Below are 57671 nucleotides of genomic sequence, written 5' to 3'. Positions count from 1 at the left end.
CGACCCGCTGCATTTTCAGTCTCTGCACTCTTTTCGAATGCTAGAGTAGCGCCGGCTTTCTTCCTGATTTCATATTTTTCATGTTCGTGCAGGGGTGGGGGGGAAGAAAACATGCAACGCAACACGCTCGCTTTGCTGATGATTTCGTTGGGGACGCTCGTGGGCTGCGGAGACGCGGAGGGTGTCTACGAGGAGGAGGAAGGGGCCGTCGAGGAAGTGGCGGAAGCCATCGTCGAGGGCAACGCGATCCAGCCGAACGCGATCCAGCCAAATGCCATTCAACCGAATGCGATCCAGCCGAACGCGATCCAGCCGAACGCGCTGGCGCCGTCGACGCTCAGCCCGAGCTCGCTCGCCGCGCTGCGGGACCCAGGCGAGGCAGGGCAGTTGTCCCGGCTATTCGTGCGGTATGCCGTGGGCTGCGCGCTGGAGCCGTCGCAGTCGTTCACCGTGACGTGGACGGACGAGCTGGGCGTCACGCGGACCGAGACCTACGTCGGCCAGCTCGGGCTCGCGCCGTCATGGGCGACCGGGCCGCTCGACGAGACGGGGCAACGCTGGGTCTCGGCCTGCATCGCGGCCCGGACGAACTGGTATGGCGTGACGGTCACGCTCTCGATGCGCGCCGTCCACGACGCCATCAAGCACGCGGGGATCGTCGAGCGATATAGCTATCCAAAAGAGGAGGGGGCTTTCTGGGGAAATCTGTTCGCGCCGACACCGTACCTGCATTCCTGCGTGTATGTCCCGAACACAGATTACGTCCGTAGCCGCATGCGGGACTGCGCCGCGGGGCACATCGGCACGAACGGAATCGAGAGCTGCGGCATCATCGAGCGCCGCGGTTCCTGCGATGCCGTTTGTGATTCGCTCGATTCGAACAATGGATTTCGTCCGAAATGCGTTTACGATGCAACGGTGAGCCCCCCTCGAAAGACCACGGAGGTCGTGACGGTGTTCCTGCAATGACGTTGGTCCACGGCGCGCCGCTCGACCCGGGCCCGGTTTCCCTGGGCCCGAGGCGAGGCATGCGATGCCTCGCGTGCGGGCGGCGCGTGCCCGTGGACGGTTGCCCCGAGCATGGCGCGAAGCCGCCGGATTCGAGCACGCCCGAGCGCGTCGAGCTGCCCGCGCCGCCGTTTCCCGGCTACGAGGTCACGGGCACGCTCGGCCGCGGGGGGTTTGGCGTGGTGTACGCGGCACGGCGTATCGCAGGCGGCGAGCGCGTCGCCATCAAGCTCGCGCATCCGGACATGGCCGAAGCCGCGCCGCGCCTCGTGCGCGAGGTCGAGGTGATGCGCGCGGTCGGACCGCCCCACGTGCCGGCGTTTGTCGCGCTCGAAGAGCACGCCTCCGCGGGGACGTACATGGTCATGGAGCTCGTCGCGGAGCGGACGCTCGCCGACCATCTGCTCGCCCGCGCGGGGCCACTTGCAGCGCGCGAGGCGATCGCGCTCGGGCTCGCCGTGCTGCGCGCGCTCGAAGCGATCCACGCGCGGGGCTACGTGCACCGCGATCTGAAGCCGGAGAACATCCTCGTCGACGCCGAAGGCAAACGCGCCGTGTTGCTCGATTTCGGCCTCGCACACGCGGTCTGGCCGGCGGCCCCCGCGCTCACCGCCGCAGGCGCGATCGTGGGCACGAGCGAGTACATGGCGCCCGAGTCGTGCGAGGGGCACCACGGCGAGGACACGCGCGCCGACATCTACGCGATGGGCGTCTTGTTGTATGAGATGCTCACGGGGCGCCCGCCGTTCTTCGGTCCCGCGCCGCTCGTGCGCGAGGGCCACGCGAGCCAGAGGCCGCCGCCCCCTTCGGCCGTCGCGCCTCCGCCGTTCGCCCGATCGATCCCGCCCTTGGTCGAGGAGCTCGTGCTCCGTTGCCTCGCCAAGGCCCCGGCCGATCGGCCCCCATCGGCCGCCTACCTGCGCGCGACCCTCGCCGCCGCGCTCGCATTACCTGACGAGGAGCAGCTCGTGCTCGCCGTGCCCATGAGCGAGCCGCCGCCCGGCACGAAGCCGCCGAAGAGCGCCGAGCGGCGCGTCGTGTGCATCGCCTGCTTCGAGTCGAGCCTCGACGCGATCGCCCTCCGGCGCGCGCTCGAGCCGTTCGGCGCGCAGATCGTTCATGCCTCCGCGGGCCGGTGTGTCGCGGCCTTCGGCCACGAGGTCGACGAGAACCCCGCGCGGCGCGCCCTCGAAGCCGCGCGCGCGCTCACGGAGCAAGGCGCGTGTGAGCGCGTCGCGCTCGATCTCGCGTCCGTCGCGGTCCACCTCGGGCCCGATGGATCACGCCGCATCCTGGCGCCGCGGATCGCCCGCGATGACCGGTTCCCGAAGCCCTCGTCGCCGCGCGGCGTCTCGCTTTCGGCCACCGCGCGCGCCGTGCTCGAGGCCTCGGGCGTCGCGCCGGATCCCCTGCCTGTGGACCTCGATCTCGGCGTCGAGGAGACGCCGCCGACGTCGTCGGGCGAGGGCACGGAGGCCACGCCGTCGCGCATCTCGATCCCGCTCTCCGGGCGCGAGCGCGTGCTCGACGCGCTCACGGAGCTCGGGCGGCAGGCCATCGAGGAGTCGCTGCCTGCGGTCGCCGTCGTGCTGGCCGAGGCGGGCTGCGGAAAGAGTTTTCTGAAGCGCGCACTTCTGGAGCGGCTCGGGCAGGTTTTACCGAGGACGCGGCTCATCGTGTTCTCCGCGCACGAGCCGGTGCACGGCGCGGCGGGGAGCGTGCGCGATCTCTTGCAACGCGCCCTCGGTTTGCCCGCGGAGGCGCCCGAGGACGGCGGGCGGAAGCTGCTTGCGGCGACGCTCGGCCCCGCGCGTCATGCCGAGGCCGGCGCGAGCGTGGCCCTCTCGCTCGGGTGGATCTCGAAGGGCAACGGCGCGACGATCACGGGGTCTTCCACGCTGCACGCGATCGAGGCCGCGCCGGGCGCGCTCCGGACGCTGCTCACGGTGAGCGTGGGCGAGGCGCTTCGGCGCAGGGCGCTCGAGGAGCCGCTCTGCGTGATCCTCGACGACGCGCATTTCGCCGACGACGCGACGCTCGCGATCCTGGATCTCGCCGCGCGGGCAGAAGCGCGCGCGCCGCTCTTCGTATGCGTGCTCGGCAGACCCTCGTTCGAGGAAGACCACCCGTCGTGGGGCGCGCGAGCACATCGCCGCACCGTGCATCGACTCGGCCCGCTCGATCCCGCGAGCGCCGCCGCGCTCTGCCGCGAGCTTTTGCGACCCGCGGAGAACGTGCCGGAGTCGGCGGTCGCGCGGATCGCGGCGCGTGCCGAGGGCGTGCCGCTCCTGCTCGTCGAGCTCGTGCGAGGACTCAAGGCGCAGGGGATCGTCCGGAAGCACCCCTCGGGCAGCGGGTATTTCCTCGCCACCGACGAGCTCGACGATCTGCCGGATCTTCCGCTCATCGAGTGGCTCGCGCATCGCGAGCTCGACGCGCTGCCGCCTGCGGCGCGCGCGCATGCGTGCCTCGCAGCCGTCCTCGGCGCGGAGGTCACGGTCGCCGAGATGCAAGGCGTGCTCGGTCGGCTCGATCGGATGAGCGCGGGCGGGGATTTTCCGCTCGACGCGCGGGTCGGCTCGGAGAGGCTCGTCGCCGCGGGGCTGCTCGCGCGCCACGGACCGGGCCGGTATGCGTTCCGGCACGCGCTCGTGCGCGAGGCGATCGCGCGGTCGGTGCCGGAGGCCCAGCGCGCCCGCATTCATCTCGCGGCCACGGCACATTTGCAGCAAGCCTCGGGCTGGGACGGCCGCTCGCCTCCGCGCGGCGACGAGCGTCACCTCGCGCAGCTCGCGCACCATGCGACGAACGCGGGCGAGCGCGCCCTCGGCGAGCGGGCGTATCTCGCGCTCGCCGACGCGGCGCGGGCGCGGCACGACTGGCTCGACGCGGAGCGCTGCTACACGCGCGCCCTGGAGGCGTCGGCTGCGAGCGCGGGGGCCCCGGACAAACCTCTCGATTTGCGTCAGCGTGCGCTCCGGGGACGGGGTCTCATGCGCTACCGGCTCGGCCGGTATCCGGACGCGCTCGACGACCTCGCCCTCGCGTGTGACGCCGCCGCCGGAGATCACCTCGCGGAGGCCGAGATCCTGCTCGACCAGGCCACGGTCCTCGACTGGATGGCCGACTACGAGGCGTCGCGCGCGCGTGTCGTCTCGGTCCTCGCGATCCTCCCGGAATCGCCGCCGCCCGCGCTCCTCGCGCGCCTCCTGCTCGGCCAGGGTTTGTCGCTCCTCCGCTTCAGCCGCGAGCACGAGGCCGTCCCGTTGCTCGAGCGCGTGATCGAGGTCGCGGACGCGATCGGGGACGAGGCGTACGAGCCTCGCATCGTCGCGCTCTTCATGCTCGGTTTCGTGCTGCCGGCGCTCGGCCGCCTCGTCGATGCCGAGCGGGCGATCGAACGAGCGGTCGAGCTTTGCGAATCGCACGGCGACGACCTCCACCTCGCCAGCGTGATCAACGCGCGGGCGTTTCTCGCGGCGCTCGTCGGGGACAAGGCGCGCATGGTCGCCGACTTCGAGCGGGTCGCCTGGCTCGGCCGCGAGCTTGGCCAGGACTGGCTGGAGATCGCCGCGCACCACAACCTCGGCGAGTACCTCTACCTCTGGGACGATCTCGACGCGGCCGAGCCCCACGCGGCGCGCGCGCTCGCGCTCGAAGTGCGTCACACGGGCGGCGCGCCGCGGCCCGTGATCGCGCTGCTCGACGGCCGCCTGCGGTACTTTCGTGGCGACCTCGAGGGCGCGCGCGAGGCGGCGGCGCGCATCCGGGAGCAGGCAGGCCCGACGCTGCCCGTGCCGGCGGAGGACGTGCTTTGCGTCATGCTGGAGCTCGCCACCAGCGACGCGGACGACGCGGCGTGGGACGCGCTCGAAGCGCGCTCGCGCGAGTTTTCCGTGGGGCAGGAGCGCCTCGAGGTGACGGAGGCCCGCGGTTTGTCGGCGCTCCGTCGCGGGCGCGCGGCCGACGCGCGTCGCCATTTCGAGCGCGCGCTCGAAATCGGGCGGACTCTGCCGAACGTCATGACCCCGCGGATCGAGCGTCTCCTCGCGCGGACGCGGGCGGACGAGGTCACGTTGCGGTCGTAATGCTGATACCCTGGCCGCCGTGGACGGCGTATCGTGCGGGCATGGATGTCGACCGCAATGGGTGGGCGAGCTTTCGGGTTGCGCCGCTCCCCGTGTCGAGCGCGTACACGCTCCTCGCGCCCGATCCTTCGGCGCGCGTCGACATCGCGGTCTGGGCGCACAAGGCCCGCACGTTCTTCGGCGTGGCGCTCGAGCTGCTCCAGCCGAAGGCGTATCCGAACGGCGAGGCGCCCGCGGCGGACGCGGCCGTCGTCCTCGTGCAGCGCAAAGGGCGCAGCGCGGCCACACGTGTGCTCGTCGTGACCGTGCCCGTGGAGGAGGCGCCCGAGGCGCGCGTCTCTGCGGAGGCGGGCGCGGCGGCGATTGGCGGCGCGGGCATGGATGTGCTCGTTCAGCGCGGCAGGCGCGTCTGGCAGGTGTCGAGCGAGGTCGCGGCGGGAGACGATCCGGACGCGCCGCTCGCGCTCGCCGCGATCCTTGCGTCGATCCTGCTCGCGCCGATCGTCCCGCCGGGTGGCGGCACGATCTTCGGCGTGAAGGGGGCGCGGGAGCGGCTGGGATTGGCGTGACGAACGTCGTTCCTGGACGAACCCGGAAGCCCGCACACGACGCGGCCTCCTCGCGTGATCGCGAGCACCTCTTTTTTTCGCGTCTTCTGCGATCTCCGTCCGCACGGGGCCTCCAGCGTCCCCGAGAAAAGGCGGCGACAGGCTTGCGACCGCCTCCGCGTCGGGGTACGGTAGGTGCCTCACGAACGTCACTGGCCCTCGACACGACGCTTTCTTTCCTCCCTCCACTCGGAGGGGGACGGGCTCGCCTCGAACGACTGGCAGACGCAGCGTGTGCTGGCGCGGACTGACCCGCGCGGCACGTCCCCGTTCGATCGCTACGGCTTCGTCGAATGGTCGGCAGAGATGGCGCGCAGCGCGCGAAGGAAGCCGTGAAAGCATCATGTCATGGGAAATCGTCTCTACGTAGGCAACCTCTCCTACAGCACCACCCGCGAGACCCTCGAGCAGGCGTTCTCGGCTGCCGGTGAGGTTCGCGAGATTGCGATGCCGACCGACCGTGAGACCGGTCAGCCGCGCGGCTTCGCGTTCGTCACGATGGGTTCGGCGAGCGCGGCGACGAACGCGATCTCGCAGCTCAACGGGGTGATGCTCGACGGCCGTACGCTCAAGGTCAACGAGGCCCAGGAGCGTCCCCCGCGTGAGGGTGGCGGCGGCGGCGGCGGCGGCCGTGGCTTCGGCGGCGGCGGCGGTGGCGGCTTCGGCGGCGGCGGCGGCGGCGGTGGCCGCGGCGGCTACGGCGGCGGCGGCGGTGGCCGCGGCGGTCGTGGCGGCGGCGGGCGCGATCGTTACTGATCGGTAACGGCCGATCGGCCACGAGCGGCGCGGCGGTTGCCAGAAGGCACCGCCGCGCCGATGCGTCTTTACATCCCCCACGTCCTTCGGGACGCGCAGAACCCCAAGCGAAAGGCAAAGCCGCATGCAGAGGCAGGGAGCGCTGAAGCGCCAGAAGGAACGCGCGCGTCAGGAAAAGCAGCGCGAGAAGACCGCGAACAAACTCGAGCGTCGCAAGGAAAAGGACACGCGCGATACGCACGCGCCGGGTGAAGATCCGGACATCGCCGGCATCGTCCCGGGGCCCCAGCCGCCTCCGGTGGACTGAGCTCGCGAACGCGAATCACCCGCTCTTCTGCGCCTCTCGCGCGCCCTCCGCGCGCTCGCCTGCACCCGAAGCTCGACCTCCCATTTGTGCGGGAGCGGAGCGTCGTGATACGCACCCTCCCATGCGGAACGTGAGACACGTGGGAGTCGTGCTCGTCCTCGGAGTCGCGGCGTGCGGCGGCGCGCCGGGCGCCGGCGGGGCGAACCCCGTGACCACGACGGCGGGTTCTGCGGAGAAGGCGACGAAAGGCGCGGGCGAAGCCGGGGACGCGATCCCGAAGGCACCCGAATCGCAGCAGCCGAACCGATGCGCGAAGGGTGGGCCGTTTCCGGCGCTCTCGGCGACGCCGAAGCCCGCGACAGAGCCTACGCCGCTCCCGTGCCGCGCAAGCGACAAGGCGGCCGAGAGCTCGGTCGCCGCGGAGATGCGGGCGCAGTTCAAGCCCACGCGGCCGGGCAGCACGCTCGACGTCTCGTTCGGATGTGACGGGCTCGATCAGCCCATTGCGAAGCTCGTCTACGAGCGAGGCGCCGGGCACGGCAACCAGCTCGAGATCGTGCAGATCTCCCGTTCGGATCCCGCGGCCGCGTCGTACGACGTGATCGGGATCCGTGAGCCGTCGCCGTTCATGAGCAACCCGAAGACGCCTCCGTTCCAGGTCGTGCGCGCAAAGGTCCCGACCGACGCGGTGCACGCGAGAATGCCTTTCGTACGCGCGGCGCTCCGGACGACGCTGCGCGAGGTCCTGCCGAAGTCGGGGCTCACCGGGTACGCGGCGTTCGGCTCGTCGTCGACCATGCACGCGCTCGTGCGTATCGAGGATGCCGCGGGGCGATCGATCGAGAAAAAATACTCGGACGCGATCGACAGCGACGGCCAGGGCCAGTACCTGCCGCTCCTGCGTGCCGACGCGGAGATCCGGCAGATCGTCGACAAACTTCCGTGGCAGGACGGCCCGGCATCGGGCGACGAGCTCGAGCTCTTCGAGGAGCGCTTCCTCGCGGCGATGGTCGAGTCCCCGGCGCAGGACGCGTGGTGGGTGCGTGCTGCTCATCTGGAGCTCGCCGGCCGCGCCGGGGCACGATCGCTCGTGCCGTCGATCCTCGGACTGCTCGACACGCCTCGTCCCGAGGGGCCTTCCTCGGACGCCTGGGAGCGGAAGCAGGAAGCCGCGATGGAGGCGCTCGCGAAGCTCACGGGGTGGGACCCGCGGAAGGACGCAAAGGGCGCGACGCGCCCGATCGAGGCGGCGGCGCGTGATTTCGTGGCCGAATGCGGAAAGGTCTCGCCCGCGGCGCGATGACACAAGCGCTCGGTCCGCTCCTCGGGGGGCTCTCGCTGGTGCTCGCGCTGGGCTTCGTGCTCGCGCGCGTGCGGGGCCTCGGCGCGCGCGAGGCTGACGTGCTCAATGGGCTCGTCGTCGACGTCACGATGCCCGCGCTGCTCTTCGCCGTGCTCGCGCGGGACGGCATGGCGTGGGGCGCGGCGCGCGTGCTGCCGTGGTCGGCGATCGCGCTCCTCGCCTCGCTCGGCGTGGGTGCTGCCGTGGCGCGGGGCTTCGGCCTCGATGCGCGCGCGATCGGCAGCGCGGGGATCGTCGCGTCCTTCAGCAACACGGGTTTCCTCGGTTTGCCGCTCCTGCTCACGTTGTTCCCGGGCGACGCGGACGCGAGCTCGGCGGCGATGATGATCGACCTCGTCATCACGACGATCCTGCTCTGGACCCTGGGCCAGGCGTACGCCGAGCGCTTCGGCCGCGGCGCGAGCTTCGACGCGAAAGCCGCGCTCCGCATCTTCAAGAAGCCGCTGGTCCTTGCCGTCCCGCTCGGCGCGCTCGTGCACGCGCTTCACCTGCCGATCCCGCCGTTCTTGCTCACCACGCTCGAAGGGCTCGGGCGCACCACGACGTACCTCGTGTTCCTCTCGCTCGGCCTCTCGCTCGACGTGCGCGCTCTCTCGGGCCGCGTCGCGCCGGCCATCGCGATCTGCGCGGTCAAACTCCTCTTCGCGCCGGCCGTGGCGCTCCTCTGCGTCCGCGTCTTCTCGGTGTCCGAGCCGCTCGCCACGGTTGCCGTGCTGCAGTCGGCGATGCCCTCGGCGCTCGCCAGCGTGATCATCGTCGCGCTCACGGGGTGTGATCGTCCGCTTGCGGCGGCGGTTTGCACTCTGGCGTCGCTCGCCTCGATGGCGACCTTGCCTCTGGTCGCCTGGATCATCGACGCCACGCGGCCCTGAGAGGGTGCTCCACAGGCTGCTGCGCGGCTCGATGCGTCGGTCGGCCTCGCTCGACGTACAGTGTACGCCTCGCTCGGCCTCCCTAGCCTCGAGCCGCTCGCTACGCCTGTGGAACACCCTCCGAGCCTGCTAAGGTCGCGGCCGTGCCGAACCCGAACTACATCACGCCCGAGGGGGCGCGTCGGCTCTCGGAGGAGCTCGGCCGGCTCCGCTCGGTGGACCGACCGCGGATCGTCCAGGAGGTCGCGGACGCGGCCGCGCAGGGCGATCGGAGCGAGAACGCCGAGTACATCTACGGCAAGAAGAAGCTGCGCGAGATCGACCGCCGCATGCATTACCTGACCAAACGGCTCGAGAGCGCGGTCGTCGTGGATCCGAAGGAGCAGAAGGGGGACAAGGTCTTCTTCGGCGCGGCCGTCGAGGTCGAGGACGAGGACGGCAAGCGGCACACCTATCGGATCATCGGCGAGGACGAGATCGACAGCAAAACTGGGCACATCAGCTGGAAGTCGCCGGTGGGCCGGGCGCTGCTCGGCAAGAGGCCGGGCGATGTGGTGACGGTGCGTCGTCCGGCGGGCGACATCGAGATGGAGATCGTGAGCGTCAAGTACACGTGAGGTGATACGATGTCCGCGTTTTCCGTCGTAGCGTTCTGCCCGACGGACCGGAGCCATCGATGCCGCCGCGTGCCTTCTTGTCTCTTGCTTCCCTCGCGTTCGTCGCTGTAGGCGCTTCTGCCGCGCTCGCGGCGCCTCCGCTGCCGCCGCCCGCGTCGAGCCCCCCGCCAGCGTCCCCGGCCACGCCGGCTGCTGCTCCTGATGCAGCGTCCGCACCCGCCGCTGCGCCCGCGCCCGCCACGCCTGCGCCCGCGCCCGATTCCATTTCCGCGCCTCCACCTCTCGCCGCGCCGCCGCCAGCGCCTCCGGGCGCCGCGCCTCCTCCGTGGATGTGGCGTCCGCCTCCGCCGGCCTATGGGCTTTATCCTGGCTGGAGGCTCGAAGAGGATCGGCCGTCGAAGGAGACGGACGCGCGGACGTGGTACGGCTGGCAATCGCTGATCGGGGTCATTCCCTCGCACGCGCTCTTCGCGTTCAGCACCTTCGACAACGACCTCGAGTTTCTCATGGTCGCCGGCGTCCTCGGGCATTGCTTGACCTCGCCGATCGTGCACTGGGCGCACGGGAACGTGGGGCGTGGTTTCCTGAGCCTCGGGCTCAACGCGACCCTGCCGCTCGCGGGCATGGCGCTCGCATTCGAGACCGGATCGACCGAGATGCTCATTGCGGCGGGGCTCATCACGATCGTGGGCTGGCCGATCGTCGATACGGTCGCGCTGAGCTACGAGGAGGCTCCGAAATCGAAGGACAAGAGCACGAGCCTGATCCATTCGTTCGGGGTCGTGCCGATGATCGACAGCGATACAAAGGGTTTGTCGCTCGTCGGCCAGTTCTGACGAATGATTTCGGTATGGCTCCCCGAAGCGATCCTTCCGCCCGCCCCCCGTCTCCGCGCGACGCGGCCGTGACGATCCTCCGGCCGCGGGACGCCGAGGGCGCCCTGCATACGTTCGTCGCGGTATTTCTCACGGCTGCCGGGATCTGGTTGTCCTCGCGTTCGTCGTGGGCCGCGTGGTTCGGCGGACAGATCGTGTTCGCGATCTCCTTCGTGAAATGGTTCTCCCTGCTGCATGAGGCCGGGCACCACACGCTTTTCGCGACGCGGGGCCTGAATACCCTCGCCGGCCACCTCGCCTCGGTGATCTCGGTGCTCCCGTATACGAGCTGGAAAGCCATCCATCGCATGCACCACAAATGGACCGGCTTTCAGGACAAGGATCCCACGACATCCTCGCTCGTCCCGCGCCCGCTCGGCGCCTTCGAGCGCGCCGCCATCAACATCGCCTGGCGAGCCTGGATCCCGCTGTTTTCGTTCCTCTACCGGGCACAGAGCTTCTGGCACCTGCCGCGCCTCTTCCGGCTCTTCCCCGATGCACGCGCCCGCCGCGCCTTCGTCGTCAATGCGATCGCCTTGCTCGCGCTGTATGCCGCGGCTTTCGTGTTCGTTGGACCTCTGGCGATGCTACGGCTCTTCGGGCTCGGCCTCTTTCTCGGGTTCGCGTGGATGGACGTCATCATGTTGAGCCAGCACACGCACATCCCGCTCGAACTCTCCCACGGCGCCGACGTCGCGCCGATTCCCGCGCCCGAGCAGGCGCCGTATACGCGTTCGCTGCGGTTTTCGTGGTTCCTCTCGACGTTCGTGCTGACGGGATTCGACGCGCACGAATTGCACCACGTCTTTCCTTTCGTGCCGGGCCCGCGCCTTCGGAACATCCCGTGGACGCCGCCGAACGAGGCGCCCGCGTGGGCCTGGATTCGCGCGGCCAAGGCCGTCCCGGCCGAGGTTTTTCTCTTCAAGAACCGGAGCACCTCCGGCCTCTCGATCTAGACCCGTGGAACCCGTGGCGCTCTCTCCGCTCGCTTGTGCCGGGCTCCTCGTCGGGAGCTTCGTCCTCGGCGGCGCCTGCCAGTCCGCGTGGTTCGCGCACCCGCTCTCGAAACGTTTCACGCGTCCGCTCGACGGCGGATGCACGTTCCGGGGGCGACGCATCTTCGGCGACAACAAGACCACGCGTGGCTTCGTGGTCATCGTGCCCGCGACCGCGCTCGCCATGGCCGGCCTCGGGACCGCGGCTCCGCGCCTCGGCCTCGCCGTGTGGCCTCTTTCGTTGTCCGGGCTTTTTCTGCTCGGTGCGGTCTCGGCGCTCGGGTTGATGCTCGGGGAGCTGCCGAATTCGTTCGTCAAACGTCAGCTCGACGTCGAGCCCGGCGCGCCGCCGAAGCATCGCGTGGGACGCGTGATCTCGGCCGTGGCGGATCGGCTGGACTCGGTCGTGGGCGCGCTCGTCGGCGCATCGTTGGTGGTCGAACTATCCTGGAGGACGGCGTTTTACTGCCTCCTGATCGGGCCGCCGATCCACGGGCTTTTCAGTGCCCTTTTGTGGGTGCTGGGCGTGAAGAAGAGGGCAGGATGAAGGGGCGCGGGGGGATCGAGGGGATGCTGCGGAGACGGCCGTTCGTGCGTGGGTTCGACGGCGTCGACGACGTCGCGCTCGTCGGCGGGAAGGGGCGATCGCTGCAGGAGCTCCGCGCCGTGGGGGCACCAGTGCCCGAAGGCGTGATCCTGACGACCGCGTTCTCCGCGGCGCTGACGGACGAGGGCAAACCCGTGCCTGCGCGCTGCGTGGAGGCGCTCGACGAGGTGCGCCGGAGGCTCGGCGGTGGCCCGCTGATCGTGCGGAGCTCGGCCGTCGGCGAGGACGGGACGACCGCGGCTTTTGCGGGGCTTCTCGAATCGATCTTTCCGGTCGACGGCGCGGATTCTGCGGCGCTCGTCGCGGCTGTACGGCGCTCTGTGGCCTCGCGCGCGGCGCTTCGCGTGCGCGCGTACGAGGAGGCCCGCAAGGTGCGTTTGCAGGGCGTCGCCGTCGTCGTACAGCGGCTCGTTCCCAGCGCGGCGGCCGGCGTTCTTTTCACCGACGGCGTCATGCTTCGTGGCGAATGGTGCCGCGGGCACGGGCAAGCGCTCGTCGACGGCGCGATCACGCCGGGCGCTTTCCGCCTGGATCGCCGTGCTTCGGAAGGCACGCGGCGCATCGCGCACGTGGAGCGTTTGCCGGAGGACGGGAGCCCGTTTCCGCTGACGAACGATGCCGCGCGTGAGCTCGTGAAACACGCGACCACGCTCGAACGGCGGCGAGGCCTCTCGCTCGATGTCGAGTGGGCCGTCGATCCCGAGGGCGCGCTCTGGATCGTGCAGGCGCGGCCCGTCACGGATCGGCGCACGTTCCTCTGGTCGAACGCGAACATCAGCGAGAACTTCCCGGCGCCGGTGACGCCGCTGGTCGTCTCATTCGCCCGCGCGGGGTACGACGCGTACTTCCGCAACCTGGCACGCGAGTTCGGCATCGAGGACGCGCGCATCGCGGCCCACGACGAGGCGTTCCGGGGCATCGTCGACGCGCTCGGCGCGCGGCTCTACTACAACCTCTCGCACATCCACGCGGTCCTCCGGCTCATGCCGTTCGGCGACTGGTTCGTGGACAGCTTCGACGTCTTCGTCGGTGCAGGCGCTTCCTCGCCCGAGGGGCGGCGCGTGACCGACGAGATCACGGCGCTCGGCCGCGTGATCACGCACGTGGCGCGCGCGTATCGTGATCTGCCGGCGCGCGTGGCCCGCTTCGAACGTGCGGTCGACGACGTCGCGTCGCGTTTTCATCCGCGCGAGGTCGCGACGATGCCGGAGCGCGCGCTTGCCGAAGGACTCGAAGCGATCCTCGACGTGCGGCTGCGGCGCTGGGTCGACGCCTCGCTCGCCGATTGCGCGGCCGCCGTCACGTACCGGGCGCTGCAAGCGCTGCTTCGCGTGATCGATCGCGACGACGCGGGCGCGAGCGTGCATGGCACGGACGATCCTGCGGCGCGGCATCATGCGCTTCTGAAGGGGCTCGACGTCGCCGGCGCGTGGTCGCTGCGTTCGCTCTGGGAGCTTGCGGTCGTGGTGCACGCGGATGCACCTGCGCGGGAGGCGCTCGCCACGTGTGGCGGGAGGTTTGCCGTGTTTCGCGGTGCGCTCGATCCGGAGCTCGGCGCGCGTGTCGATGAATGGCTCGATCGGTTCGGCTTTCGCGGATCGGGCGAGCTCTTGCTCACCGAGCCCTCGCTCGCGGAGGAGCCCGACCGCCTCTTGCTGCTGCTCTCGCGGTACGTGGAAGCCGTTGGAGATCCAAGCATCGAGAGCCCCGCGCGTGCCTTCGAGCGCCAGCGGGCCGAGCGGGAGCGCGAGACAGCGCGGCTTCGCGCGCGGCTCACGGGACCTCGTCGCGCCTTGCGACCGCTCTTCGACGCGCTCGTGCTCGCGACGCAGACCTCCGTGCAGCTCCGCGAGCGCGCGCGATTTCGGCAGGCCTTGCTGTATACGCGCCTGCGCGGCGTCGCGCTCGCCCTCGGCCGGCGGCTTGTCGCGGCAGGCATCACGGACGCCGTCGACGACGTATTTTTCTTTCGGTTCGACGAGCTCGCGGATCTCGCGGCGGACCGCGCTTCCCCGAGCGATGTGCGTGTGCTCGTCGCGACGCGCCGCGACGAACATGCCGCGCTCTCCGCGCTCGATCTACCCGACGTCTTCACCCTCGCCGCGGGCACGTTCGTCGCGCCTTCCGCGCTCGAAACGTCTGCCGCACCCGCGCCCGATCTCTCGACCGACGACGGCGTTCTGCGCGGCGTCCCGGCGAGCGGTGGCCGCGTCTCGGGGCGCGCCGCGGTGCTCGGAGGCCTCGCGGATGCGGCGAGGCTCGCGCCCGGCGACGTGCTCGTCGCGCGACAAACGGATCCCGGCTGGGCACCGCTGTTTTTCCTGGTAAAGGGCCTCGTCCTCGAGCGTGGCGGCATGCTCTCGCATGGTTCGATCCTCGCGCGGGAGCTCGGCATTCCTTCGGTCGTCGGTGTCCCCGAGGCGACCACGCGGATCTCCCACGGGCGCGACATCGTCGTCGATGGAGACACGGGACATGTCCGATTCCCCTGAACACGAGCGGCTCGACGTGGGCCCGTGGGCCTGGGACTGGTTCTGCGAGCGCGTGCTCGCGTCGTGGTATCTGCTCGTGCCTCTTGCGCTCCTGATCACGCTCGCGGGCGGCGCAAGGAACATGCTCGTCCGCGGCCTGGTGGCGTTCGTGTGCATCGTCGCGCTTCGGTTGTGGGACGACGTCGAGGACCTCGCGCACGATCGCCGTCACTACCCCATGCGTGTGCTCTGCCGCCTCCCTTCTTCGAAAGGGCCTCGGAGCCTCGCGTATGTCGGCCTCGTCGCCTCCTGCGTCCCCACCCTCGTGCTCGGCGGTGAGTACGCTCCTCTCGCAGGCGCCACCTTTGCCGCTGCGGCGGGCGTCTATGAAGCGCGCTCGGTGTGGCCCCACCTGCGTGTGGTCTTCGCCCACGTGATTCTGCTCAAGGTGCCCGCGCTCGCGATTGCGCTCGCGTTCCCCGCCATGCCTCCGCGCGTGGTTCTCGGCCGCGCTCTGGCGCTTTACGGCGTGGTTGGCTCCTACGAGCTCCTGCACGACGCGGAGGCGCGCCGCTCGCCTTTCGCGCTCGCGCTTGCCCTCGTCGACCTTGTTTGCCTCTGCGCCGGACTCGCCGTCTGGCTGCTTCACGACCGCATTTTCCCCTGAAGGACACGACGATGACGATCGAGGCCACGCTCCCGGAGACGAAGCACCGCATGGAAGACAATGCCTGCCCAGGCTGCGGCGGGCGCGACGCCGATTTCCTGATCGAAGCCGAGGACGACCTCACCGGTAAACCCGGCCGGTTCCGCTTCGTGCGCTGCTGCTCGTGTGACCTCGCCTATCAGCGGCCGCGCATCCTCCAGGACGACATCGGCGCCTATTACGACTCCGAGTACATCGCCCACCGCAAAAAGAAAGATTGGGGCGTGTTCACGCCTCTTTATGAATGGGGCATGAACGGCCACGATCGCCGCAAGGTCGAGCTTTGTGGTCGGTACGTCTCCCTGCGGCGTGGCATGCGCGTGCTCGACATCGGCTGCGCCGTGGGCAGCTTCCTGCAGATGCTCCGCCGGAAGCACGGCGCCGTCGTGACCGGCGTGGATTTCAAGGATCTCCGGGACAATCCGCTGCTCGAAGGCGTCGATTTTCGTCTCGGCGTCTTCTCCGACATCGACTTCGGCGACGCGCGCTTCGATCTGATCACGATGTGGCATTTCCTCGAGCACGATTACGAGCCGCTGCAGACGCTCACGCGCGCGCGCAGCCTGCTCGCGCCCGGGGGACGTGTCGTGATCGAGGTGCCGCGCCTCGATTCGGTGAGCTTCCGGCTCTTCAAGGATCGCTGGCCAGGGCTCCAGGCGCCGCAACACACGGTGCTCTTCGATTGGCAAACGCTCCGGGCGATGTGCGAAAAGAGCGGCCTTTCGATCGTTGACCACGTGCCCTGGGGCGCCTTCCCGGCCTATTTTTATCTCTTCGCGGGCACGGCGTTCCACGTGCTGCGTGGCAAGGGGCTCGACGTGGGCAAGGCGATCGGCCCGTATTTCGCGGGACAACTCGCGCTCTCCCCGGTCTTGCTCTTCGAGAAACAGCTCAACCTGGCCATGCAGACGATCGTCCTCGAACGGCCGGCGTCGGGGGCTTCGCCGTGAGCCTGAAGCGTATTCGGGGCCTCGTCGCCCTCCTTTTGACCATTGTCTTCGTCACGGCGCTCTCGCCGCTTTTCGTCCTCGTGCGTCTCCTCCTCGGCCGGCGCGCCGTGGCCGAAGGGCTCGGGGCCTGGGCCGCTTCCGTCGTGCTTCGCCTCTCCGGCGTCTCCGTCGAGGTGCGTGCTCCCGTGCTTCCGCTCCCGGAGCGCCGCGTGGTGTACGTCTCGAACCACACCTCGTCGATCGACCTCTTCGTGCTCCTCTCGCTACGCCTGCCGCGAGCGCGATTCTTCATGAAGCGCGGCGCGTGGGTGTTTCCGCCGGGCGCGCTCGTGGCGGTGTGTGTCGGCACGTTTTTCACGGTGCCGCAGACGTACACCGAAAAACGACGCAAGCTCTTCGCGGCCGCGTGCAAGGTGCTCCGAAAGACGGGCGACGCCGTGTATTTGAGCCCGGAAGGGACACGCGTGATTTCGGGCGGCGTCGGGCCTTTCAACAAGGGCGCGTTTCACCTGGCGGCGGCCCTCGGGGCGCCGATGGTGCCGGTGTACCTCGAGATTCCGCGGGCCGAGAATCCCGGAAAAAGCTGGGTCATGACGCGGACGAAGGTCATCGTGCACGTCTTGCCCGAGATCGACACGAGCGGCTGGCGGCCCGAGACCGCCCGCGAGCACGCCGACCACGTGCGTGGCATCTTCCAGGCCTTCGAGGCCGAGCTTGCCGCGCCAAACCAGCGAGCAGCGGCGTGACCGGCGAGCTCACGTTCCTGCCCCTGAAATTGCGCCGGCGCGCCGAGGCGCGGGGGGACGAGCACGCGCTCGGGTTTCTCGACGACGGCGAGGTTGTCTCGGCCTCGCTCTCGTTGGGCGCGCTCGATGCGCGCGTCGACGACGTGGCCGCTGCGTTGGTCGAGCGTTTTCCCGAGGACGCGCGGGTGCTCCTGCTTTTCCCGCCGGGGCTCGATTTCGTGGTCGCTTTCCTCGCTTGCCTTCGCGCGGGGAGGGTCGCGGTGCCCGCGATCCCGCCCGATCCACACAAGCCGGCGCGCAGCCTCGCGCGGCTTGGCCATCTCGTCGCGAATGCAGCGCCCGCGGGCGTGCTCACGACGGCCGTGATTTTGCCGTATCGCCCGATCCTCGACGAGACCGTGCCCGCGCTCGCGTGTTTGCCCTGGATCGACGTGACCGAGGTCCCACGCGCGGGCCGCCGCGTCGAGGAGCCGCGCGAGGATGGCCTCGCGTTTCTCCAATACACCTCGGGATCGACGGCTGCGCCGAAGGGCGTGCGTATTCTGCGGAGCAACCTCTCGCACAACCTGCACGTCATTCATGGCGTCGCGCCCATGATTCCGCGCGCCTCCGTGAGCTGGCTCCCTCAATTTCACGACATGGGGCTCATCGAGGGAATCTTGCTCCCGCTCGACGGCGGCTGGCCGGCTTGGTTGATGCCGCCGTGGGTTTTTCTGGAACGACCGCTGCGGTGGCTTCGGGCCATCGAGCGCTTCGGGGCGATGCGGAGCGGCGGGCCGAACTTTGCCTATGATCTATGCATGCGAAAAATCGATCCGGCCGCGCGCGAAAAGCTCGATCTCTCCTGCTGGGCCCAGGCGTATTGCGGCGCCGAGCCCATTCGCGCGAGCACGCTCGCGGCGTTCGCCGAGGCGTTCGCGCCGTCGCGTTTCTCCGCGGCTGCGTGGTTTCCCTGTTACGGGCTCGCCGAGCATACCGTGCTCGCTTCGTGCCGCACGCACGCGCCGTACACCGTGGAGCGCCTGTCGGCCGCTGCCCTTGCGCGTGGCGAAGCCGAGGAGGCGGGCGGCGAGCGCGCGATCGACGTCGTTTGCGTGGGAGAAATCCCGCCGCTCGTCACGGTGCGGGTGGTGGATCTGGAGACGCAGCGGCCGCTCCCGGACGGGCGTATCGGGGAGATCTGGCTCCAGAGCGGGAGCGTCGCCGATGGGTACTGGGGCGACGAAGAGGCGACACGTGGGGTGTTTGGCGCGACGCTCGCGGGGTCGGAGCAGACCTTTTTGCGGACGGGGGATCTCGGATATCGACGCGCGGACAAACTCTTCCTCGTGGGCCGGCAAAAGGACGTGCTCATCGTCCGCGGCGAGAATCATCACGCGCACGACGTCGAGCGTGCGGCCGAGGGCGCGCATCCGGCGATTCGGCGGGGATGCGTCTGCGCCGTGTTGCTCGAGGATGTCGCGGGGGGAGGGGAGCCGCGGCCCGTCGTGGTTTGCGAGGTCGACGGTCGGCTCGACGACGCCGGCCGCGCCGCGGTGAGGGCCGCCGTTCATCGCGCCGTGGCGTTCGAGCACGGGATCTTCGTGGATGTCGCGCTCGTCCCGAAACACACGTTGCCGAAGACGTCTTCGGGCAAGCTCCAGCGACGGGCGACCGAGGCCATGTTGCGCGCTGGTGAAATCGAAATGCCCGTTCGTCCGCCGCCGGCGCTGGAGGGGTCGCCAGGGGAGGGGAGTCGGCTGCGCGCGGCGCATCTCATGCTTGCGAGGGTCACGGGCCTTTCGCTCGACGAAATCGACATCGACGAGCCGCCCGCGCGGTTGCCGCTCGATTCGCTGAAGGCCGCAGACGCCGCGGCCGTGCTCGGGGATCTGCTCGGTCGCACGATTTCGCTCGACGTGTGGGGCGGCGCGCCGTCCCTGCGCGCCCTCGTCGAGGGAACGATAGCGCTCGATGCGCCCTGGATAAAGGATCTGGAGCACCCCCTGCCGCGCCCGAAACCACGTCGATCGGGCGGCGGCGTGATTCTCGTCACCGGCGGGACGGGGTTCGTCGGGCGCGCCGTCGTCGCCGAGCTCGTGCGTCGTGACAAACGAGTGCTCGTGCTGGCGAGGGGCGCGGACGGCGCTCGGGGTTTGGCCGGGGACGTCTGCCTGCCGAACCTCGGGCTCGGGGAGGAGCGTCATCGTGCGCTCGCCCGAGAGCTCGACGTGGTCGTGCACGTGGCGGGGGCCGTGAATTGGGTCTTGCCGTATTCGTCGCTCGCGCCCACGAATGCCTGCGGGACGGCCGAGGTGATCGCCCTTTGCGCCGCCGCGGGGGCGCGGCTCGTCCATGTATCCTCGCAGATCGTGTGTCACGACGGCGCGGCCGCGCCGGGGGCCGTGCTCGGCGACGACGAGCCGCCCTCGGCCCTTCGCGCGCGGCTCCCGCGGTTGCCGCTCGGGTATGCATCCTCGAAGGCCGTGGCCGAGCTCCTCGTGGATCGAGCGCGAAAGGAGGGGCTCTCGGCCACGATCGTGCGGCCTTCGCTCGTGCTCGGCGGGAAGGACGGCGAGGCGAGCGTGGACGACGTGGTGGCCATTTTGCTCCGCGCGTGCATCGAGGCGGGCGCGGCCCCGGACCTCGATTTGCCGTTTTCGGTTTGCCCACGGGACCACCTCGCCCGGGTCCTCGCGGATCTCGTCGATGCGGGGCCTCTGCTCGTCCACGTGGGGGACGAGTCACGCTCGCTCCGGGAGGTGGTCGCGTGGCTGGCGCTCGCGGGGTATGATGTCGCGTTGATTCCGTGGGAAGCATGGCTCGCCCGCGTCGAAGGAATAGGCCTTCATCGCCGGGGGCGATTGCGAGGGCTGTGGCCGTTTTTCCGCGCCGGCACATTGCGAACGTACGAGCGAGCGCGGCGCGCCGTGATATCGATCGCACCCGCCTATCGCGGGACCGAGCCCGTCGATCCCGCTTTCCTCGATGATCGCGTCGCCGCGTGGCAAGCGGCCTCCGCGCTTCCGCTCCCGCCCCGGCGCCGCGCGCGCGCGACCGCGGCGTCCCGCGCGCTTCCGGAGGCACCTCGGCGGGTCGTCGTCGACGGCGTATCGCGCGAGGTCACCTCGGCCCGCGTGATGCCCGCGATCACGGGCAGCGGTCTGTTGAGCCGCCTCGCTTGTGGTTTTTGCGATCGCCCCGTCGGCGTTTACCCCGCGATGTTGATGCTCGACGATGGCCGCGAGCTCGACGTCGTGCTCAAAGCGTCGGCCCGCGGTGACGAGCTCCGCGCCCTTTGCACCGACGTGGCGCGCGCTTCGAGCCCCACGCTCGCCGCCGCGCTGGAAATGCACGGCCATTGGCTCGACGTCGCATCTGCCCATACACGCGAACGTGCACTCTATGGCCTCGACCATGCGGAGCTCGCGCGCGTGCGGCCTCGCTGTTTTTCCCCGCACGACGACGCGATCGACGCTCCGCTCATCCTCGAACGATTGCGCGAAGGCGACCAGGTGGAAGCGCTCGACGCCGTCGCCGAGCCCTGGCCGCTCGATGCGGTGCGGCGCGCGGTGCGGGGACTCGCTCGATTGCATGCGGATTTGCAAGGCCCTGCCGCGGCGCTGTCCGTGGTGCCCTGGGCGCGGGCCGCCGGGACCGTCGCGGCGGAGCTCGTGCCGCTCTGGGAGGCGCTCTTCGGGCACGCGCGAACGCGCATCGACGCGGACGTTGCAGCTCTGGCGGCGCGTCTGCTCGACGACGTCCGTTGGGCCGATGCGCTCGCTGCGGTGCCGGCGACGCTGCTGCACAATGACGTCAATCCGCGGAACCTCGCATTACGACGAGGACCCTCGGACGCGGGGATCGTCCTCTACGACTGGGAGCTCTCGGCGCTCGGCCCTGGGACGCGTGATCTCGCGGAGCTTCTTTGCTGGACGCTTTCCCCGGACACGACCGCCGAAGAGGCGTTTGCCCTCGTGCGTGTCCACGCCGAGATGGTCGCGCCGGGCCTCGACGACGAGGCATTACGAGCTGCATTCGGCGCCTCGCTCGCGTGGTTCTTCCTGGATCGATTGACCACGTACACCGTGGTCTCGCCGGTGTTCGATCTGCCCTGGCTCGGGCGCGTGCTTTCGACGTGGCGTACGCTCATCCGAGGGTTTGCGCCTACAGAATGAGCTTCCGGGACCGCGCGGGATGCAATCAACGACCACGTACGCGGCGCGGCGTCGGTCGACGACGCCCCACCTCGGGTGTGACGGGACGAACCGAGGACGGGACGCACGAGGTGTCGCTGTCGCAGGCGGGGTTCGCCTCGTCGGGCGCGTCGGGCCCACGAACGCGCGGCTCGCGGAGGGCCGCACGCACGCTCTCGACGAGCACTTCGAAGCCCGCGCTCTTCGCGACAGAAGGCACCTGCAGGGCCTTGGCGAGCGCCGTGAGCACGTCTTGCCGCATGTCGGAGCAGAGCATCACGCGGGTACGACCGAGGCCAAAGGCGTCCCGGATCATTCGCACGAGAAGTCCCCCATCGACCTTCGGCATGTTGACGTCGATCACGACGAGCTCGCAACGCGTGGCTTTCACCGCCTGGAGCGTGCCGAGAGGCCCTTGATGAAACGTGACGTCGAGATCCGCGGCGCGGAGCCATCGCACGGCTTCCGCGCCGAACATCGGATCGTCGTCGACCAAAAGAATCCGCGATTCTCCCCCCATACAGAATGTAGTCGTTCACGACCGGAAGACGTTCGTCAAGTAGGTGCACGTACTACTTTCGTACCGCCTTCGACGAACGTTCCATTACATGTTCGTACGCTTGGAGTGGAGCGCAGGAAGTGTACGACTCGGACACAAAGCATTCATGACGTCGAATTCGCTGTCGAATCCGTGTCAGCCGATCCGGAGCGACATCGAAATGTCCGTCACGTGCATTCCCGAATCGATCCGGAAGGCGTCCTTGCGCTTGCCGTTCTCCACGAAGCCCATCCGCTGGTAGAGGCTCCGGGCGGGGAGGTTGTGCTCGAAGACGCCGAGGTCGATCCAGGCGATCTTGCCCGTGCGTTTCGCCCATCCGATCGCGGCCTCCATCAATTGCTGGCCGTGGCCCTTGCGCGTGTAGCCCCGCTCGATGCCCATGCCGAGGATCGCCCGGTGCATCTCCGCCGAGAAGCGCCCGCCGCGCAGCTCGAGGTGCCCCACGACCCAGCCCCGCACGGGCTCGACGAGCAGGAAACACCGGCCCCAGAGCGACTCCTCCAGCGCGCGCTCCCAGCGCTGTCGCGCATGCTCGCGGACGCTCGCGCGCTCGGGCGAACGCGAGATCGCGAAATGCAAGGAGCCCTCGCGTCCGCTCTCGGCCGAGTGGCGGACGATGTGATCGGAGAACCCGTCGAGGTCCGTGAGGTCCGCGAGGCGGATGAAAGGGCGGCCCGACATGCGAGATCCGCTCCAACGTGTACAGCGCTCCGGCTCAAGTCACCAGGGGGTTTGGAGGCAGTGCTCGGCTTTGCCGAGCGGAGCCCCAACCATCGCAAGGAGAACAGGGGTCGAGGTCGTCCGCCGCGAGGTCGAGGCCCCGGGTCGTCCGTTTTGTACTAGGCTCCGCCCGTGCCCCGGTTCGTGACCTTCGCGTGCCTCGCCTTCGCCCTCGCCGCGTGCGGCGGCTCCGACATGCCCGACCCGAAGGACGCCGTGAAGGCCTACGCCGACGCAGCCGCCCGCGGCGACGCCGACGCGATCCACGGCATGATGAGCGCGAAAGCCCAGCGGAGCCTGTCCCGCGAGGACGTGCGCCGCATCGTGGCCGAGGAGCGCAGCGAGCTCGCCGATCAGGCCAAGGCCCTCGCCGCGCCCGGCGTGACGATCAAAGCCCACGCCCGCATGCGTTACGCCGATGGCGAAGACGCGACGCTGGAGCTCGAAGGCGGCGTCTTCCGGATCTCGGCTGCCGACGCGCTCCCCGCAGGCGCGAAGACGCCCGCGCAGGCGCTCGAACAGCTCCGGCGTGTCCTCGCGCGGCGCAGTTATGCGGGCCTTCTGCGTGTGCTCTCGCCGTCCACGCGGAGCGCGATCGAGAACGATCTGCGCTCGCTCGTTGAGGGGCTCGAGCACCCGGAGGGCCTCGAGGTTCAGGTCTCCGGCGATCGCGCGACCGTGCAGGTGCCGGGCGGCCACGAGGTGAAGCTGCGTCGCGAGGCGGGCGTGTGGCACGTGGAGGATTTCGATTGATGCGCGCGCGGGTGAGCTCGGTGCTCCTCGTGATCGTGGCGCTCCTGCTCGTCGCGCTCGTACCGCGGCCGTCGCGGGCGTTCGGGGAGGAAGGGGCGTTCAACCCGCGGATCCTGCTCACGGGGACGGCGCGATGGGAGGGCGCGCGAACGACCGGACCCGCGCGCTGGTCCGAGGAGCTGACGCGGCGCACGAGCGCGCCCGCACGCCTTTCGCCCACGACGGTGCGCGCTGACGCGCCCGCGCTGCTCGCCGAGCCTTTCGCGATCTGGGGCGGCGAGGACGACGTGCCGGCCCTGACCGAGCGCGAGGTGCTTGGCATCCGGCGCTTCCTCGCACTCGGCGGCGTGCTCTTCGTCGACGACTTCGCGCCCGAGTCGGGCACGTTCGGGAAAGCCGCGCGGCGCGAGCTCGCCCGCGTCTTGCCCGACGGCGCGCCCATCCCGATCGGCACGGAGAACGTGCTTTTCCGATCGTTTTACCTGCTCCGCCGCGCCGTTGGCCGCGTCGAGGGCGAACCCAAGCTCGAAGCGATTTTGCGCGGCGGCGTGCCGCAGGTGATCTTCGCCAAGCACGACGTGCTCGGCGCGCTCGCCCGCGCGGCGAACGGGACGCATCCGTTCGTCGTGGTGCCGAACGGCGAGCCGCAGCGTGAGCAGGCCGCACGGCTCGCGGTGAACGTCGCGATGTTCGTGCTCTGCTCGAACTACAAGGACGACCAGGTGCACGCGCCCTTCCTGATGCGACGCCGCGCGGCGGAGCCTTCGCCATGACGACGAGCCTCGCGCCGTCGGGGGATCTCGCGCCGTCCTACCAGCTCCTCGCCGCCCTGCTCACGGTCCTCGGCATCGTGCTGCTCGCGCTCGAGCTCAAGCGCTCGCGGGGCTCGCGGCTGCTCGCATTCGCCACGGGATCCCTCGCCTCGCTCGGGCTGCTCTGCGCGGTGCTGCGGCCGGTGGCGATCCAGAGCAAGGGCAGCCTCGTGGGGCCACGCGTGGTCGTGCTGGCCGACGCGTCGCGCTCGATCGATTTGCCCGGGCCCGCGGGAAAGACGCGCCGGGAGGAGGCCGTGCGCGCGCTCGGCGAGCTCTCGAAGCACGGCGCCGAGGTGCGGCTCTACGGGCTCGCGTTTGGCAAAGGAGCGCCGACGCCGCTCACGGCCGCGCTCGCGAATGGGGCGGCCGAGGGAGCGTCAACCGGGCCGGAAGGTCGGCTCGGGCAGGCGCTGCTCGCGGCGCGGCCGATGCCACGATCGGATCTCGCCGGCGCGATCGAGTCGGTCGCGCGCGCGGCGGACGAGCGGCCCGCGGCGATCGTCGTGCTCTCGGATGGAAGGTTGGATCGGCCCGGGGAGGCGCAGGCCGGCGAGGCGATCCGCGCCGCGCTGGGGACGCTGACGGTGCCGGTGCACGCGGTCTCGCTCGCGACGGAGGCGCCGCGCGATGCGAGCGTGCGGGCGGTGCGAGCGGCAGGCGCGGCGGTCGCGCATCAGCCGCTCACGTTGCGGGTCGAGATCGGCTGCGCGGGCGGGCTCGATTGCGACGAGATCCCGGTGTCGCTGCGCGAGCTGCGCGAGAGCGGCGAGCCGACGCTCCTCGCGTCGGGCAAGGCGAACGCGTCTTCCGGATCGGCGACACTGGAGCTCGAAGTCACGCTCGACCGCGCCGGCGCGCGGATCCTCGAGGTGTCGATCGACGCGCCGGACGGCGACGCGGTGCCGGACAACGACACGCGGTACATGACGATCGACGTCGCGCGCGATCGCGTGCGCGTGCTGCACGTGGCCGGGCGGCCGACGTACGACGTGCGCGCGCTCCGCATGTGGCTCAAGGCGGATGCGTCGGTCGACGTCGTGGCCTTCTTCATCCTGCGCACGCCGACCGACGACGTGGTCGCGCCGTCCGAGGAGCTCGCGCTCATCCCGTTCCCGGTCGACGAGCTCTTCAGCGAGCACCTCCCGAGCTTCGACGCCGTGGTGCTCCAGGACTTCAACGCCGCGCCGTATGGCCTCGCGAAGCATCTGCGATCGCTCGCGCGGTACGTCGACAAGGGCGGCGGCTTGATCATGGTCGGCGGCCCGGACGCGTTCGTCCCGGGGAACTACGCGGGCACGCCGCTCGCCGAGGTCCTGCCCGTCGGGCTCGATCGTGGGCCGGATGCGCAGGGCGTGGACGTGGCCTCGTTCGTCCCGCGCACGACCGAGGCGGGACGCGCCGCGCCGGTGCTCGGGCCGCTCCGGGATCTCATCGGCGAGGAATGGCCCGAGATGCCGGGCGCGAACGTGGTCGGCGACGCGCGGCCGGGCGCGACGGTGCTGCTCGAGCACCCGACGCGCAGGACGCCGAAAGGCGGGCCGATGCCGATCCTCGCGCTTGGTGAGCACGGCAGTGGGCGCACGATCGCGCTCGCCATCGACGGCTCGCACCGGCTGCTCTTCAGCGCGTTCGCGGCGAACGCGGCGGGCCGGGCGCACGGCGCGTTCTGGGATGCGCTGCTCGGCTGGCTCATGCGGGATCCGCGCTTCGAGCCCGCGGTCGTGGAGCTCGCGGACGGGTGCATCGCCGGGGAGGACACGACCCTCACGCTCCGGCCGCTGCCCGGACAGAAGGGCGACGCGAAGATCACGATCCGCAAGCTCGGCACGGGCGAAGAGGCGCGCACGCTGTCGGCGAAGCTCGATGGCAAGGGCGAGCCGCTCTCGCTCGACGCGGGCAAATTGCAGCCGGGCGGCTACTCGGCGACGGTGGAGATCGTGCCGAGCGAGACGGGCGCGCTCTCGGACGGCGCGACCTCGGCGCAGCGCGGTCCGACGACCCGTCGGGACTTCGCCTGCGAGCGCGGCGGCGACGAGTGGGCGGACACGCGTCCCGATCCGGAGCGGCTCGCGGCCATTGCGGCGGCGACCGGGGGCAAGAGCGTGACGGTGGATCAGATCGGGAGCCTGCCGCTGCCGGCGGCGACGCAGATCGCGGCGGAGAGGCGGGTCTCGCCGCTCCTGCCGCCCTGGGCGTGGACGCTCGGGGCAGCGATGCTCGTCGGGGTGCACTGGATCGTGCGGAGGCGGGGCGGTTTGTCGTAGCCAGGCGAGGGTTTCGTCAGGTCTTTTTTTCGGCCGGCTGCCCGATCAGGAGCGCCTCGCGCTCGCGCTCGAGGCCCGGATCGCCTTCGGCGCGCAGCGACCACCCCGTCTTCAGCCCCAGGACGAACCACCCGAGCGCGAGCGCGCCCGCGGCGAACGTCGTGTCTCCAATGACGCGCAGCCACCGCAACGTGTCCATTCGCGGCGTCTGCAGGAACTCGGCCGAGCGCGCATACCACATCCCGTGCTCAACGCTGGCCCAAGTCTGGAGCAGTCCGAGTGGCAGGAGGCTCAGGAGCACCATCAACACGAGCCCGATGTTGATCGACCAGAACGCGAAGGAGAGCGCGCCGGTCTTCCACGCGCGGTGCGTCGACAAACCCTTCAGGCAGAACAGCATGAGGCCGATGCCGAGCATGCCGTAGACGCCGAAGAGCGCGGTATGGCCGTGGACGGGCGTCGTGTTCAGGCCCTGCATGTAATAGAGGGCGATCGGCGGGTTGATGAAGAAGCCGAAGAGCCCCGCGCCGACGAGGTTCCAGAATGCGACGGCCACAAAGAAGTAAATCGGCCACTTGTACGCCGCGACCCACGGCCTCGCGCGCGTGAGCGTGAGGTTTTCGTAGGCCTCGAAGCCAATGAGGACGAGCGGCACGACCTCGAGCGCGCTGAACGTCGCGCCGAGGGCGAGGATCGAGGTGGGCGTGCCCGTGAAATAGAGGTGGTGGAAGGTGCCGATGATGCCGCCCGAGAGGAACAGCACCGTCGAGAAGAGCACGGCCGAGGTAGCGGTCGCGACACGCAAAAGGCCCATGCGCGTGAAGAGGAATGCGATCACGACCGTGGCGAAGACCTCGAAGAAGCCCTCGACCCAGAGGTGAACGACCCACCAGCGCCAGTACTCGGCCATCGCGAGGTTCGTCTGCCGGCCCCACATGAGGCCCGCGCCGTAGAAGAGGCCGATCGCCGCGGAGGCAAGAAGGAAGAGCGCGAGCAGATTCTTGTTTTCGCCGCCCTTCTTGAAGGCCGGCCACATCGCGCGCCCGACCAAGAAGAGCCAGAGGAACAGGCCTACGAACAGGAAGATTTGCCAGAAACGGCCGAGGTCGACGTATTCGTAGCCCTGGTGGCCAAACCAGAAATTCGCTTCGAGCCCGAGCTTCTGCTGGATCGCGAACCACTGGCCGGCGAGGGAGCCGACGACGATGACGAGCAGGCAGACGAACAAGACGTTGACGCCCGCGCGCTGGAATTTCGGCTCGTGGCCGCCGACGGCCGGCGCCATGAAGAGGCCGGTCGCGAGCCACGCCGTGGCGATCCAGAAAATGCCGAGCTGCACGTGCCACGTGCGCGTGACGGCATAAGGCAACCACCGGTCGAGGGGGATGCCGTAGAAGCCCGAGCCCTCGACGCCGTAATGCGCGCTCACCGCGCCGAGCCCGATCTGCGCGACGATGAGCGCGGCGACGACCCAGAAATACTTGCGTGTCGCCCGCATCGAGGGCGTCGCCTCGAGGCCGACCAGCGGGTCACGTTCGGGATAGACGGGGTCCTCCGTCGGGCGGTGGCGCTGCGCCGCGAAATACCACGAGAGGGCGCCGATCCCGGCGAGCAAGAGGACGAAGCTCACGACCGACCACACGACGACCGCGCCCGAGGGGTGATTGCCGATGAGCGGCTCGGAGGGCCAGTTGTTGCTGTACGTAATGCTCGCCCCGGGCCGCTCGGTCGCGCACGCCCAGGCCGCCCAGAAAAAGAAGGCGTTCATGCGGCGCTGGCGCTCGGGGTCCTTGATCGTCTCGGCGGGAATGGCGTAAGCGTCGCGTAGCTCGGCCATCGCGGGATCGGCGCCGAACACTGCGGCGTAATGCTTCGATACCGCCTCGATCGCGCGGGCGCGGAGCGGGCTCACTGTGAGCGTGCCAGACGTCGCGTCGTAGGTGTTCGTGCGCATCTCGGCCTTGAGCCGCTCGATGAGCGCGGCGCGCTCCGGGGCGGGGAGGTTTTCGAAGGTGGTCCCTTTCTCGCCCTGCGCCCACACGTCGAGGATCCATGTCGCCTCGCGGTGCAGCCAATCCGCCGACCAGTCGGGCGCGACGTACGCGCCGTGCCCCCAGATCGAGCCGACCTCTTGGCCGCCGAGCGATTGCCAGACGTTCTGACCATCACGAATATCCTGACCCGTGAAGAGCGTGCGACCGTCCGAGGCCACGACGACGCGATCCGGCACCGGCGGTGCTTTGCGATAAATCTCGAATCCGAAGTAACCGAGGACCGCGAAGGAAAGGGCGATCACTGCGCCGAACGCCGTCCACAGCCTCGTATGACGCATTGGACACCTCCCGCGTCGAATGGAACCGTTGTGGTCGCACGGATGGCCAAGTTCGAGATCAAACGCATGTCGAATTCGAGCGGAGCCGCGGAAAAAACTCCGTTGCGTTGCGTCCGTCTCGTCGGATTCGATTGCGAGGAGCGGGCTACCGGCTCCCGCCCGCCTTTCGCGCGCCTTCTTCCTCGGTGGTCTCGGCGAGTTTGCTGCGGTGACCGCTCGACGGTTCCTGGTCTTCGGCCACGTTCGCCGCGGCGTGTCGGATCGCCGCCGGCGCGTCTTTCCGGATATGGATGTCGGGCTCCTTCATGGGCACGGTGCGGCGGGCTGCGCGTTCGCGGCGCTGGAAGGCGTACCGCTCGAGATCGCCCTCCTCCACGGCGCCCTCGGCGAGGAAGGGCTCGAACCCCTGCTCCATCCCCTCCGCGTGCGCGGTCTCGAGCTCACCGCCGAGGTCTTCGAGGGCCTTTTCGCCCATGATGGCCTCGATTCTCACGTAAAACTCGCTCTCCTCTGCGAAATGGTCCTGAAGGGCCAGCTCGACCTCACGGGCCAGCGAGCGCACGGTATCGACGTCGCCCTTGGACGTCGCGACGCTCCGAAGCTTGTTCACGAGGTCGACTTGCCGAAGGTAAGGCGGGCGCATGACGTCGAGGTCGTTCAGCGCCTCTGCGCACTCGGGATAAAAGATCTCCCGCTCGGCGCGCAAATGCGCGGCGAGCAGCGTGGCGAGCTCGCGTTGCAGGGGCTCGATCTCGGGCGTGCCGAGGTTCTTGTGGAAGCGCTGGAGAACCTCGACGATTTCGCGATGGTGGGATCGCAGCAGATCGGTCGCCTTCATATGCCCTCCCGATGCGAACGTATCGCTCCGGGGGCGGAGGCGGGAGCGGGAGGCGAAAGCGGAGGGGCCCAGCCGAATGCCTCTTCCCGAGGTGACCGATGTCCGCTATGGTGGATGGGTGTCCGCCATGTTGCCAGCTCCTCTTGACCTCGTCCCTGGACCGGACACCGGCCCCTCGCTCGTCGCCCACGAGGGGTGGCTGCGTGTCCATTTCGGCGGCGGGAGCCCCGCGCACGCCGATTTCCACTGGTTCTGGCTACGCCACCAATGCTACGTCGATCGGCATCCGCGGACCGGCGAGCGCACGCTCGATGCGTCGGAGGTCCCGCTCGGCATTCGCCCGCGGAGCGTGGGGCTCGATGCGCAGCGCCGCCGCGTGCTCGTCACCTGGGACGAACCCTCCGGCCGGCAAAGCAGCTACGACCTCGAATGGCTCCGCGTCCATGCCTATGCGCCGGGCCGCGTCGAGGTTGCGCCGCCGCCCTCGGACCTCGCGCGGGTGACGCTCGAAGCCGGTCGATTCCCGAACGTCGCCGCGCTCGTGAATGCGTGCCTCGACCGTTTGCGTCACGAGGGGCTTTGCGTGGTGCAGGGTTCGTCCGTGGCGTGGGGGCGCTCGCCCGAGGACGATACCGAGCCGCTCATCGAGGCGTTCTCCACCGCCGGCCTCGCCATTGTCGGCACGCATTTTGGTCGCGTGGAGGACCTGCGCACCGACAACACGACGAACCAGAACACCGATCAGCTCGGCTATACCGACGCGGGGATCGAGCTCCACACCGATCAGCCCTTCCTCGACGTGCCGCCGCGTTATCAGCTCCTCCAATGCATCCGTACGGCGGATGCCGGCGGAGAGAGCTTTTTCTGCGATGCGCTCGCCGCAGCGCGGTACGTCGCGTCGATCGACGCGACGGCCTTCGAGCGACTGACGACGCTCCCTGTGCGATTTCACCGGAAGCAAAAATCGTTCGAGCGGATCGTGGATTCGCCGCTGCTCACGATGAAGGGCCCGAGCGGCTTTCTCGTGCGGTATTCGTATTTCACGCTCGCCCCCTTTCAGGCCTCGTTCGCTGAAATGGAGGCCTGGTACCGGGCGTACACCCGGTTCGCCGAGATCGTACGGGATCCGCGGCACCAGGTTCGTCTCCGGCTCGAACCCGGGGATTTCGTGATCTACGACAACCACCGGATGCTGCACGGAAGGACGGCCTTCTCGGGCGCGCGGTGGGTCCGCGGGGTCTATTTCGATTCGAAATGACTCGTGCGAGATCGAGCGGCGAGGGGCGCGAGAAAGCGCCCCCCGTGCTCACGGGCATGCCTCGATTACTTGCTGCCTTGCCCGCCGGCGCCGCCCTGGCCACCCGCGCCGCCCGCGCCGCCTGCGCCGCCTGCGCCGCCCTGGCCACCCGCGCCACCTGCGCCGCCCTGGCCGCCTGCGCCGCCCGTGCCGCCGCCGGCACCACCGGTGCCGCCCGAACCCGAGCTCGAGCTGCTGGACGTCGTGTCACCCGTCTTCTCGTCGTCGCCGCAACCGGTCATGCCAGCCAGTGCGACCACGGCGAGCAACGAGCCAAAACCCAGGGCGAAAACCGAGCTTGTTCGCGAATTCTTCATGCAAGCGCTCCTCGACGTCCCAACACGAGGCAAGGAAGAAAGCGACCTCTGTCGTGACGTCCGCTAAAACGGATATTACGATGTGTTAACGGACGAGGCAAGCGCCTTGACGCCAAGTTTACGCGCTGCGTTCACGCGAGCCGGTTCACTTGTTGGGCTGCGGCGTGAGGCGGAGGTAGGGACGCACGGCGTTGTAACCCTTGGGGAATTTCTTGGCGATGACGTCCGGGTCCTGGAGCGAGGGGACGATGACCACCTCGTCGCCGTCCTTCCAGTTGGCAGGCGTCGCGACGGAGTGGTTGTCCGTGAGCTGCAGCGAGTCGATCAGCCGCAGGATCTCGTCGAAGTTCCGGCCGGTGCTCGCCGGATACGTGATCGTGGCGCGGACCTTCTTGTTCGGATCGATCACGAAGACCGAGCGGACCGTGAGCGTGTCGTTCGCCTGCGGATGAATCATCCCGTACAAATGCGAGACCTTGCGGTCCACGTCGGCGAGGATCGGGTAGTTCAATTTCGTGTTCTGGGTCTCCTCGATGTCGCTGATCCAGCGCCGATGCGAGTCGACGTCGTCCACGCTGAGGGCGATGGCCTTGACGCCGCGCTTGTCGAACTCGCCCTCGAGCTTGGCGACGGTGCCGAGCTCGGTGGTGCAGACGGGGGTGAAGTCCTTCGGATGGGAGAACAGGATCACCCAGGAACTGCCGGCCCACGCGTGGAACCGGAGGGTCCCCTCGGTGGACTCCTGCTCGAAATCAGGGGCGATGCTTCCAAGCTGCAGGCTCATGACGAGAACCTCCTCTTCCTGTGGGCGAGTTTGTCCACCATGGCGGACGGGTGTCCGTCATAGTGACATGGTGTCGCCGCTGTCAAGTCCCGCGGAGGCGGGACGGGCGCGTCTCCACGCGTCCTCGACGGTCGTTTCGTCCAGCGGGGCCATGAGGGAAACCAAGAACACGTGGGAAGGAGACACGACGAGCTTCCGCGTGCGCGCCACCATCATCGATTCGAGGGGCCTCCCGCGTGGATTCGAAGCATTGGTCGTACGGCGTGGCTGTGCGCTCCAGGGCTAGACTGCGCGCATCGGTCAGCGGGGCCAGGGCGCAGCGCATTCGCGCGCTGTGCGGGCGTTGGCTTCATCGGGCATCGAGCTGCCGACAGGGAAGGGGAACGATATGCGAGCCAAGTTCCGGTCTCACGTCCTCGCGCTCGGCGCAGCCCTGGGTTGGGTCGTGCTCGGGACGCCGCCGTCGATGGCGGCCCAACCCGAGGGAAGCTGCCCCCCGGGATGGGAACTCTGGACGGTTCGGAAGCTCGTCAACTTCGCGGCGCCGCGATTCGAGGACGCCATCCGAGGTACCGACAACAACGATGACAACTTCCTCTGTGTCAAGTTCGACAAACGCGACCCCCGCGTGTTCACCTACATCGACAACAGCCTTCCGGAAGAGGAAGACCCGTAGCGTTTCACGTGCCCGGGCGGCTCGTCAGCCTCCTCCACCTTTTCGACGCAGGGCGATTCCCACGCCGAGCAGGCACATGAGCGCGGCCCAGCCGACCATGTCGTCCTCCGACCCGCCCACCTCGCACCCCGCGCATCCGCCGCTGCTCGGCGGTTTGGGTGACGCCTGTGGCACGTCGACCGGCTTCGTATCGCCGGGACCGGGATCGGCGGGCGTGGGGGCCGCGCCGGCATCCTCGGGCGCTTCGGGGGCGGGGGGCGTCTGCGGCGTATCGTCGGGCGGCTCGGGGACGTCGGGCAGGGCCGGGAGGTTTTGGCCGTCCTTGAGAAGACGATATCGCGGCGGATCGCCGCCCATCGGGCTCGCCACGTACGGCGCGGGGACGGCGCTCGCGGGCACGTTTTTGGCGGCTTCGATGCGCGCGGCCTCGTGTTTCCGCGACGCCGAGTCGGTGCAGGTCAATCGTTTTTCGCACGTGGTGCCCGGAGTCCCGGCGCAATCGGCCTGGGTTCGACACGTGCCGTGGGCGACTTGTATGATGTGGCGGTGCGTTGGCCGGCGCTCGATGCAGAACGAGAGCCGCTCACATTGGCCGTTGTCGCACGTCTCGCCCACCTTTTCGCAGCTGTAGTTCAGCTGGCACGAGGCCTCGTTCGGCCCGTCCGACTCCCAGTGCAGACCCTTGGGGCAAGGCGTGGGGGGAGGCGCCTCGCAATAGGACGTCGAGTGGCGGACCTTCGGCACGTACCCGGCCGGGCAATCCGCGCGCATCGGCGGGATGCAATAAGGACCGTTGTGGCTCAGGTGCTTCTCGGTGCCTCTCGGACACGTGATCGGCATGTCGTGGACGACGTCGGCAATGGCCGCGGTCGTCCACGAAGCCACGCTGAAGCCAAGGGCAAGAGCCATCGCGAGGGGGCGGTGCATCGGTATCGTTTCCGTTCCGAAATGAAGGAGGAGCGCCATGATCCACCCGGCGCCGGGCCGCGTCAAGTTACCGGGCCGAAGGAGGCGGCGATCGCGGTAAGGACCTCCTCCGCGCAGCGTATGCCGAGCGCGTGCCCCGCGCCTTCGACGAAATGGGTGACGCAGCTCGGCAGCCGCGCGGCGAGCGCGTGGCCGACCTCGACGGGGACGTTGCCATCACGCGTGCCATGCCACAACGCGACCGGCGCAATCACGTCTTCCACGACGAACCCCCAGGGGCTCGCGAGCACGCGGAAGTCGTCCGCGCCGCCGCGCGGCCCCGGCCGCGCCGCCTCCGTCGCCCCCTCGAACCCCGCCACCTGGAGCCGTCGGTTCGTGAGGAGCTCCGCGTCCGGAGAGGTTTTCTTGATCATCCGCCGCGTGCTCTCGAGCCATTTGTCGAACCCGCGCTCCCCGAGGTAAGGCGCCATCATTCGACCCATCATCGCCCGAAGGAGGCGCGGCGAGCGGACCGCGAGCCAGAACAATGGGCGATTCAAGCCTCGGACGAGGCGCGCTCTTTGGTACCAGGGCTCGGCCATGGGGCCGGGGGAGGCGAGGAGGACCGCGAGCGTCACGCGATTGCGCAGACCGTGCGCCACGGAAAGGGCGTGTGGCCCGCCTCCGGATTCGCCGAGGACGGCGAATCGATCCACGCCGAGGTGATCCACGAGGGCCCCGACATCGGAGGCCCAGTCGACGAGGACGCGGTCGGGCTTGAAATCGCTCTTCCCGAGGCCCGGACGGTCGAGGCAGATCAGCCGGATGCCCTGCGCGCGCGCCACCTCGTCGTAGAGGAGCCCGGCGACGCCCGACACCGGGCTCCCCGGCATGTAGACGCAAGGGCGCCCGGCGGGCTCGCCGTATTCGTACCAGGCGAGGCGACGGCCATCGGGCAGCGTCATCGTCGAGACGGGCGGAATGGCGTAACGTTCGGTCATCGTCGTCCTCCAGGCCAGCGGATGCCTAAAGACATCTCATTCGTCGTGATGTCAAGCGTTCCTTCGGCATCCAAAGGGGATCATGCTCGAGCGCTTTCCGTCTCGGCTGCCTTTCTTCCGGCGCGTAAAACCGCTCGCCGCGTTGCTCCTCGGCCTTTCCTCGATCGCGTGCACGCCTCTCCTGCCTTCCCGTACGTTTCATGCGCCCGGCGCCCCTGTCGGCCGCGTCTCCGCGACGCTCGTGCCCGCGCCCGGCGTCCGCGCGGGTGGGCCCCACCTCGTCACGTTCGGCCTCCCATTGCCGCCGGAATCGCTCACGCGCTCGGGCCTCTCGACCGTGCGTATCCTCCGGGACGGCGTCGAGATTCCCGCGCACGTCGACGAGCTCACCCCTTATCGGGACATCACCGATCCCGAGCGCTCCGGACGCTGGGTCCGCGTCGCGCGGATCCAGCTCACCCATACCTTCCAGACGAGCCCCCCGGCGCCCGAGTCCGTCGTCGTCGAATGGGGCAGCTCGGAGCGCACGCGCGATGTCGCCGAGCTCGTCGAGCCGCGTCGTGGATTTCATTCCGTGACGGGAGGCAGCTTCGCGCCCGAGGACCTCGTGACCGAGCCCGAGGTTTACGTCGTTTTGCCCAAGGCGTTCCTCTCGCAAGGGGCGTTGCGCACGCCGTTCGTGCCGCTCGACGATCGCGTCGGCGAGGAAATGGATCCCCCGGCGCTCCTCCATGGCCGGCGCCTGCCGTGGCCGCTCGTGTACGACTTTGCTCAAAAAAACTATTTTTATGGTCTCCTGAACGAGCCGGTCGGCGACAATCCCTATCGGACGAACCTCGACAACAACGGCGAGGCGTGGCTTTACGATCGCGCGTCGGCGATGTTCGTCCTGTACCTCCGGGGCGGGTCGGCTCGGGTCCTACGCGAGGCCGTGCGGGCGTCGGTCTTTTACGAGCGGCTCCTCGTGCTCGCGCGGCAACATCGGGGCGATCCATCGGCGAAAGCAAGCCCTCTCGGGGCCTTCTTTTCGTGGCGCAAGCCGAGGCCCGACCCGAAGGACGCGGCCAAGGAGCCCGCCTGGGACCCGAAATACTCGTACGCCGAGTGTCTCGCCCTCACGCATTGGCTCACGGGGGATCCGCGTATCCTCGATAAACTCGACGCCGTGATCGCGGCCTTCGAGGACGTGCCCTCGCGCTGGTCGCCCGCGTATGCGCCCGTCCGCAAGAGCACGGGCGAGCGTCTGCGGGAGGCGTGGACGGAGAGGCACGTGGCGTTCAAGCTGCTCGCCGCGACAATCGCGTTCGAGCTTCGGGGGCGGGAGGAGGACCGCGCGCGGGTCGTTCGTATCGTGGAGGATTTGCTCTGGCATCAGGATCAGAGCCGCCCCGGGGGCTTTTTCGCGCGGGCTGGGGAGGTCGTGGACGGCGGGCTTTACCATTTCGGCACGCAACACGATCCGGACGAGGCCGGCGAGGAGCTGGTCGCTTCGCCGTGGATGTCCGCGCTGCTCGTCGATGCCATGGTGCGCGTTCATTCGTCCTGGGACGACCCGCGCATTGCCCGGTTCATCGTGCGCATGGGAACCATGCTCGCCGCGGCCTCGAAGGTGCGATCGCAGCCGGACGGCTCGCGGCTCGTCACGCCCGATTACCTGATTCGCGCGGACGGCTCCACGCACACCGATCACGACGGAGCCGCGCACGCGGCGGACGTGATGGGGGCGCTCGCCTGGGCGGATGCATTCGCGCGTCTTCTGGGCGAGCCGGATCCGCGGTTTCGTCGGGTGGTTCTGGGTTCGCCGGGGCTCTATGAGACGTTCGCGGGAGAGGTTTTCCAGAGGCCGGACGACTGGATGCTGCGGCCTTATCGGCGGTATGCGTGGATGTTTCGGACCTCGGCTGCGTTTTCGTTTGCGCTGGGGGCGCGGTGAGGGGAGCGGGAGCGGGAGCGCAGCGGCTCGGCGAGAAATACCGGGAGCACCTCGAGGCGCCGATGCCTTACCTGAATCTCTCGCAGGTCGAGCTGGAAAAACTCCTCCGCGAGCGTGTTTCACCTCCGCGTCGAAAATCCCCCTGCACCCTCCGACCGCATATACGCGCGCAGCGCGTCCCGCAGCGTCGCCCGCGTCGTCAGCTCCTTCAGGCCCGCGTCGAACGCCACCATCGTCTGCGCAACGGCCGCGCGAATCCCCGTGATCACCACGCTCGCCCCGAGCAGCCGCGTCGCGCCGACAATCCGCATGATGCGCTCGCCCGTCTCGGAATCGACGCTCTCCACCCCCGTCAAATCAAGGATCACCTGGCGGCACGAAGCGGAGCCAATCCGATGCAGCACCCGCTCCATGATCTCCTCGCCCCGCCGCGCGTCGAGCACCCCCACCAGCGGGACCGCGATAACCCCGTACCAGACCTCGATGATCGGCGCCGACAGCGCATGGATCACCTCCTCCTGCTGGCTGATGACCGCGCGCTGGTCGAGAGCCTCCTGCTCCCTGCGCTCCTGCTCGGCGCGACTCAAACGAACGAGCGCCTCATTCGCGTGCCGTAGCTCCGCCGTCCGCTCCTCCACCTGCCGCTCCAGCTCCCCATACAACCGCGCATTCTCGATCGCGATCGCAGCCTGCGTGCAGATGAGCCCCACCACCTCGACCCGCGCAGGCGTGAATGCTCCCCGCGCGAGGTCATTCTCCAGATAAATCACGCCCGAAAGCCGACCTTTGCCGATGATGGGCGCAGCCAGCGCCGAGCGCGGAGGCGCGTCCACGAGGTAAGGGTCGCGCCCAAAGGGGCCATCCAGCGCGCGATCCTCCAGGAGCACGCTCTCACGCGTGCGTGCCACGTACGCGAGCACGGTCGCAGGCAGATCCGAGCGTTGCCCGAGATCTCGCTCGATCGCCGTCGATGCAGGCGCGTCTTCCTCGCCAAACGCGCGCTGCTCCGCTTCGACGACGAGGCTGCCATCCCGCAAAAGGAGCAAGACCCCTCGCCGCGCGCCGGCGTTCTCCAGCGCCACGCGCAAGAGGGCGTCGATCAGTCGGGGCAGCGCAATCTCGCCCGAGATCGCTTGCGCCGCCTTGAGCACCGACCCGATGTCCAGGGCGTCCGCCGAAGGCGCAGGCGTGCTCGGCAAGGGCGCGTCGAACGTCTCGTCGCGCGCGACAAGCTCGGGATAGGCGCGGGCGAGGCGGCGCGAGGCAACGGTTGCGCCCCAGCGGGCATAGAGCCGGCGCGCCTCGCTGAGGTGAGCGCGCGCGAGCGTCGTTTTCCCGGCGTCCATCCAGTGCCTCGCGCACAGCTCGTTCGCGAGCGCCTCGTCATGGATGTAGCCGCCGCGATGCGCGAGCGAGATCGCAGTGTCGTAGAGCTCCGCCGTCACGAACCTGTCTTCGCCGCGGGCGCGGGCGAGCTCGGCGCGAACCAAGGCCGCGCGGGGGGCGAAGTTTTCCGGACAGATCTCCGCCCAAGCATCGAGCTTCTCCGCGTAGGCCGCGGCGCGCGAGAGCATGACCGCGCGCTCTTCAGGCGCGGCGCTCGTCGAGGCGCGCGTGAGCGCGAGGGCCGCGTAGGCGCGGAAAACAGGCGTGCCGTGCCAGACCGCGATGCTGACGAGCTCGGGGTTCGACTCGAGCACGACGCGCGCCGCCTCCTCGAAGGCGCCCTGGAAGACGAGCAAAAAGACGATGTAGAGCTGCGCGAAGAAGAACGCGCTTTCGTTCTTGATCCGGCGACACGCGGCCATGACCTCCTCGATGTCCACGAGGGGCCCGACAAGGCGGCAGGGGTCGTCTGTCTCGACCGAGAGGTTGTAGGCGATCTGTCCGGCCGCGCCGGCCATCCAGGTGATCGCGTCGAAGCGGTCGAGCTTGCGGATCGGCTGGTAGCTCTTCGCCTCGGCGATGATGTCCTCGATGGGCAAACCGCGCATGAAGCTGTTCGTGACGGCGTTGACCGTGTTGTAGAACGACCAGATGTACTGGCCTGTCTCCAGGCCCGCGTCCTTGCCCCTGATCAGCGTGTCCCAGCAAGCGCTGTAGCCGTCTCCCCAGTACTGGACGAAGCCACCCCACATGTTGCGGATCATCGCTTCGTTCTTCTTGTCGCCGAGCTTCTCGCCGAGCCTGACAGCGATGCGGCCAAGCTCGTAGCCAAGCTTGATATGGCCGCGGACGCACAAGAGCATGCCGAAATTGATACAGCCGTAGGTCGTGCTTCGCGACAAACCGTGGCGGTAGGACAGCTCGAGGATCTTGGCGATGCTGATGCTGAAGTTGTTTGTCGCGAGGAAGTACGTCGGCGCGAACAGCTCCTCCAGGACCTCGAGCAGCGCGGCGATCTCGGGGTCCTCGAGCGGCGGCAGGTTGAGTAGCGCTTCGGGCGAGCGCTCGACGACGAGGTCGAGTGTCACGCGCATCTGCTCCTCGAGCGTCGCTTCGTCCGGGAACGCGGGCAGGTCGAGGCCGAAGGAGTGCATCACCACGAGCCCCTCGGCGAGCGCCGCGGGCAGGTCGTTCTTGAGCACCTGCGCTTTCATCTTGAGCCGCAGGATCTCGGTTCGAGCGAGCCTCGTCGTGGCGCGCTCAAGGGCCTCTCCGAGCGCGGCGAGCGCGTCATCGTGATGGCCGAGCAAGGACAGCGTGACGCCGAGCTTCCTCGCGTAGGCGAGGCGGAGTTGATGCTTCGACGTCCAGGCATCTTCGGGGAGGCATTGCAGGCCGAGTTCGAGGAAGCTGCGCGCGGCGCCAAACGCGGCGGATTCTTCGGCTCGCGTGGCGGCGACGAGGTTCATTCGGGCGAGCGTCTCGCGTTCGTGTGGATCGTCGATGAGCTCGAGCGCGCTGTTCAGGTGGCCGACCACGTCGAAGAGGTTGCGGCTCTCGGACAAGGGCGTGCTCTCGGCGAGCAGCCTGCCGATGCGCAGGTGGAACGCGGGCCGGCCTGCGACCGGGATCATCGCGTACGCGCCTTCCTGGACCTTGTCGTGAGCGAAGCGGTAGCCGCTCCTGCCCGGGATGATGAGCCCTTCAGCGGCGGCGGGCTCGAGGCGGCCGTAGGCCTGTTCGTGCGTACATTCGAGCACGGTGGCGAGCACGCCGAGGTCGAACTCGCTCCCGATGGCGGCGGCGAGGCGGAGGGCTTCCTGCGTGGTTTTCGGCAGGCGGGCGATGGTGCGCACCATCAGATCGACGACGTTTTCGCTGTAGGCGAGCTCGTCGAGTCGTTTGAGGTCCCAGTAAAAACCCGTCCCGGGCTTGAAGGTGAGCACGCCGTGGTCGCCGAGCGAGTGCAAGAAGCGGCGGACGAAGAAGGGGTTGCCGGCGGTTTTTTTGAGGATGGCGTCGGCGAGCGGGCCGGTGTCCGAGCGTCGCAGGCTGTCGCTGAGCATGTCGACGATGTGCCGACGCTCGAGCGGGCCGAGGACGATGTCGCAGACGGAGAGGCCTGCGCGTTTGTGCTCTTCGAGCGCCGCGATGAACGGGTGGGCGGGGGAGACTTCGTTGTCGCGGTAGGCGCCGCAGAAGAAGAACGACTCGAGGGAGTCGTCGGCGAGCAGGGCGCGCAGGAGGTCGAGGCTCGCGAGGTCGATCCACTGCAAGTCGTCGAGAAAAAACACGAGCGGGTGGGCCCTGCGCGCGACGACCGAGACGAACTGCACGAAGCATCGGCTCAGGCGGTTTTGCGCCTCGACGGGTCCGAGCGCGGGCACGACTGGCTGCGGGCCGAGCACGTGTGCCATCGAGGGCAGGACGTCGCAGATGACCTGGCCGTTTTGTCCGAGCGCCTCGAGCCATGCGCGCTGCCAGGCTTGGATCCGCTCGGTGCTCTCGGTGAGGATCTGCCGCACGAGGCCGTCGAAGGCCTGGATGACGGCGCTGTAGGGGGTGTCGCGGTTGAACTGATCGAATTTGCCGCTCGTGTAGTAGCCCTTCGCGCGGGCGAGTGGCTTGAGGATCTCGTGCACGAGCGCGGATTTGCCGATGCCCGAGTAACCGGAGACGAGGACGATGGAGCGTTCGCCGCCGAGCGAGCGTGTGAAGGTCGAGGTGAGCGCGTCGATGTCGCGCTCGCGACCGTAGAGCTTCTGGTGGATGCGCAGCCCGCCTTCGTGGTCGTGCTCGGCGGGCGTGAAGAGGGAGATCGTGCCGAGGGTCTTGAGCTCGTGGCTACAGCGGCGCAGGTCGACGAGCAGGCCTTCGGCGCTTTGGTAGCGGTCTTCGGCGTTTTTCTCGAGCAGCTTGAGGATGAGACGCGAGAGGGTCTCGGGCACCGAGCTGTCGATGTGCGCGGGGGGTTTGGCCTGAAGGGCGAGGTGCGCGTGGATGAGCTCCATGGGCTCGCGGGCTTCGAAGGGGCGACGACCGGTGAGGGCTTCGTAGAGGATGATGCCGAGGGCGTAGAGATCGGCGCGGTGGTCGACGCTGCGGTTCATGCGGCCGGTTTGCTCGGGCGCGGTGTAGGGCAGGACGTCGTGGAGGACCTCGTACGCGTAGAGTCGCTCGTGTGCGCGCGTGACCTCGGCGTCGACGCCGGAGCCGGTGAGCTTGAGCGCGCCTGCATCGCCGACGAGGATGTTCTGGGGGCGGACGTCGCGGTGGGTGATGCCGCGTCCGTGCAGGGCGGCGAGGGCTTCGGCGATCGCGGTGGCGATGGCGAGGGCCTCGGAGACGGGGAGCTTGTTGCCTGGGCGCGCGGCGAGGGTGTGGGCGAGGGTTTGGCCTGGGAAGTGTTCGCGTATGACGACGAGGCTGTCTTCACGCGCCTCTACGCCGAGGACGGAGACGAGGCTTTGCGAGCTGAGCTGCACGAGTTGCGCGTACTCGTGTTTGAATCGCGCGATCTCGGCGCTCCGGGCGCGTCCGATGGACAGGCTTTGGAGCACGACGGGCAGGCCGTCATGCACCCGCCGCGCGCGAAACGTCTTCGCGAACGGCGTTACTTCCACGCGTTCGAAGGCTGTATACCCTGCAATGTCGAGCATCAAGAAGACCACCGAAGAGTGACCGAGGAAACGTCTCGGGCAGGTCGGGGCGATGCCCTCCGCTCGAGCGAAACAACGAGCCTACCAAACTTTGCGGGATGATGCGTTGAAGTAGTTGAGCCATTCAAGGCGTATGCTTGGCTACGTGCCCCGCAGCGTCGGCGCGTGCGGCCGAGGAGCGCTGGTGAAGGAATGGGAGGCGGAAGCGGTAGCGGGAGCGGAAGCGGAAGCGGAGGCGGGAGCGGGAGCGGCTGCGCCGCGCGTCGCATCGAGCCTCGCGAGGATTCTGCCGTCCCGTTACGGCTTTCGTTCGGTAGACGTATGCACGACAAATCCGAGATCGTCGCTTTTCATGAACAACAGACGACCCCCGACGAAATCCGCAAGGTTTTCCAGTTGGGCTGGGATGATGACGTTCAATGCCGTAACGAGGACCTGGATGGCGTCGATACCTAGCACACGCCGCCGTATGACACGGTCCCGGCCGGGACCGATGATCTCGTATTCAACGACCCAATCAGGGCCGCGCTCGTCGCGCCGCGGGAGCCCGATTCGGACGCGCACAACGCGCCTGCGCCCTGTGCCGTTTTCGACAAATGTGAGTTTACGCTCCGCCATTATTTGCATTTGCGCATTCTCACGCAGTTTCTATCGCGGATTCGCTTTGATATTGTAGCCTCCCCACCGATTGCTTTGCATTCGGCCTTCGGTATCGTACGGGGTAGGGAGCGTTCTGTCTAGCTTCTGACTCCTACGACATACGAGGGCTGCGCTGTGAGTACGAGCGTTCTGAACGTCGAGCACGCGCCGAGGGATGCGCCGTCGAGCACGACCGCGCCGAGCGCGCAAGCCCGATCCGCTGCGCCGAGCGCGGCACGCCGTGTGATGTGTGATCGCGTGGGTGGATGCTCCGGCCTTATCGGCGGTATGCGTGGATGTTCCGGACGTCGGCTGCGTTCTCGTTGGCGCTGGGGGCGCGGTGAGGGGAGAGAGAACTTCCGGACCTCACCCACCCCAACCCTCCCTCTCCACGGTGTGGAGAGGGAGGGCGTTTCCGGCTCGATCCAGCGCCTTTCACCCCCTCTCCGCCGCGCGGAGAGGGGGTCGGGGGGTGAGGTTCTGGGGCCGACGACGTTTGTAGAGCACCCTCTCAGAGCGCCTTCAAATCGATGTACCGGGTCGAACCGTTGTCCCACTGGAATTCGTAGCCTCTCCCGCGCTCGCAGCTCTCCTCCGCCGCGTCTCGTTTTCGGCGCCGGCCCTCTGCAGATCTCCGGCGCATCGCGGAGCCCGGCGGCGGCGCGGCAGAGCGCGCCCTGGGCGAGGGGCGTGCACGCGCCCAGCGCGCGGGGGACGTTGCAGGCTCGGCAATCGTTGGCCGCGCCGCCGCCGCAGGCGGTGTTGCAGCAATAGCCGTCGACACAGAGACCGTTCGCGCAATCGGCCGCCTGGGTGCAGGTGACGATCGCGGGGCCGGTGTAGAGCTTGGCGCTGGCGATGTACGCCTGCACCGCCGACCCGCCGGCAACGAGCCCCCTCCCGTCGAGTAGCAGCGTGGCCGAATGCCCCGCGCGACCGTTGCTCATCGAGGCCGTCGGCGACCACGCGCCGAGCGCTACCCCGGGGGCCCGGCCGTGTTCCTCGCTTTCGATTGGAGGTAGCTAGCAGCGATCCGCCGGATAGACATACCCTTCCACACGGGCGAAGCTATAGCCGGCGTGAACCGCGGACCACCCGCCGTCCGCAGTCGCGGTGGTATAGTTATCCCCGCGCTCCGGGAATGGGCAGTGCGCAAGCCGTTTACTTGGCGGGCCAATGGGTCCGGTGACTGGTTCCGCACGTCACCGTGGCGACATGTCCATCAAAAGCAGTGGTGGCGGGAACTCCGGCGAGTAGATCAGTGGCAGGGTTGCGCTAACGTATGTACATAGGCCCGCGATTGGACAATTCGCTCGGGTAGTACCACTCTCCGGAGATTGTACTGCCGCACGTGCCAGACCAGTTCTGCACCGTAGAGTCCCGCGTGACGAATCGCCGGAATGATATGCTCGTTCCACTGTACGAACCACTGATGCTATCATCGTATCCTTGGAAATGGATGGATCCCGTAAAGCACGTTTCTGCCCCGCATGAAAACGTATTGTGGATGCGGAGCTGCCCATCTTCTGACCTGCCTGGTCCTCCATGCCAGACATAGCGCGTCGTCCCTGGTACCACGAAACGCGAACAATCCGCCCGAGCGACGGATGAGGCCAATGACACGACGCCGATGGTAATCACTAACAATGACTTAAACATGGGCTTCCTCCTCTTTCATTGAGGCGCGGCCGGATTGCCGGTGGTGCTCGACCCGGACACACACAGGCAAGATGCCATTGTGCGTGCATCTCTCTGTGGCGACCTCCGCGGCATGAGGCTCATGCTCTATACGGATGTGACCAGGACGTTCAGCAAGCCTTGATCCACAACAGAGTGTGCAGGGGCGGCACGCCGGGCACGGCTTGGAAGTCGATTCCTCAGCCACTTCCACCTTCAGCAGGCGGTTGTACGTCGTTAGGCGATGTGCCGGGCTTGGCATATCGACGTGCAATCAATTTGCGGTATGCATCGAGGGGGCGGAGGGCGTCGCGTTTATTTGACCTACGCACCAGACAATCCCGCGTTGAGGCTGCTCCTCCTCTGGATGCTTCTGCCCGTGATCGGGCCGCGCATCACGCTCAGCCCTGGTCGGATGGGAAGCGGCGACCGGTGAGCGAGGTGTTACGGACCCGGCGCGCGCGAAGGAGCTGCACGAAAACGTGTGCAAGGCCGGTTTTTCGCGGAGCTGCCGGCAAATTGGGGCCGAAAGACCCTGAGGTTCTACCGAATCTCCGCGTCTCCCTCCGATCGAGCACCGACCACGCGCCTGTTCTTGTCCAATCTCCTTTTCGTATCTCCTTGCCTCGCTACCCTGACCTCTCGCGCGCGGAGCCGCCTCGCGGAGGTCCCGCCATACCGTGTCGATGCATTATGTTTCAGGGGAAATGCCCGTGACCGGCGCCGCGGTGCAATGGCGGCGACGCGGAATCGCGAGCGTACCGCGGAAGTGATGTAGACGAGAGAGAGGCGGGCGGCGTCAAGCGGACGCGACCGCCCCGGGGGCTTTCCCCCGGGCGCGCCTCATTCTCCGTCCGGCGCTCGTCCGAGCACGTAGTGCCCTGGATGTACTCCAGGAATGCGAACTGTGTGATGTCAGGGGGCGGGCCCCTGCCAGCACGCGCGCGCTTGGGTGCGGCTGTTGTGGCGAGCGCGGTGAGAAGCTTCTCGACCGCTCCGTGCGCGGTGCGCGCGGCATCGGTCGAGGTCTCGCCCTCCGGTATGAGCGCAAGGAGCTTGCTGGCCGCGTTATGGGCGATGCATGCCGCCTCCACGTCCCCTGCTGTGGCGGCCGTGAACTTCCCCTGGACGAGCACCGCGAGGAGAGCGCCCGCGGGTCCGCCCCGGAGACCCCCCAAAGGGCGGCGGCAGGGTCCGAAGTGGCACCAAGATCCGACGGGAAACGCCGAGTCAGGGGTGCCGGAACCCGTAGCGGTAGCGGAAGCGGAAGCGGGGGCGGGCGAGGGGGAGGATGTCGCCGCGCGTACCGCGAAGCGGGTGGTGGCGATATTGAAGCAACAGGGCCGCTCGATCGAAGGTTTATCCGATGGCAAAGAGGGAGGCGATATCGAGCCTGCGCTTGCGGCTTGTTATGACGGAAGGGCGCCGAGTAGATGTCGAGCCCGCGCGTGGTGAGCTACGGAGATCCGGCGCGCGTGGACCAGCGGCGGAAGAATACCCGGGAGCCGCCCCCCGGGGCATCCGAAGTGACGAAGCTGCAGCCGAATCTGTTGCATTGGCCGAGCGAGCCAGGCCCCGGCGCGAACGCGGCGAGCTTCTGGAAGGTGTCGCCGCCGTCCGCCGAGCCGCGCACGTCGTCTCCCCCGTCGGTGAAGAGGAGGCGATCTCCCGAGGCGCCCACCGACGAGAGCAGGCGCGTCGGCATGCGCACCTTCACGACCTTCCACGGCTCGCGGCCTCCGCGCAGCCGGGCCAACGTCATCTCCCCTTCCTCGCGCCCCGAGACCTGGCTCCCGAGGTCGATGGTCCCGTCCTCTTCCACCGCGAATTCGCCGCGCGCCGCGCGTACTGGATTGAACACCTCGTTGTCGAATGGGATCCGGGAGAAGGCCTCGCCCTTGAGCCGATACAGGGCATAGGCCATCTCCCGCCGCGGCGCCGAGCAGATCTGGAGCACCACGAGCTCTTCACTGTTCCGGCGCGCCGCCGCGTCCCAGAAGCAATCGTGCCAGTCCTTCTCGGCGGGCGGCGGCAAATCGATCATCGTCCACGACCCGTTCCGGTGGAGCGCCGCGCGCGGCGCATTGGGGCGATCGACGAACCCTCGCCGGTCCATCTTGCCGAAGAACACCAGGGCCTGCGTCGTCGAGATCGCCGCGCCGCCGAAGAGCGGCACCTGCCCTTCCACGGGCGGTCCGACCTCTCCATTGCTCCAGACGCGCACGCGGATCTTCGGCAGCGTCCCCTCCGCGTAGAGGAAGCGTCGCGCCGAGAGGTTGCTCGCCATGAAGTGCGGCCCCCCCTTCATGTCGCCGGCGAGCGAGAAAGGGAGTTCGATCCGCTCCGGCTTCGATCCGCTCTCGACCGCGACGAACGAGGGAGGCTGTATTTTCGCCGCGTCCGACGCGTCCTTCAGGACGATGCCCCGGAAGCCCGTCGCCGTGAGCTCGGCTTGGAAGGCGTTGTGGAGCTCGTCGGGCGCGAATACCTGCGGCGGAGGCGCCTCGACGGGAGCCGCCGACGGCTGCACGGCCGCGCTCGGCGGCGCGGAGGCGCTTGCCGATGCGATCGGGGATTCTTGGCGTGTCGGCTCGCTCCGGCAAGCCACCGGCAGCATCGAGCACGCCACGAGGACGGCTGCGCGGAGTTTACGATCCATGGTACGTCCGGCGCTCAGGCTTCGATCAGCGCCACGAACTTCAGCTCGCGCACGCTCGCGGCGTCGTTATCGAGCGCGAGGTCCGAGGCCGCCTGCTCGAGCTCGTCCGCGTTCCAGTGCCATGGCCCCGGCACCGCGTCCGGAGCCGCGACGACCGCGGCGCGTTCGTCACGCCGGCACGCCTTTACGACGGCGTACAGCGGCATGTTCGGCCGCAGCCCGAACGGCTTCTGCCAGAAATGATCGGGGTACGGCGCGGCGAGGCACGCGGCGAGCTTGCGCAAGGTCGCGGTCGCCGTCGCCTCGTCGCGCTCGACCAGCGAGGCGACGAGCGAGGCGACGAACGGCTGTTCGAGGCGCGTCCACGTCAGCAGCACGTCGAGCAGCGCGATCCCCGCGTCGAGCGTGGCCGCGGCGACCGCCCCGCGCTGGAGTTCTTTCCTGAGTGCGAAGCCGAGGTCGGCGGGCGTCACGGGCTGCCGCGTACCATGGCCAAAAATTCGAGACAACCGGGAGATCGCGCCGTCGCGCACCCGGTCTCGGACGGGCGTCAGCGATTCGAGAGATACCGCCGAGGAGAGTACTGGAGCCCGTTGGCGCCGTAAAAGCGGGTGACCGAGGCAGTGTCCATCACGAACGCGGCGGGGTCGCGCGCGACGAAGGTGCCCTCTATGTCCGCGGCGCGCCTCCGTACGACGGGCAAGACGATGAAAGAGCTCAGCCATCCTGACCGCGCGGAAGAGCTTCTTCTTCGTGCGTTCGCGGAGGTCGACATGTCGAACGAGGACCCCGGTTACACCAAGGATCCGGAGGAAGATGAGGCGGACAGCTGCTACGACGAGGACGGTGAGTAGCACGCCCTGATGAGGCACTGCGACACTGGAGACTTCGGGGACTGAGTAAGATGACAGGTGGAGGGTACCCGTCATGAGCAACCGGCTGAACCTCTTTGAAAGCATGTACGACGACCAAGGTCAGCCGGCGCCGTTTACACGTGCGGAACTCGAACCCCTCGAGGATCTCTGGGAGCAGCGGGCGGCGCTGTTCTTCACGCCGACTTCCGAGATTCCGGAGCGATTCGTGGGCAGCGGCGAGCTTCAAGTAAGTCTGCCCATCGTTACGCCGTCCTACGGTGAGTTCGAGCAGATTCCAGGCTACAGAAATACGAGGATGTGGGTCGACTTGTTGCAGCGAGCTACCGGCAAGATTCGATGGCGACCGATGGATCTACCATTGCCGTCGTGCGAAAAGATGTCTGCTCTCCCGGTCGATATGCGACCACCGCGCAAAGGCCCTCACCGATGCGTATAAGGTATCGTCGACGGGACGTAGGGATGGACATCGCGTGCACTATTTCGGCGCCATTTGACCGACGCGTGGGTGCGCTGCGCGCTCTCACGCGCGGCAGAAGCCCCAGTTAGACGCCAAGGAGACATCATGACAGTCAAGCGTATGGACAACGTCGGCATCGTGGTGGAAGACATCGATGCCGCCATTGCGTTCTTCACCGAACTCGGCCTTACCCTCGAAGGCCGCATGCCCATCGAAGGCGAATGGGCCGGCCGCGTCACCGGAGTGCGCGGCCAGCGCGTCGAGGTCGCCATGATGCGCACCCCCGACGGCCACAGCCGCCTCGAGCTCTCGCGCTTCGACGCCCCCGCCATCGCGTCCGATCACCGCACAGCCCCCGTGAACTCGTTGGGATACCTGCGCGTCATGTTCACCGTCGAGGACATCGACGACACCCTTGCCCGGCTCAGCAAGCTCGGTGCGACGGTGGTCGATGAAGTCGTCAATTACGAAGACATCTACCGGCTCTGCTACATCCGGGGTCCCGAAGGAATTCTCATCGGGCTCGCCCAACAGCTCGGGCAGCAGACCTCCCGAGAGAATCCCATGGAACGTAAGCGTTGAGAACTCAGGCGTTGGCTCTAACCATCCGGAAATAGTGCCGGACGAGGTACTTCGGGATCCCCTTCTTCCAGTGCCGCGGGATGACCTCGATCCGCTGACCACACCCGCTGATCGGGCTCAACCATGCGCGCAATCACCGAAGGCTCGCGCGACGCGAGAGTGAAGTGCTCGTTGGCTGCGCGGAAGAGCTTCCTGAGCAGGAGGACCAGACCACGCCGGAAACGCATCTGCACGCGCTCCATGGCGTGTTTCGGCTCAAGCGATTCCTGGAGAATATTGGTCCACGCCTCCGGGCCGCGGTGATACCGTTCCTGGAGGGGCAATCGATCGCCCGGAAGCGTTTGGAGATGCTCGCGCCCGCGTGACATCCGCTACCGCTGCCGCCTTCGCTTCCGGCGCTTGCGCTCATCGGAACGGATGGGCCCGTCTGCGCCCGAGGCCGCCACCCGGCCAGGGCGAAGGGCAGCGCGAGCGGCGTGACGAGCGCCATCCGCGAGCAGGAGGCGGCCGCTTCACCTCGAGCGCGCCGCCCCCGTCCGCCTGCTACGGCTTCCTCGTCGCCTCGACGACCATCCCCCCCCCGTCCACGGTCATCCCTGTCGCCTTGCCGCCTGCCTCGCGCTTGAACGTCACGCGCCAGCCCAGCGTCCCCATCACGAACTCGGTCTCCGACTGCGGGATGAGCTCCTCCTTGGGGAGCCTCGGCGCGAGCATCACGAGGCGCCCGCCCTCTTGCTTCACCTCCGCCGTGCCGCCCATACCGTCCGGCAGCGCGTAGCTGCCCGCGACGCCGGCCGCCGACGCCGCGCTGAGCTCGATGGCCGTCACGCGCATCGGCGCGCGATCCGGCCAGCCGTACTCCGCGGCCAGCGCGAGCTGGATCTCGCGGAGCAGGGACGCCCCGCCTTCTTCGTTGTTCGTCATCACCACCGCGCCCACGCCGATCTCCGGGTACATCGTGAGGTTGCAGAGGAACCCCACGGTGGAGCCGCCGTGCCCGAACTCCAGCGAGCGACCGCTCCCGTCGATCGCGGGCCCGAGCCCGTAGCCGTCCTTCACCACCGGAGTGAGCATCTGCTCGGCCGTCGCCTGCGAGAGCAGCGCCTTCGGCCGCCCGGCGCGCGCGTCGGCGATCGCGATCGCCAACCGGGCGAGATCGCTCGCCGTCGTCCAGAGCCCGGCCGGGGCCATCTCCGGATACACGTGCCACCCGCCCGGGATCGTCTCGCCCTCGCCGAGGTGGGCGCGGGCCGCCTCGCCCGCGCGCGCGGCGGGCAGCGGCTGCTCGAAGGTGCTGTGGGTCATCCCGGCCGGCCCGAGCAAGAGCTCCTGCATGAGGGCAGGGAAAGGCTTGCCGGTGACGTCCGTCATGAGCAGCTGCATCACGAGCGTCCCGCCGCCGGAGTAGCGCGAGAGCGAGCCCGGGACAGCGTCGACGCGCACGGGCTCGGTGTTCGCCGGAGCTGTCCCGTTCAGGATCTGCACGAGCGTCGGGATCGGCTGGTTCCGCTCGTAGCCCGGGAAGCCGGAGACGGTGAGCCCGGCGGTGTGGCTGGCGAGCCGGCGGAGGGTGACCTTCTCCTTCTCGGTGTACTCGTTGTCGGGCACCTTCCACGTCTTGAGGTAGCGGTTGACGTCGGTGTCGAGCTCTAGCGTCCCGCGCTCGACGAGGCGGAGCATCGCCGTGGCGGTGACGAGCTTGCTGATGGACCCGGCCTGGAAGAGCGTGTCGGGCGTGACCGCGTCCTTCGGGTCGGCCGAGCCGGCCGTCTTCACGCCGAAGCCGCGGGCCCACGCGATGCGCCCGCCCTCGATGACGGCGATGCTGATGCCGGGCACGTGGTGGTGGGCCATGCGCTCTTCGAGCGTCCAGCGGACAGGCGGCCGGCCGACGATCTCGACGTGCGGGCGCAGGCCGCGGAGCACGTTGGCGACGTGCGGCTCCTGGGCGGCGCTCGTCAGGCTGGCGGCGGAGCTTGCGGTCGACGTGGTTGCGGGTGGGGGAGAGCGTGCTGCGCACATGCGCTCAGGGGGAGCGCGAGGGTGAGTTGGGCAAGTCGACGCACAGGGGGACCTTCCTGGTCAGGTGAAGGAAGGAACGAGCTTTCGCGGGGCCGAGCTCGTTGAACGCCGCGATTCTATGGAGGGTCGTGCGGAGCGCCAAGGGTGAGACGGCATCGACCGGAGGACACGGTACTTTACCGGGTCGTGCAGCGCGTATTGGGACTCGTTTCGGGAGCGCGTGGAAGCGATTGGGAGTTTGCCGCGATTCGTCGTGCGCGAGGTCGAGGCGTATCTGCGCTGCGGGATCCTCGAATACGGCTTCATCCGCGTGGAATGCGAAGCGTGCGGCTTCGAGCGACGGGTCGCGTTCTCATGCAAGCGACGTGGATTCTGTCCGTCATGCCTCGGGCCGAGGGGCGAGCCTCGCCGCCGCTCCTCGACTTGACCGCGGGCTCCGCGCCGGTGGTCGAGTGGCCCGCCGAAACGTTCGAGTAGGGCTCACAGGATCGTGCGCCGCCTGCGGTGAGCCCACGAAGTAAAAAAAATCGGACGATCTTCACGAAAGGCAGCGACGCGCGTCGTGGCCATGGGAGGTCACGAAGCCGGTCACGGGCATCGTGAGGGAAGAGCGGCGTCTCCCCGGTTGGGCGCGGATCACGGCGTCAGGCCTCCGCTCGTCTCGATCTCCTCGCGCGCAGTGCCTCGCTGCGCGCGACGCCACCGCACACGTGCCACTCGCAATCGAAGGAGCAACACACATCATGACCACGACAACGCCCGATATCTTCGGTATCGACTCTCAGGCTGCGTACATGAAGCAGCTCGGCCTCGATCTGTCTCGCAAAGCGGCCAGCTACGCCACGGACCCTACGAGCACGGCGCTGAATCCCCTCAGCGCTCTGGACACCCTGGCCACCTCGATGAAGGCCTCGGGCGTGCCCCAGGAGTACGTCGATGCGGTCCTGGCGCTGAAGAACGACGCCGACATCCTCGCCGCCGTCGACCTCTTCCAGAAGAGCCTCCAGGGCAAGGCCAACATCCACGACCTCAAAGACCTCGTGCCCCCGCTCGCAGACAGCGAGACCGCCTCTCAGGGGGATGCGGGTTTGAACGGCGCCGTGCTCACCGGCCAGGTCACCCCAGAGGGGGAGACCGATCTCATCCGCTTCAGCGACTACCTCGGTGGCAGCACCGCGGGAAAAACCTTCGCCGATATCCCGCAGCACTTCTCCGACCTGAGCAACGGGATCACCAACATGACCCTGTTCCGCTTCCAGGTCCTCCAGGATCGGCTGGACAGCCTCTCCGGCGATCTCGCCACGCTCATCGCGGAAGACAAGGTCAACATCAAGGACTTCGCCACGAACGCCGATACGAGCTTCCGCGAGGGCAGGGGCTATACGGTGGATCTCGACGGGAAGGTGAACGACGCCTCCCGGGCCAAGATCGCGGCCTCGGGCGAGAGCCCCAAATCCAAGCTCTTGCACACGACGTTCCTGGCCAACGTCGAGCTCGAGCGCCAGCGGACCAAGGTCGCCAGCAGGCTGCAGGCGCAGAAAATCCTCGGCAAGATCGGCACCGGCATCGAGGCGGCGACCGCCGGCTTCAACGTCGGGATGGGTGGCGTCAACATCGGCGCCGGTGACGAGATGATCCAGAACGCCGAGCGCCGCTACGCGCGCGGCGAGATCTCCAGGGCCGAATACGACCAGCAGATCCAAGACGGGCGGCTCCGCATCGCGCGAGGCACGTTCGGGATCGGCGACGGGCTCAACAGCATCCGCAAGCTCGTGATGGACAAGGTCGGCGACTCGGTGAAGAACCTGTCCAAGGGGGCCAAGCTGGGCCTCCGCTTCGCCTCCGTGGTCGGGGGAGCCTTCTCCATCGGGATGGGCGTCGTGTCGATCACCGAGAACTCGATCGCCGCCGACCGCGCCAGGAACAGCGGCAACATCGGCGGCGCGGCCATGTACGGCATCATGGCCGCTCTCGACACCGTGTCGCTCGTGCTCGACGGGGTCAGCATGGTGCTCGACTGCATCCCGGGCATCGGCACGGCGCTCTCCTTCGTGGTGGACCTCATCAACACCATCGTCGGGCTGGTCAACATGATCATCGGCTTCTTCGCCGATCTGGTCGATACGCGCACCCCCGAACAGAAGCTGAAGGCCGCGCTCGACGAGCACGTCAACTCACCGGCCTTCCAGAAGTACCTCGACCAGCAAGCCCAGCTGTACAAGGAGCAGGGCTACGACCTCTTCCAGTTCATCGTCGACGCCAAGGCGATGGGCCTCGAGGAGGAGGGGGCGGACGGCACCACGGTCGACAAAGAGATCGTGCGCAAGCTCAGCGCGAAGGCGCTCGCCGACGGCAACGATTCCAACCTCCGCCTCGCCCTCGTGGACGCCTCGTCCATCGGTCGCGAGCTCCGCGGTCGCCTCAACGACGATCTGATCCGCGCCGGCGTCGGCAACGACTCGGTCTACGGTGAAGCCGGGGACGATCTGCTTTTCGGCGACGCGGACGACGACGCCCTCTACGGCGGCCTCGGGAACGACTACCTTGTCGGCGGCACCGGCCGCGACTCGCTCTACGGGGAAGCGGGCAATGACTGGCTGGTCGTCGAGCCCGGCATCGACATCGTCGCCGACGGCGGCACTGGAAAGGACACGCTGGAGCTCTCCGCGGAGTTCTTCTCTCTCAACGCCGGGAGCAACCCCAAGGCCATCATCTCGGGGTACGACAGCATCAACCGTGTTTACGTGGATCTGTCCGCGCAGGCCACCACCACGAAGGGGCGCGCGGGCCTCGCGCTGGGCGCCCTGCTCAATGGCCTCCCGGCCCTCGCCAACCCACTGCACCGCCCGGCCTTTCCCGCTGGATCCGCCCACGAGACCAAGCTCATCAATACCCTGTTCTCGATGAGCACCGCGCAATCGGTCGCCGAGTCCACCCTCACCGGCAAGTACTTCTGGTATCTCGCCAATAAAGACGGCCTCAAATACCTCACCGATGGGCGCTACTTCTACGCTTACGGCACGCGGAACGGCGTCGTTGGCCTCTGGAAGTCCACCTACGATATCTCCACCATCCCCAGCAGCCTCGCCGTCTACGACAGCACCAACTGCGTCATGGCCTATACCACAGACGGCAAGGAGCTCGAGGCCGCGCTGGTCTTCGCCTTCAAGAGCACCACGCAGATCAGCGGCATCGAGGCCGTCTGCGAGTCCTCCGGCACGAGCCCGAACGTCTTCACGGACGTGAACTCCCAGGTCATCGGCGACAGCAGCGTGAGCCTCATCGACCTGCATTACGGGCACAACGAGTACGCCTATACGGGGAACGGCGACACCGTCGTCTCGTTCTCGGCAGGGCCTTCGCCCCAGTGGCAGATCTGGAAGTACATCATCGGCGGCGACGGTGACAACGTGCTGATCATCAACGGCAGCAAGTGGGCCAGCACCACCCGGCCGAACAGCATCAACGTGACGAACAAGTTCGTCCTGCTCGACCACGATATCGATCTGGCCAGGGCCAACCGGGTGCCCAACGCGGCGAACGAGTACGTCTGGCCCGCGAACGCGGCCGAGAACAAGGTGGATCGCGGCATCTTCATCAAGAACATGCAGACCATCCAGCTCTCCAACAGGACGTATGACAACACGTGGGATAGCGTGAGCTTTCACGTGGACGCCACCAACCTCCGGGAGGGCCACCGGTTCATCGTCGACAGCAAGAGGGACTTCCTCCGCCTGGTGGGCACGGCCGGCGACGACAGCTTCATGCTCCAAACCGTCACCGGCGAAGACAACCAGATCGACGGCTATGCAGGTCGTAACCTCCTGTCGCTCGAGCACTTCACCTCGAGCGGGTTCGTCGAGGTCGACATCGACGCCCCGGCTTTCAGCATGGGCGGCACTCTCAAGGGCACCGGGATCAAGGCCTACCTCAAAAACATCCACAGCGTGCGAGGCAACGCCAAGGTCTTGAGCATCAAGGGGCACAGCACGCAGGCCAACCTGCTCATTGCCAGCGGCGGCCAGTGCACGGTGGAGGCCCGCGGCGGCAGCAACACCCTCGTCGCCATGCGCGGCCGCCACAAGCTCATCGGCGGCACGGGGGCGGACACCTATACGATCTCCGGCCCGAACATCGAAGAGACCGCGGTCATCACCGTCGTCAGGGACAAGACCGCCGGCCTCATCGCCAAGGCTCCGGGCGGGACCTGGAGCGCGCCGTCGCTCACCCTCGCTCCGCTCGTGGACGACGTCGCCGAGATCCAGCTCAGCTCTCCGCTCTTCCTCGACGACAACGGCGTTCGCAGCGCGACCGGGAAAGGCACGTTCACGGTCAGCGCCGACAAGCGCAAGCTCGTCTACACGCCGGGCAGCGCCTTCAACGACCTGCCTGTGGGCGAGTCCGCGGTCGTGCGCGTCGTGTACACCACCACGGGCTCCACGGCGACCATCTACGAGGCCAGCCCCGGCAACCGGATCAAGCTCGAGAACATCGCCGCCAAGAGCGATCTCAGGTTCGCGATCTCGGCGAACGGCGACCTTCGGATCTGTAACGCGTCGTACGTGACCATCTTCACCGACCTGCGCTTCGGCGAGCTGTATCGCTCCGGGATCACCAGCCTGGAGACCCTCGTCGTCGACTTCATCACTCGCTTCACGTCGATCGAGCTCTTCAGCGCGACGCCTCCGGGCATCATCATCGAGGCGGGGGAGATCTTCGATATGTTCTTCGCGCAGCTTGGCTACTCGTACATCAGCAACCCGAGCATCTTCGACAACATGATCGACACGGCGAAGTTCGGCGGCATCAACGCCTTCGACATGCTCGGCGGTGACAACCTGATCCTGGCCAAGCGCAAGCGGGCGACGTACGCCGCGAGCGGAGGGAATGATATCTTCGACGCCTCGAGCTTCGTCGACTCTGGCACCCAGTCGGAGACCCTGATCAAGACCGGGAACGGGAACGACGTGGTCATCATCGGCAACAACGCGGAGACCGTCAAAGTCCGCTTCATCGCGGACGGGCAGACCACGAAACAAGGGATCAAGACCCTGGTCCTCAAGGAGATCAGCGTGAACGGGGTCGGCATCACGCAGAGCGGCGCTCAGCTCACGCTCACCGTCGGCGCGAACACGGTGGCCATCCTCGACACCTCCCCGGACGTCATCCTCTTCAAGTATAGCTGGGGGAGCATTCTCATCGACGACGTGGGCGCCTACGTCACCGCGCGTAAGGCCGGCGCGTCTTACATCCATCGCCGGCAGTACGACGCCAACCGCAAGCAGGCGCTGATGGCGACGGATCTCAACCGCAGCCAGGTCCTCCTCCATATCGCGTTCAAGAGCTATGGCTTGGATCTCCAGCTCAAGTCCGGGAGCCAGGTCCTCTACGGCTTCTCGATGAGCATGACATTGACCCCCGCGCTCGACGCCCTCACCGTGGCGCGCGCCTTCCAGCTCCAGTTCCAGCGCGGGATGTTCTTCAAGGACGGGACGATCGACAGTGCGGGGGTCCGCGCCTTCATCATGGAGAGGCTGCGAAACCCCAGCGGCCACTCCTTCCTCGGGAGCACCACCTTCCCCAACGTGGTCGACATGACCCAGGTGGCGAGCCCCTGCACGGTGCCCAATGGCAACGCGCTCATCTTCGCCAACAAGGCGGGGACCAGCGTCACGGCTGGCACGGGGAACAACATCATCAAGGTCACGGCGTCGAACGTGACGGTGGGAACCGGGAGCCCCCCGACCGATACCGGCGACTCCATCGTGTTGATCCAGTCCGGCCTGGAGAACGTGACCGTCAAGCTCATTGGCCAGGGCTATACCCGCCCGTTCGGCTATCGGTACGTCATCATGGATGGCATCGACTCCATGAGCGTCTCGTACTTCAACCTGAACGGCAGTGCTCTCGGGGCTGGTGTCTGGTCGGACACTCCGTTCCTCATGAAGTACGGCGCCACGACCATTGCCAAGTTCGACGCGGTCCCCACGTGGTTCCTGTTCGGCAGAGGCGACGAGTACGACATCATCGAGAATGGGGTTTCTTACCTCGACCAGCGTGCCCGTGGAACGTGGATCCAGCGCCTCGTCTTCAACCGCGACAAGCTGGTCACGATGTCGGCCCTGGACGTCGACTCCACCGCGTTCGTGCTGTCGGGCACCTGGTCGTCTTCCCAGGTCACGCTCGCGCTCAAGAACAACGCGGGCGCCACGCTGTACCAGTTCAATCTGGCCGGAGACAGCCGGACAACGGTCAAGTCCGGCGATGTCGCGCTGATGATCGCGGCCAAGCTGCCGGGCGGCATCCGCTTCCGCGATCGCTCCTACGTCGGTGATGCTTTCGTCCAGTTCCTGATGAGCAAGCTCACCAGCAACACGATTCAGGGCGTCACCATCCAGGAAGGCGCTGCGACGCAGACGCTGGCGCAGGCCATCGCGGCCGACACCACGTACAAGAAGTACATCGACGTGCTCGCCAAGGCACAGGTGTCCGTCACCATCACCAACCTCGACCCGTAGGGGGTCCGGGTCGGCTGACCGCGAGCGGAAGCGGCGGTTCTCTTGTAGCAGCCGAAAACAAGAGTCATTCACCGGGAGGTGGGGAGAGGCCACAGGGTGATCCCCCCTCCCGGTGAAGCTCCCGGTGCGCTTCGGAGCGGGCCCATTGCATATGCGTCGAGCCCGTCGTGTCCTTTTGGGTTCGCCGGGACTCTACGAGACGTTCGTAGGAGAGCTCTTCCAGAGCCCGGACGAGACAGCGGTAGAGGATCGGAAGGTGCTCCCAGGGAGCGGGTTGGAGAGCGGTAGAGGACTGGAAGGTGCTCCCGGGGTGCGGGTTGGAAAGCGGCAGAGGACTGGAAGGTGCTCCCGGGGAGCAGGTTGGGGAGCGGTGGAGGATCGGAAGGTGATCCCAGGGAGCGGGTTGGAGAGCGGTGGAGGACCTGAAGGTGATCCTGGGGAGCGGGTTGGAGAGCGGCAGAGGATCGGAAGGTGCTCCCGGGGAGCGGGTTGGAGAGCGGTAGAGGACTGGAAGGTGCTCCCGAGGATCGGATCCGAGGCGGGGAGAGGACCGGAAGGTGCTCCCCGAGGATCGGATCCGGGGTCCGCGCAGGACCTCTCCGTGGTGAAGGGGAGCGGAAGCGGGAGCGGGAGCGGGAGCGGGAGCGGGAGCGGGAGCGGGAGCGGGGTTCAGGGGATCCCGCTCGGGGACGGCGATCGTACCGTCGTGCTCGCGCTCTTCAACGCCAAGCCGTGCTAGATGGGATGAGGCAGCTCCGAGTGCACCTGGCACCGGAATGGCCAGTACGACGAAGGAGAAGAGCAAAGCGAAGGGCACGCGAAAGGTCGGCCCATCGCGACCCGAGCGTGCTGGAGTGC

At 68.1% G+C, this 57671-nt stretch carries 39 protein-coding genes and 1 pseudogene; 27 read left to right on the top strand and 13 right to left on the bottom strand.

The annotated features are described in order from the left end of the window. Positions 1-111 precede the first annotated feature (111 nt). The 16 genes from KEG57_RS27265 to KEG57_RS27190 all read left to right on the top strand — a co-directional run bounded on the left by KEG57_RS27265 (position 112) and on the right by KEG57_RS27190 (position 21126). On the top strand, positions 112-969 hold the full coding sequence (locus KEG57_RS27265; RefSeq protein ID WP_272458892.1) for a hypothetical protein: 858 nt from the start codon (positions 112-114) through the stop codon (positions 967-969). A 59-nt stretch (positions 970-1028) separates the two neighbouring features. Further along, positions 1029-5096, top strand: coding sequence for a serine/threonine-protein kinase (locus KEG57_RS27260; protein ID WP_272419188.1), 4068 nt, complete (start codon positions 1029-1031; stop codon positions 5094-5096). 41 nt (positions 5097-5137) lie between these two features. Further along, positions 5138-5665, top strand: coding sequence for a hypothetical protein (locus KEG57_RS27255; RefSeq protein ID WP_272419189.1), 528 nt, complete (start codon positions 5138-5140; stop codon positions 5663-5665). 387 nt (positions 5666-6052) lie between these two features. Continuing rightward, positions 6053-6460, top strand: coding sequence for an RNA recognition motif domain-containing protein (locus KEG57_RS27250; RefSeq protein WP_272419191.1), 408 nt, complete (start codon positions 6053-6055; stop codon positions 6458-6460). Positions 6461-6584: 124 nt separating this feature from the next. After that, a complete protein-coding gene (locus KEG57_RS27245; RefSeq protein WP_272419193.1) occupies positions 6585-6767 on the top strand; it encodes a hypothetical protein in 183 nt (60 codons plus the stop codon). 121 nt (positions 6768-6888) lie between these two features. Continuing rightward, positions 6889-8070, top strand: a complete 1182-nt coding sequence (locus KEG57_RS27240) for a hypothetical protein (RefSeq protein WP_272419195.1) — start codon at positions 6889-6891, stop codon at positions 8068-8070. Continuing rightward, positions 8040-9002 carry an AEC family transporter gene (locus KEG57_RS27235; RefSeq protein WP_272419197.1) on the top strand — a complete coding sequence of 321 codons (963 nt, stop codon included), beginning with the start codon at positions 8040-8042 and terminating at the stop codon, positions 9000-9002. Before KEG57_RS27240 ends, KEG57_RS27235 begins: the two co-directional genes overlap by 31 nt. A gap of 143 nt (positions 9003-9145) precedes the next feature. Next, entirely contained in the window at positions 9146-9619 is a 474-nt protein-coding gene (greB, locus tag KEG57_RS27230) for a transcription elongation factor GreB (protein ID WP_272419199.1), read from the top strand. 59 nt (positions 9620-9678) lie between these two features. Further along, positions 9679-10455 carry a hypothetical protein gene (locus KEG57_RS27225; protein ID WP_272419201.1) on the top strand — a complete coding sequence of 259 codons (777 nt, stop codon included), beginning with the start codon at positions 9679-9681 and terminating at the stop codon, positions 10453-10455. 14 nt (positions 10456-10469) lie between these two features. Further along, positions 10470-11450, top strand: a complete 981-nt coding sequence (locus tag KEG57_RS27220; RefSeq protein ID WP_272419202.1) for a fatty acid desaturase family protein — start codon at positions 10470-10472, stop codon at positions 11448-11450. Positions 11451-11463: 13 nt separating this feature from the next. After that, the gene (locus KEG57_RS27215; RefSeq protein ID WP_272419204.1) at positions 11464-12036 is read left to right on the top strand and encodes a CDP-archaeol synthase; all 573 of its coding nucleotides are present in this window, start codon (positions 11464-11466) and stop codon (positions 12034-12036) included. After that, positions 12033-14588, top strand: a complete 2556-nt coding sequence (locus tag KEG57_RS27210; protein WP_272419207.1) for a PEP/pyruvate-binding domain-containing protein — start codon at positions 12033-12035, stop codon at positions 14586-14588. The genes KEG57_RS27215 and KEG57_RS27210 overlap by 4 nt, the downstream gene beginning before the upstream one ends. Beyond that, positions 14572-15234, top strand: a complete 663-nt coding sequence (locus KEG57_RS27205) for a hypothetical protein (protein WP_272419208.1) — start codon at positions 14572-14574, stop codon at positions 15232-15234. Before KEG57_RS27210 ends, KEG57_RS27205 begins: the two co-directional genes overlap by 17 nt. An 11-nt stretch (positions 15235-15245) precedes the next feature. Then, positions 15246-16223 (top strand): class I SAM-dependent methyltransferase, encoded by a 978-nt coding sequence (locus KEG57_RS27200; protein WP_272419210.1) that lies wholly within the window; start codon positions 15246-15248, stop codon positions 16221-16223. After that, the gene (locus KEG57_RS27195; RefSeq protein ID WP_272419212.1) at positions 16220-16969 is read left to right on the top strand and encodes a lysophospholipid acyltransferase family protein; all 750 of its coding nucleotides are present in this window, start codon (positions 16220-16222) and stop codon (positions 16967-16969) included. The genes KEG57_RS27200 and KEG57_RS27195 overlap by 4 nt, the downstream gene beginning before the upstream one ends. Next, positions 16966-21126 (top strand): AMP-binding protein, encoded by a 4161-nt coding sequence (locus tag KEG57_RS27190; RefSeq protein ID WP_272419214.1) that lies wholly within the window; start codon positions 16966-16968, stop codon positions 21124-21126. Before KEG57_RS27195 ends, KEG57_RS27190 begins: the two co-directional genes overlap by 4 nt. Positions 21127-21151: 25 nt before the next feature. On the opposite strand, the gene KEG57_RS27185 is transcribed toward KEG57_RS27190, so the two are convergent. Together KEG57_RS27185 and KEG57_RS27180 are read right to left on the bottom strand one after the other, a co-directional pair. After that, a complete protein-coding gene (locus KEG57_RS27185; RefSeq protein WP_272419216.1) occupies positions 21152-21664 on the bottom strand; it encodes a response regulator in 513 nt (170 codons plus the stop codon). 174 nt (positions 21665-21838) lie between these two features. Next, complete coding sequence (locus KEG57_RS27180; protein WP_272419218.1) at positions 21839-22384, bottom strand: GNAT family N-acetyltransferase; 546 nt, start codon at positions 22382-22384, stop codon at positions 21839-21841. A 171-nt stretch (positions 22385-22555) separates the two neighbouring features. On the opposite strand from KEG57_RS27180, the gene KEG57_RS27175 reads away from it, so the two are divergent. Genes KEG57_RS27175 through KEG57_RS27165 form a run of 3 tightly spaced genes read left to right on the top strand, consistent with a single transcriptional unit; the run spans position 22556 to position 26255 of the window. Beyond that, entirely contained in the window at positions 22556-23176 is a 621-nt protein-coding gene (locus tag KEG57_RS27175; protein WP_272419220.1) for a hypothetical protein, read from the top strand. Then, positions 23176-23949: a DUF4159 domain-containing protein gene (locus tag KEG57_RS27170; RefSeq protein WP_272419222.1), complete on the top strand. Its 774-nt coding sequence runs from the start codon at positions 23176-23178 to the stop codon at positions 23947-23949. Before KEG57_RS27175 ends, KEG57_RS27170 begins: the two co-directional genes overlap by 1 nt. Then, positions 23946-26255 carry a glutamine amidotransferase gene (locus KEG57_RS27165; RefSeq protein ID WP_272419223.1) on the top strand — a complete coding sequence of 770 codons (2310 nt, stop codon included), beginning with the start codon at positions 23946-23948 and terminating at the stop codon, positions 26253-26255. Before KEG57_RS27170 ends, KEG57_RS27165 begins: the two co-directional genes overlap by 4 nt. Before the next feature lie 16 nt (positions 26256-26271). On the opposite strand, the gene KEG57_RS27160 is transcribed toward KEG57_RS27165, so the two are convergent. Continuing rightward, positions 26272-28587 carry a nitric-oxide reductase large subunit gene (locus KEG57_RS27160; protein WP_272419225.1) on the bottom strand — a complete coding sequence of 772 codons (2316 nt, stop codon included), beginning with the start codon at positions 28585-28587 and terminating at the stop codon, positions 26272-26274. A gap of 145 nt (positions 28588-28732) precedes the next feature. Beyond that, positions 28733-29425, bottom strand: coding sequence for a hemerythrin domain-containing protein (locus tag KEG57_RS27155; RefSeq protein WP_272419227.1), 693 nt, complete (start codon positions 29423-29425; stop codon positions 28733-28735). A gap of 127 nt (positions 29426-29552) precedes the next feature. On the opposite strand from KEG57_RS27155, the gene KEG57_RS27150 reads away from it, so the two are divergent. Beyond that, the gene (locus tag KEG57_RS27150) at positions 29553-30683 is read left to right on the top strand and encodes a TauD/TfdA family dioxygenase (protein WP_272419229.1); all 1131 of its coding nucleotides are present in this window, start codon (positions 29553-29555) and stop codon (positions 30681-30683) included. 65 nt (positions 30684-30748) lie between these two features. Here KEG57_RS27150 and KEG57_RS27145 read toward each other — a convergent pair whose 3' ends face one another. Both KEG57_RS27145 and KEG57_RS27140 read right to left on the bottom strand, forming a co-directional pair. After that, positions 30749-31039 carry a hypothetical protein gene (locus KEG57_RS27145; protein ID WP_272419231.1) on the bottom strand — a complete coding sequence of 97 codons (291 nt, stop codon included), beginning with the start codon at positions 31037-31039 and terminating at the stop codon, positions 30749-30751. A 145-nt stretch (positions 31040-31184) separates the two neighbouring features. Next, on the bottom strand, positions 31185-31823 hold the full coding sequence (locus KEG57_RS27140) for a peroxiredoxin (RefSeq protein WP_272419232.1): 639 nt from the start codon (positions 31821-31823) through the stop codon (positions 31185-31187). A 388-nt stretch (positions 31824-32211) separates the two neighbouring features. On the opposite strand from KEG57_RS27140, the gene KEG57_RS27135 reads away from it, so the two are divergent. Further along, entirely contained in the window at positions 32212-32499 is a 288-nt protein-coding gene (locus tag KEG57_RS27135) for a hypothetical protein (RefSeq protein WP_272419235.1), read from the top strand. Between the two features lie 24 nt (positions 32500-32523). Here KEG57_RS27135 and KEG57_RS27130 read toward each other — a convergent pair whose 3' ends face one another. Further along, positions 32524-33426, bottom strand: coding sequence for a hypothetical protein (locus KEG57_RS27130; RefSeq protein WP_272419237.1), 903 nt, complete (start codon positions 33424-33426; stop codon positions 32524-32526). Between the two features lie 62 nt (positions 33427-33488). Next, the gene (locus KEG57_RS27125) at positions 33489-34406 is read right to left on the bottom strand and encodes an alpha/beta fold hydrolase (RefSeq protein WP_272419239.1); all 918 of its coding nucleotides are present in this window, start codon (positions 34404-34406) and stop codon (positions 33489-33491) included. An 82-nt stretch (positions 34407-34488) separates the two neighbouring features. Here KEG57_RS27125 and KEG57_RS27120 point away from each other — a divergent pair, with 82 nt between their 5' ends. After that, positions 34489-36339: a hypothetical protein gene (locus KEG57_RS27120; protein ID WP_272419241.1), complete on the top strand. Its 1851-nt coding sequence runs from the start codon at positions 34489-34491 to the stop codon at positions 36337-36339. Between the two features lie 119 nt (positions 36340-36458). Here KEG57_RS27120 and KEG57_RS27115 read toward each other — a convergent pair whose 3' ends face one another. The 4 genes from KEG57_RS27115 to KEG57_RS27100 all read right to left on the bottom strand — a co-directional run bounded on the left by KEG57_RS27115 (position 36459) and on the right by KEG57_RS27100 (position 46832). After that, positions 36459-41384 carry an AAA family ATPase gene (locus tag KEG57_RS27115; protein ID WP_272419243.1) on the bottom strand — a complete coding sequence of 1642 codons (4926 nt, stop codon included), beginning with the start codon at positions 41382-41384 and terminating at the stop codon, positions 36459-36461. A 297-nt stretch (positions 41385-41681) separates the two neighbouring features. Next, on the bottom strand, positions 41682-42011 hold the full coding sequence (locus tag KEG57_RS27110; protein WP_272419245.1) for a DUF6968 family protein: 330 nt from the start codon (positions 42009-42011) through the stop codon (positions 41682-41684). Between the two features lie 3145 nt (positions 42012-45156). Further along, positions 45157-46359 carry a hypothetical protein gene (locus KEG57_RS27105; protein WP_272419247.1) on the bottom strand — a complete coding sequence of 401 codons (1203 nt, stop codon included), beginning with the start codon at positions 46357-46359 and terminating at the stop codon, positions 45157-45159. A 14-nt stretch (positions 46360-46373) separates the two neighbouring features. Further along, positions 46374-46832 (bottom strand): hypothetical protein, encoded by a 459-nt coding sequence (locus tag KEG57_RS27100; RefSeq protein WP_272419248.1) that lies wholly within the window; start codon positions 46830-46832, stop codon positions 46374-46376. A 198-nt stretch (positions 46833-47030) separates the two neighbouring features. Here KEG57_RS27100 and KEG57_RS27095 point away from each other — a divergent pair, with 198 nt between their 5' ends. The 3 genes from KEG57_RS27095 (at position 47031) to KEG57_RS27085 (ending at position 48273) form a co-directional block, all read left to right on the top strand. After that, positions 47031-47213, top strand: a complete 183-nt coding sequence (locus KEG57_RS27095) for a hypothetical protein (protein ID WP_272458891.1) — start codon at positions 47031-47033, stop codon at positions 47211-47213. Between the two features lie 73 nt (positions 47214-47286). Continuing rightward, positions 47287-47670 (top strand): hypothetical protein, encoded by a 384-nt coding sequence (locus tag KEG57_RS27090; RefSeq protein WP_272419251.1) that lies wholly within the window; start codon positions 47287-47289, stop codon positions 47668-47670. 126 nt (positions 47671-47796) lie between these two features. Then, the gene (locus KEG57_RS27085; protein ID WP_272419253.1) at positions 47797-48273 is read left to right on the top strand and encodes a VOC family protein; all 477 of its coding nucleotides are present in this window, start codon (positions 47797-47799) and stop codon (positions 48271-48273) included. Between the two features lie 543 nt (positions 48274-48816). Here the strand turns inward: KEG57_RS27085 and KEG57_RS27080 are convergent. After that, complete coding sequence (locus tag KEG57_RS27080; RefSeq protein ID WP_272419256.1) at positions 48817-50199, bottom strand: serine hydrolase; 1383 nt, start codon at positions 50197-50199, stop codon at positions 48817-48819. Between the two features lie 237 nt (positions 50200-50436). Between KEG57_RS27080 and KEG57_RS56415 the strand changes: the two are divergent. Then, positions 50437-50680 (top strand): annotated as a pseudogene (locus tag KEG57_RS56415) (transposase zinc-binding domain-containing protein); the annotation flags it as partial. Positions 50681-51038: 358 nt separating this feature from the next. Beyond that, the gene (locus KEG57_RS27075; protein ID WP_272419258.1) at positions 51039-56813 is read left to right on the top strand and encodes a calcium-binding protein; all 5775 of its coding nucleotides are present in this window, start codon (positions 51039-51041) and stop codon (positions 56811-56813) included. Positions 56814-57671: the final 858 nt, after the last annotated feature.

The organism is Polyangium jinanense (assembly GCF_028435365.1).
Note: the sequence above shows the minus strand (reverse complement) of the source record. Positions and strands in the feature narration are given on the sequence as shown.

Excerpts from the sequence above, each read along its gene's own strand:
- KEG57_RS27210 (WP_272419207.1), top strand. The coding sequence starts at position 12,033 with ATGAAGGGGCGCGGGGGGATCGAGGGGATGCTGCGGAGACGGCCGTTC.
- KEG57_RS27250 (WP_272419191.1), top strand. The coding sequence starts at position 6,053 with ATGGGAAATCGTCTCTACGTAGGCAACCTCTCCTACAGCACCACCCGC.
- KEG57_RS27165 (WP_272419223.1), top strand. The coding sequence starts at position 23,946 with ATGACGACGAGCCTCGCGCCGTCGGGGGATCTCGCGCCGTCCTACCAG.
- KEG57_RS27150 (WP_272419229.1), top strand. The coding sequence starts at position 29,553 with ATGTTGCCAGCTCCTCTTGACCTCGTCCCTGGACCGGACACCGGCCCC.
- KEG57_RS27115 (WP_272419243.1), bottom strand. The coding sequence starts at position 41,384 with ATGCTCGACATTGCAGGGTATACAGCCTTCGAACGCGTGGAAGTAACG.
- KEG57_RS27110 (WP_272419245.1), bottom strand. The coding sequence starts at position 42,011 with ATGCAAATAATGGCGGAGCGTAAACTCACATTTGTCGAAAACGGCACA.
- KEG57_RS27170 (WP_272419222.1), top strand. The coding sequence starts at position 23,176 with ATGCGCGCGCGGGTGAGCTCGGTGCTCCTCGTGATCGTGGCGCTCCTG.
- KEG57_RS27105 (WP_272419247.1), bottom strand. The coding sequence starts at position 46,359 with ATGGATCGTAAACTCCGCGCAGCCGTCCTCGTGGCGTGCTCGATGCTG.
- KEG57_RS27200 (WP_272419210.1), top strand. The coding sequence starts at position 15,246 with ATGACGATCGAGGCCACGCTCCCGGAGACGAAGCACCGCATGGAAGAC.
- KEG57_RS27075 (WP_272419258.1), top strand. The coding sequence starts at position 51,039 with ATGACCACGACAACGCCCGATATCTTCGGTATCGACTCTCAGGCTGCG.
- KEG57_RS27095 (WP_272458891.1), top strand. The coding sequence starts at position 47,031 with ATGTCCGCGGCGCGCCTCCGTACGACGGGCAAGACGATGAAAGAGCTC.
- KEG57_RS27255 (WP_272419189.1), top strand. The coding sequence starts at position 5,138 with ATGGATGTCGACCGCAATGGGTGGGCGAGCTTTCGGGTTGCGCCGCTC.
- KEG57_RS27205 (WP_272419208.1), top strand. The coding sequence starts at position 14,572 with ATGTCCGATTCCCCTGAACACGAGCGGCTCGACGTGGGCCCGTGGGCC.
- KEG57_RS27265 (WP_272458892.1), top strand. The coding sequence starts at position 112 with ATGCAACGCAACACGCTCGCTTTGCTGATGATTTCGTTGGGGACGCTC.
- KEG57_RS27220 (WP_272419202.1), top strand. The coding sequence starts at position 10,470 with ATGGCTCCCCGAAGCGATCCTTCCGCCCGCCCCCCGTCTCCGCGCGAC.
- KEG57_RS27125 (WP_272419239.1), bottom strand. The coding sequence starts at position 34,406 with ATGACCGAACGTTACGCCATTCCGCCCGTCTCGACGATGACGCTGCCC.
- KEG57_RS27235 (WP_272419197.1), top strand. The coding sequence starts at position 8,040 with ATGCGGAAAGGTCTCGCCCGCGGCGCGATGACACAAGCGCTCGGTCCG.
- KEG57_RS27225 (WP_272419201.1), top strand. The coding sequence starts at position 9,679 with ATGCCGCCGCGTGCCTTCTTGTCTCTTGCTTCCCTCGCGTTCGTCGCT.
- KEG57_RS27135 (WP_272419235.1), top strand. The coding sequence starts at position 32,212 with ATGCGAGCCAAGTTCCGGTCTCACGTCCTCGCGCTCGGCGCAGCCCTG.
- KEG57_RS27140 (WP_272419232.1), bottom strand. The coding sequence starts at position 31,823 with ATGAGCCTGCAGCTTGGAAGCATCGCCCCTGATTTCGAGCAGGAGTCC.
- KEG57_RS27085 (WP_272419253.1), top strand. The coding sequence starts at position 47,797 with ATGACAGTCAAGCGTATGGACAACGTCGGCATCGTGGTGGAAGACATC.
- KEG57_RS27260 (WP_272419188.1), top strand. The coding sequence starts at position 1,029 with ATGCGATGCCTCGCGTGCGGGCGGCGCGTGCCCGTGGACGGTTGCCCC.
- KEG57_RS27130 (WP_272419237.1), bottom strand. The coding sequence starts at position 33,426 with ATGCACCGCCCCCTCGCGATGGCTCTTGCCCTTGGCTTCAGCGTGGCT.
- KEG57_RS27160 (WP_272419225.1), bottom strand. The coding sequence starts at position 28,587 with ATGCGTCATACGAGGCTGTGGACGGCGTTCGGCGCAGTGATCGCCCTT.
- KEG57_RS27155 (WP_272419227.1), bottom strand. The coding sequence starts at position 29,425 with ATGAAGGCGACCGATCTGCTGCGATCCCACCATCGCGAAATCGTCGAG.
- KEG57_RS27090 (WP_272419251.1), top strand. The coding sequence starts at position 47,287 with ATGAGCAACCGGCTGAACCTCTTTGAAAGCATGTACGACGACCAAGGT.
- KEG57_RS27120 (WP_272419241.1), top strand. The coding sequence starts at position 34,489 with ATGCTCGAGCGCTTTCCGTCTCGGCTGCCTTTCTTCCGGCGCGTAAAA.
- KEG57_RS27245 (WP_272419193.1), top strand. The coding sequence starts at position 6,585 with ATGCAGAGGCAGGGAGCGCTGAAGCGCCAGAAGGAACGCGCGCGTCAG.
- KEG57_RS27240 (WP_272419195.1), top strand. The coding sequence starts at position 6,889 with ATGCGGAACGTGAGACACGTGGGAGTCGTGCTCGTCCTCGGAGTCGCG.
- KEG57_RS27180 (WP_272419218.1), bottom strand. The coding sequence starts at position 22,384 with ATGTCGGGCCGCCCTTTCATCCGCCTCGCGGACCTCACGGACCTCGAC.
- KEG57_RS27145 (WP_272419231.1), bottom strand. The coding sequence starts at position 31,039 with ATGAAGAATTCGCGAACAAGCTCGGTTTTCGCCCTGGGTTTTGGCTCG.
- KEG57_RS27185 (WP_272419216.1), bottom strand. The coding sequence starts at position 21,664 with ATGGGGGGAGAATCGCGGATTCTTTTGGTCGACGACGATCCGATGTTC.